Below are 53,028 nucleotides of genomic sequence, written 5' to 3' on the forward strand. Positions count from 1 at the left end.
GAAGCGCATTTTTCAATGCGACTCCCATTAAATTTGCCGGTCAAATGCACAATCTGCCCCCCACCCACATAGATTCCCGTGTGTGAAAACGCATTGGCAAGATCGTGCCATAATACACTGCCTATCTCTGGCTCGCTCACTCCATCGCCTTCCCGATAAACCGGAAAAGTTTCTAAAAATTCCTCGTAAAAATTTTGGGCGATCTGTTTTGTGGCCAATAGAGTATCTACACGCTTGCGGATTGTATCTGGCAATGCGTCCTTGATGATAACCCCCGCTGTGGATAAGACAGATTCTATATCTAGACTCCCTCTTGCGTTTCCCTCTGGGGCATTCTTTGGCATCTTCTCTTCTTGTCTAAAACTTGACTGCATAAAATAGGGCGTATTTTTCATAGCGTTTGCACTGGCTTTTAGAATCCACCGACCCGCCCGCCTGCACGCCTAAATCTAGCCTAGCGATTTTATTTAAAAACCCCTTGGCAAAAAAGTTTTGTAAGCCTTTCTTTGTACCAATCTGGGTGTGAAAATCCACCTGTGCGTGGCTAGCTTCTTCAAAAATCTTTTCCATTTCGTAATGCTCCTCTAAATGCCCGCCTTCTTTGATTTCTCCATTCCTCAAAAAGGTATCTACAAGTTCAGCCACGCCTAGTTTTTCTAGGGCTTGGTGGTTGATCCCTCTTTGTTCCAACCAATCTTGTAGTTCCTTAGGCGTGCATTTTCCCCCAAAATCGCCAGATTTACGCGTGAATGTGGATTGTTGCTGTGTTCTAGTTTGTTGTATATTTTGCGATTCTATCTGCATGGTGGCTCCAGCAACAACAGTCCCTATACCACCCCCTGTGCGCATTTGTTCTTCCATTTTCTGAAATTCCTCTTGGCTTCTAACAACTCTAAAATCAAAATACGCTTTGCCCATTTTGCTAAAGAGCATGCCCAAGAAATGCGCTAAGTCTTTGTGATAATCCTCTTGATAGGACTCAAGTTTATAGAAATGCCCGGGCAAGATGTCCGATTCAGCCACCACCAACGCACCCTCTTTAGAGGGTTCGATCGTTTGTGTGGCACACACTAACGCGCCCTCTTTAGTTTCATAGCCTTGAAAAGCCTGCATCTCTTTTGGAAAAAGTTCTTTAGCTTCTTCAAATTCCTGCGCCTGAGTTTTGTCTAGTAAAATCACTTTTTTCATTTTTGTCCTTTTCTTTTCAATGTATTTAATAAGTCTCTTAACCACGCCCAGAATTTGGTATAGCGTGCATGACAACCATTTGAATTTTCTAGGGATTTTTGCAGACTCAAAGCCCAATGCTTGCGCGCTTGGAGCGATCACATGCGGGTTTTTATTGTTATCGTAGATCGAAATGGCGTAACACACCCGCCCAACGTGATTCGACTTAGAGTGTTTTAAATGCGCCAAACGCTTGCCCCCACATATCATAAAAGTCTCTTTTGCAAGTTTTGTCTTGTCTAAGAGTGTTAAAAGAGTTTGGTTGATGAACTCTAGGGCTCGTACTTGATCCTCTCCCTCCAATATTTTACCATCTTGCACCACTACGAGTTTTTGCTCTGCATTTTGCATGTAGGCATAGACACTCATGAAATCTCTAAGAATGTTTCAATCTCTGTATAGGGCTTGTCCTTGAGCTCAAAGATACGCATAGGGGCTAAACCTTGTAAATCTTGGATAATGCGGCTATGCTCACTAGAGCTAGGCACATAATTAGGATATTGCTTATTGGGGCTATGCGCGCTATGCGTGCCGAGGACGAACACCTTGTGTGCGTTTAAATCGTCCGCCATTTTTGTGCAGGCTCCAATTTGGACTTTTATTTTTGTGGCAATCTCTTGTTCTTTGAGATACGCCACTGCGCTAAACACATAGACAAGAATGTGTTCATCATAGTCTGTAGCCTTTGTTTTGACAAAGTCATTATTGAGACGGGGGTTGCTCCCTGTGCAATCTGTCAGGGCAAAATTTTCCCCCTTGTATATGTCGGGGTGGTCTGTTGCCTCATGATCACCACCCTTGAAACTATGATCAATTAAAACACGGCATAACTCCGTTTTACCCGCCCCGCTCAAGCCATAGAGCAGGTAGATTTTTTTCTTGGGTGGGGGTGGGTCTTTTTTGGGTGGATCCTCTTTATCAAAATATTCTTTGTAAATCCACATAGCTCCAACGGCAAGACCGCCAATAATCCATGGCCAAGGCATGTCAAACTCCTTTTTGTGAGGCAAAAGCCAACACACACGCTAAGAGATGGGCCGGGTTAATCTTTTCTTTGAGGGGAGGGGGGTGAAATTAAACATATAACTCCTTGGAAGGGGTCTAACACAGCTTCCCTTAAATTGCACCACACTAAAATTTTTCCAAAACATGCAAATATTCGGTGGTTTTGGTGTGTTGTTGGGGGTTGGAGTTGGCTTTAAAGCGGGTGTATGGGTGGCTTTTGAGGCTATACTTGCCATGTTGCTTGAAAATCTGGGCGATCTGCTTGAGGCTTAGTAAGCCTTCGTTGTTGTAACTCATAAAAATAAATTTGGCTTGTGCGTTTTTTAAGATCGCCTCCAAAGCCCCCGCCACACTATTTTTTTTGCACCAAAGCGATTTTTGGTAATCCCTCAAGCCTGTTTTACCTTGTGGGGTGAAGTCATCATAAAGGGCAATGGAGTTTAAAAGGTGGTAGTTGGCACCATATTCTCTAGCATTATAGGGGGGGTCTAGGTAGAGAATATCAGCGGGGGTGTGTGCGATAAGCTCTTGAGCGTCCTGTTGGTGGGCATAGTGGGGGTTGGGGCTTAAATCAAAGTGGGCGGGGGATAAAAGTAGAGTTTTTTGCGCGCTTTTTTTGAGGGTTTTTAAAAATGCGCCATAGACACAGGCGGTGTTGGCGACCTTGTCGCTTGATTCGAGCAAGGAGGCGAGCAAAAAGTAAAATTCGCTGGGGCTGATGTGCTTTTGTTCTAACCAGTGTGCCAACTGGGAGCGCACCGCATCAATGCGCATGGCATTTTCATCGCTAAAATACTGGCGGCAATGCCCTCCCCCTAAGGCGTAATGGGTGTAGATTTTCCCCTTTAAGGGGGGGAGATTTTGGAGTTGCTCTAAAAGTTTAGAGGCGCGCTTAAGCGGGGTGGTGTTTTCGATGTAGTTTTTAGCCAACACATAGCTATAAAACTCGCAATCATTGCTAATCACCTGTTTGACGCGGTTTTTAAATAACCGCCCCACTGCACACGATCCGGCAAAAGCGTCTATCAAAATGCAATCTTGCAAATCGACCCCTCTGTGTTGCAAACTCTCTTGGATATGGTGCAATAAAAAGGGGGCTAGAGAAAGCTTAGAGCCAATGTAATTCACTTTGCTTTGTTTAAACCCTCTGTAGCGATCCTTTTGGCGCATTCCTGGCGGTAGGCTACCGGGTCATACTGGTAACAACCCACACAACCAAGTTTCTCTGTATAATGCGCATCACCCTTATAAAAAGAGTAGAGATGCCCCGAGATTTGTTCAGCATTCCATCTTTGACCTGTCTCTTTGCATTTTTTGCAAATCTGCCTTTTGGCATCGTTATCAGCCTTACACAAGGGCTGGAAATCCTCTAATCTCTGACTCTTAATATCCGCTACCCTAAGATCGTTCTTCCTGCCATCTTTATGGTCAATTTCAATTTTAGTATTCTCGCTATTGCCACGAATACCACACATCACGCAGGGTTTATTTTTTAAAGCATCTACAATGTCTTTTCTAATGGCTTGGTTAAATTGGGGTTTTGTATTGAATCCTACAAGTCTAATACGATCTATGGAGTTCCCGCTACTTTGGCTTTTATCAACCTCTATTTTGTATTTTTTAGCTAGAGAGCTACTAGGGCGAAGCCAGCTACCCCCATTGCCTAACTGGAGTTCTTGATATTTTCCGCTAAACTCGCTCACAGACACCCAGCGCGAAAAGCCATCTGTATTAGGCTGTGCAAGCTCTAAAAACAAATCCATTTTGGTCTTTTTTCACATTTTCCATCTTAAAACTTTTTCTTGCTGGTGTCCTCTAAAATATCATTAGCGATGTGCTCGATGTCTTGGCTAATGCCCAAGCATTCCTTGGCGATGTCTAAATTGTGCCCTAGTTGGGTATCAAAGGCACTCATGGCTTTATTGATGTCTTGCACCGCATTGGCTTGGTTTTTAATGGCGGTGGAGTTATCTGCGATGCTTTGCACCAAGACATTGATGTTGGTTTCAATCTCGCTCAAGGATTTTTGCGTGCGTTCGGCTAGTTTTCTGACCTCATCGGCTACCACGGCAAAGCCACGCCCATGCTCGCCCGCTCGGGCAGCTTCAATGGCAGCATTGAGGGCTAATAAATTGGTTTGCTCGGCAATGTCTCGAATGATCTCCACCACGCTTTTAATGTCTTGGCTTTGTGCAATCATCTCATCGCTTTTCAAGCTCACATCGCTAATATTTTGCGTGATCACTTCAATATTTTGCGTGGTCTCTTTGATCCCTTGGGATTGGTTGGCAGAACTCTCTGAGAGTTTATCCATGCTCGCTTTCAAATTCAAGGCTTTTGTGCTTAACATATTGGCAAACTCAGAGGAAGTGGTGAGCATTTTGGTGATCTCTGTGCCCAATTGGTTGATGGAAAGTTCCACATCGCCTTTAGCCCCTTGGATTTGGGGTGTGAAGTCAAGCTTTTGGTAAGCATGCACCACCGCTAAAATTTTATTAAGATCAGAACCAATCTTGTTTTCCAAACTCTCCACCATCGCATGCACGACCTTGATGAGTTCGGCAAGTTTGGGGGTGTTGGCACTGGCGTGCTCTTTGTTTGCGACAATAATCCCTTTTTGTACATTAGAAGTTAGCTGGGTGACTTCTACAACCGCATCGTTATCATGACGGAAGGTTTTTTGTATCTTGGCAATATTGGAATTGATGCCATCTAACATCCAGCCAATCTCATCATTTTGGGTGGATTTGTAAATTTGGACCTCTACATTTTCCTCGTGGTTAAGCAATCTAAAAAAGCCTGTTAAGGTCTGCACCACCCGATTAACCCGCCACACAATTTGTCTTTGGATGTAAAAGTGCATGGCAATGATGGCGATTAAAAGCGCGCTCAAACCAATAGCGATGATCACCATTTGGGTGTGGCGCACATAACCATAAACCTTGGCTTTGGAAATCACCGATCCGATCACCCAGTTATGCCCCATTTTAGGGTCTTTAAAGGGTCTAAAGGTGTGCAAAGCCAAAATGATCTCCTCATTTAACACATTGGAATAAAAAGAGGTGATGAGAGTCTGATCTGCCTCCGCCTTTTCTCTGAAAGCAACCACCCTTTTGGCCTCTTGATCTAACATGACATCTGTAAAGACTTTTCCTTGCAAGCTGTGATCTTTGTTGATCGCAAAAATACGATTTCTAGAACCCATTAAAAACCCATTCTCTCCCGTGTCGGTGGGGAAGTATTTATCCTGAATGTATCCAAAGCTCACATAGAGACCAGCCACTGCCACAAGATTATTGTGGCTATCAAAGATGGGGGCAGCAATGGTAAAGCCAAAGCTACTCACACCTTCCATCAGATCGTGTTTATCAGTGAGGGTTCTAGCCATCGATCGCGTGCTGATGACTTGCTGGAGCAAATTGGAATGCAGGATGAGGGGGTTATTGACATTGGATGCAAACTCCCCATTACTCTTTTGCACAGAGTCATAACTTGTGGCAGGCTTACCTCCATGCATGATCACCAAAAAGGCTTGATAGACAAACGCATTGTTTTCACAGAGCTTACGCACATTGTCCTCGAGCTCTTTGGCCGTGGAGTTCTGGATAAAAGCGTAACCATCTTGTGAAAAATAATTGGCGTAATTGACGAGGGTGCGGTGCACATCGTTAAGTTCCAAGGCGATATTTTTAGATCGGCCCTCGGCCAAAAACCGCACAGATTGGTTAGCCCTGTCCACTAAGATTTTGCTCGCCTCACTGACATAGTAAAAGCCTAGGGCAACAAAGGAGACTACTAGAATGACTGAGGTGGTTAAAGCGGTCTTGACCCCTAACTTGAGATTTTTGAAAAACATGCATCACCTCACTCTAAGATAGACTTGACTTGTCTTTTGGCAGGCTCTCCACATAAATACTCTGAGAAGGGAAAGCAAAACTCAATCCACATTCTTCTACGATTTTCATGATTTTCAAAATAACATCTTCTTTAACAGCCAGCCATTCGCCCCAAATCACGGTCTTAGAAAAACAATAGATGAAAATATTGATGGAACTATCCCCAAAACTATCTAAATAGACAAACAAATTAGATTTATACCCCATCAAGTCATTCACCGAAACGATGTCTTGACGGCCCATGATTAAGGCATGGTGATCATCATGGAGGCGTTGCTCAGAGGTGCTATCCATGTCACCGGCTTTAGCGATGTGGGGGTGTTGCTCTAACATGGTGCGAATCCCCAACACGCATTTTTGCAAGGCTTCCCTAGAGGAGCTATAGGTTAGCCCAATGGTCATTTTAATGCGCCGCCCGACTTTGCGCCGATTCCAGTTGCGAATCGATTTACCGGCTAATTCCGAATTGGGCACAAAGAACAGGGCATTATCAAAGCCCCTAACAGTTGTGCGTCTAAGCCCCATCTCCACCACCGTGCCTTCTACATCTCCACATACAATCCAATCCCCCTGACCAAAGGAGTTATCCAAGAGCAAGATCACGGAGGCAAAGAAGTTAGCCAAGACATCTTTAACCGCTAAGGCCACCGCCAAACCACCGATTCCTAGTGAGGCGATGATGGTCGAGATGTCAAAGCCGAGTTGCTTGAGCACCCATAAGATCGTGATCACAAAGATAAAAAAGTAGGCGATTTTTAAAATGAGGTTGATCACCTCTTTTCTAAGCCCATTGCTCTTGGAGGCCAAATTAGCTAATAGGGCTGCTCCATAAGCCTTAAAAAGCGCAATGAAAAGCCAAGCAAATAAGAGGATATAAACCACCCCCAAATACATGGCAAACTTGGGTGGGGTCGGGTGGGGGTAGTAGAGAATGTCAATAGAAACATCAAAGCTGTAGATGAATAGAAAAGTAGAGATGGGGGCGATGATGCTGTTGCGGATTTTTTGTTGTACGGCAACATTTTTGCGGGTGAAACGCACGACATAGTCTAGGGCTTTGACAAAAAGGGCGGTAATGAGTTGTCTTAGGGCTAGTAAAAAAACTAGGAGCACGAGGGATAAAACAATCTTGGCACTTTGTAAGCCGTTGGCTTTGGGGAAAACTTGGGTGATAAGGCGGGAGATGCGCTCTAAAATCCATTTGAGATTAATGCTCAAGATCACATTTTTAGAGAGCACTTGGCTGGGGTGCTTTTGGATGTAATGGAGCACTTCAGTATAGGTTTTAAGCTTGATTTGGTAGTTGTCTAGGACCTCTTGGAAGTTGTGTTGCTTGAAATCATCTAAATTAGAGGGGGCAACATAAGTTTTAGTAGCATACCCTTCAAGTTTTAATAAATAGGAGGTGCTGATGCTCTTTACATCTTTTTCTTGGCTAAAAAAGTCTAGGGAGGTGCGCAATTTTTCTAAAAAATAATACATGTCGGCATCTAGTTCTAAATTCTTGAGGTGGAGAGTGTCTAGGACATAGGTATAAATGTCCTTGTCGCTATTTTTGAATAAAGCCTCTTTGAGCTTTTTTTGTTGCTTGAGGTTGTCTTTGATGTTAAAGCCGATGTGTTCTTGATTATTTAGTAACTTGAGCGTGAAGGTGTGGATGAGATCGTTTTTTTGATCACTATAAAGTGAGATTTCAGAGCGTTTGTTAGGGTCTGCTTGGTAGCGTTTGATGACTTGGTTAATCTGGTTGATTTGCTTTAAGAGTAAGTGCAAGTCGATTAAATCCGCATCATCATCGGCACGCAAGACTACAAACAAACTTAAAAACAGCCAGAGAGTAAAGCGCATCATGATCCTAGCACATATTCTTTAAAGGCATTGCCCCGATGTTTGTAAGAGACAAATTGATCCAAACTAGCTGCACTGGGGGAGAGTAGGGCGATCTGCCCAGTTTGGAGATTGTCTTTAATGTTCTGCACGGCCATTTTAAGCTCTTGGCATAAAAGGGCGCGGATATGGTATTGCTTAGCCATTTGCATGATCACCGGCGCGCTCACGCCGATAACATAGATAGTTACTTGCAAGGTGGCTAGAGTCTTAAAAAGGGGGGTTAGATCAATTCCTTTAGTGTCCCCGCCCAAGATCAAATGGACATAGCGATCTTGGAAACGCTCCAAGGCTTTTAGGGTGGCATCTACATTGGTCGCCTTGCTGTCATTAACCCAAATATGACCTTGATCGTCTGTAAAAACCTCAATGCGGTGGGGTTGGATCGCATAGGAGTTAATCAATTCATAATTAGCCACGCCACTGTAAAGTTTAGCCGCACTCAAAGCCAAAAGCGCATCAAGTAAAAAAGGCTCTTCAAAACGCACACAGGAGAGATCGAGCCCCATGAGCTGGGCTAAATGGGCGGAGTTTTCATAAAAGAGGAGCTGGGGGGGATTTCTTAAATCTTTGATATAAGGGTGATCTTGCAGATCGGCGTGCAAAAGGGCAACCGCCTTGGGGCTCATCAATTCTAAAGGTTTGAGTTTGGCATGCACATAGTGCTCGTAACTCCCATGCCAGCTTAGATGATCGGGAGCTAGGGGCAAGAGAATATAAAAATGGGGTGCAAAACGCTGGGTGTAGTGCAAACTAAAAGAGCTGGTTTCTAACACCCACACAAAGGGGGGTTTGTGTTGCTCTGTTTTAATTTGGGTGTAAAGATCGATGAGGGGCACGCCAATATTCCCGCCTACTTGAGCATTATGGGATTTTAGGAGCAAGCCTAGCATGCGTGTGGTGGTGGTCTTGCCATTGGTTCCGCTGATAAAAAAAGTGGTGGGGAAATCTAGGCTAGAACGATTGGTTTGCCAAAGGGTGTAAATGTAGTCGTATTCGCTCACTAGGTGTTTGCTAGCCATTACGAGGGGGTGATCAAAGGGGATACCCGGGCTGACAATCTCTAAGCGGGATTCATAGGGGTTAAACATCTTGGAGGGGAGTAGCTGTTTGTGGTGGGTATCTAAAGAAGGGGTTAGAGTCTTGTCGTCGTAGGCGCGATAGGGGATACTCTTTTTGTTAAGGTAGGTTGCAAGAGCTTGGTTAGTCTGCCCATAGCCTAATAACGAGATCATGGCACTCCGTTCTGCTTTTCTAGGATGATAGCATGGCCGAACAATAGCATAGTAAATCCTCAACGCACTTTAAGGCTCAACAACGCCACAATGTTACTTAAGATTGCAATGATCCAAAAGCGTAAAATGATTTTATTTTCTGGCCAGCCTTTGGATTCAAAATGGTGGTGCAAGGGTGCCATGCGGAAAATCTTTTTCTTACGAGTCTTGTAGCTGGTGATTTGCAAGATCACCGAGCCCGTTTCTAGCACAAAGACCAAGCCCATTAAAATTAACAAGATTTCATTATTGGTGATGATCGCCATGTAAGCAATAAAGCCCCCAATAGCTAGACTCCCGCTATCGCCCATGAACACCTCAGCAGGGAAGGCATTAAACCACAAAAAGCCCAAAAGTGAGCCAATCAAAGCAGCCGCAATCACCATCACCTCTCCGCTGTGGCTCACCTTGGGATAAAGTAAATACTTGCTAAATTCGGCATTGCCCACCACATAAATAAAGACGCTTAAGCTTAAAAGCACACAGATACTAGGGACGGTGGCTAAGCCATCTAGCCCATCGGTGATATTCACCGCATTAGAGGTGGCGACAAAAACCAATGACCAAAAGGCGACAAGTAAAACAGGGTAATCATGGAAAGAAAATAAAGCCCGTTTGAAAAAGGGCAAGTAAAAACTTTTATTGTCAAGCAAAAAGTAAAGGGCGGTTGAGATGCACACCGCAATAGCCAGCAACACCGCAAATTTATAGCGCGAAGTAACACCCGCATTGCTCTTGCGGTTAATTTTGGTGTAGTCATCTTGCATGCCCACTGCGCTAAAGGCAAGTAAAGTCAAAAGACCCAACAACACAAAGAGATTATCCAAACGCGCGCTGATGAGTGAGGCGGCCAAGGTCGTGCCTACAAAGATCACCCCACCCATCGTGGGCGTGTCTTTCTTGTTTTGGTGGGGGACATACATGGAAATAGGTTGGCTGGCTTTTTTCCTTTTGGCCCATGTGATGAACTTGGGCATGGCGTAAATGCAAGCGATAAAACTCAAAAAGAAAGCGATCCCGGCACGGAAGGTGAGATATTGGAAAATATTAATCCCAAACCACGGATACAAGTAGTAGAGCATCGTCAAACTTTGCAGCAAAAATAAACCCAATTCTTCTATAAATAGACTTATGAAAGGCTTAATACGGAAGTTTAAAGAAGATCAGATTATAATTTAGCCCATTTAGCTAGTGGGATGTGGCATCTTTTGCATAAATGGGCGATGGTTTTAACAGGTGTGGGTTTGAGCGTGTTATTAGCTGGCTGTGTTGTGGTGCGCTTTTTTGATAAAAGTTTCCGATACAATGACTACCGCATTGTGCGGGTTGTCTTGGGCGGGAACGTTTTTGACTTTAAAGACCTCATTTTAGAAGCCCAAATATCCCATCCCAGTTCAGATGAATCGCCCAATCTAGACGATGTTTATCCTAAAGATCGCCTAGATGTCTTGCAAGAGGAATTGCAAGCCAAAATCAAGGATTTGCATTTGGACTCCATTAAACCCGATGGATCGATGATCCAAACAGATTTAGGGAATTTACAAGCAGATATTAGGAAAAATCGGGCGCATTTGAGGGATACCAAACTCAAAAACACGCCTATGGGGCATGTAGAGTTTGATCAAAAGCAGTTGCGAATCTATGGGATTATTTATTGTAATAAGTATTTTGTGAGTTATAGTTTTCGCGATGATGATCATTTGGTAGTCGAGGATAAGGGCATGACACGCAAGGTGTGTATCAATGAAAAGCTCATGGCTTTTGAGTTAGCTTTTTATCGTAATTTACAAGGAGTGTTTAATCTGACCCGCAATAAAGAAAATTTACTCTTAGAAAATGCCACCATGCAAATCTATTTGCAACACTAGGAGAGTTTTTGCAATATGTAGATGTGGAAATACAATCCAAGCACCAAATTAAGGGCTCGGTATTTTTGGGCTTTTTAGTGCCCTATGCGCTTTTTGAAAGCACCCTAGAAAAGCTCAAAAAGGAGCACCACAAAGCTAGGCATATTGTCTATGCCTACCGCCACTTAGAACAAGGAAGTTTGCAAGAAGCCTTGCATGAAGATCGCGAGCCCAAAAATAGCGCGCGGGGGCTACTAGACATTTTGAGGCGTGGGGATTTAATTGAGAGTGCCATTATTGTAGTGCGTTACTTTGGGGGGGTGCTCTTGGGGGTGGGGGGGCTGATGAAAGCCTATAGCCAGAGTTTGCAACTCTGTTTGCAAAACGCATCTCCAAGCCCTTTGAGCCCACACAAAGCGTGCGCCAGTGGGTGAGCTACCCTGTTTTGGAGGTTTTGAGCGCGCGGGCCAGAAAACATGGCGTGTTGCTTAAAAAGCAGAGTCTGGACAAAAAAGGGGCTTGGGTGTGTTTGCAGGCTAGCCCAGAACTTTTAGAAAAAGTATTAGGAGATTAGATGGATAACTTGTATGTGTGGCTTAAAATGGTGCATATTATAGGGGTGATCTCATGGATGGCAGCCCTGTTTTACTTACCTAGATTGTTGGTTTATCACCGCGAGTATAGCGATCGCGCTGAATTTGTCGCTGTGGTGCAAATCCAAGAGCAAAAGCTTTACTATTACATTGCCATGCCCGCTATGATTGTGAGCGTGTTGAGTGGGATTGCCCTGATTTGGGCTTTGGGCGGGTTGGCACTCTTTCACCATGGCTGGTTGCATGTCAAATTATTATTTGTGCTGATTTTGTTGCATTTCCATTTTATGTGTAAAAAGTTCATGCGTGAGTTGGGGCGTGATGGGCAGTATAAAAGCCCTAAATTTTTTCGGCTGATTAATGAAGTGCCCACTTTGTGCATGATTGTGATTGTCTTTTGCGTGGTGGGGAAATTCTTTTAATGTCTAGGATTGAAGAAAAACAACAAAAAATCATCTATATGTTTGATGCCATTGCCAAAACCTACGATACCACCAATCGGATTGTGAGTTTCAAGCAGGATCAACGCTGGCGTTTAGATGGAATCAGACGGGCTTTAAAATACATCCATGCCTTTAAGGGGGATTTACAAGATTTGAGGGTCGCCGATGTAGCTTGTGGGACGGCAGATATGCTCCTGCACATTCTAAAAGAAGTGGCGCGCTTGCAAGGGAGCGTGGCTAGCATTAGGGGGATTGACCCCTCTAGAGAAATGTTAGCCATTGCCAAAAGTAAGATTGAGGGCTTGGGCAAACAGAGGGCAGGAATTTATTTGGATTGCCTAGAGGCTAAGGATTTGAGCACCCTAGAGGATCAAAGCGTGGATTTTTTGAGTATCGCCTATGGCTTGCGCAACATCTTAGAACGTAAACTAGCCCTACAAGAGTTTAGCCGTGTACTCAAAAAAAAGGGGGTGTTGCTGGTTTTGGAGTTTATGCGTCAAGATCGCTCGGGTATTCTAGGATCGCTGGCACGCTTTTACACCGCTAAGATTTTACCCCTACTAGGCATGCTCATTAGCCGTAACTACCGTGCCTATGCCTATTTGCCCTCCTCCATTGATAATTTTATTAGCCCCTCTGAATTAGAGGAAGAATTGAGTTTGGTGGATTTGGAAGTGGTGGAAAAAACCCACTATGTTTATAATAGCGTATCGGGTATTTTGGCGGTGAAATTCTAATGCACTTGGTGATCTTGCAGATGGCGCGCTTTGATTTGGAGTTTGTGGGCAAGACTTTGGCTAAAATGCCCCCCCAAGCCCTAATCTTATTCCCCGAGTATGTGATCACCCCCTTTTTTTTGGAATTATTGGAAAGCGAAGCGCACACCATCCACCAGCATTCTCAAGCGCGCCTAGAACAGCTCCAAGAACTCGCTACCAAGCACCAACAGCACCTGATCGCCCCCTTGATCTTGCAAGAATCCAGCGGGCTTATCAAACAAATGGCATGGGTATCCCCCTCACAAACCCAGTTTTATCCCCAACAAAAACTCATCCATTTTAGCCACTGGGACGAAGAAGCCTTTTTTGCCAACCCCAAGACAAAGGGGCGCGCTCCCTTGATTGTGGAACTTGAAGATCTGCGTATCGCCCCGCTTTTTGGCTATGAGTTGCATTTTGATAGCATTTGGTTGGATATGCACCAAAAAGGCGTAGATATTGTCTTACTCAGCACCGCTAGCACTTTTGAATCCTCTGAGAGATGGCGTATGCTCTGCCAAGCGCGTGCCTTTTGTAATTCCATGCTCATCGCGCGTGCCAATCGGATCGGATCGGTGCGCCAAGGCTACTACCCTAAGCATAGCTCCCAAAAACACAATATCGCTTGGAATTTCTATGGCGATAGCTTTATGGCTCTGCCCAATGGGCAAATTGGGGATAGTTTGCGTGGCGATCTGGGCGTGTTGCACCTAGAGGTATCTAAAGATTACCTAGATGCGTGGGCACAAGAATGGGGTTTTAGAAAACCCAACACCAGGAGAGAACATGATTGATAAAAAATTGTTATTGCAAGACTTTGAGGGTTTGTGTGCCAATTTAACTAAACGCTTTTTAGACCCCCAAATTTTAGAGGATTTAAAAACCCTCTTATTGGCGTACAAGGCCCAAAAACTGACCCTAGAGCAAGCCCAAGAGTTCCAAAACAAGACCTCCAAACTCTTTTTTAGTAAGCAAAAAGAAAATAGCCCCGATTTAGGCACGCTCAAAGCCTCTCTAGAGGATAATAAAAACAAGATCAACACCCTCCAAGAACAAGTCAATGCCCTAGAACAACAACTAGACACTCTCTTACACACCATCCCTAATTTGTTAGACCCCGCAACACCCTTTGGCAAAGATGAAACGCAAAATGTAGAGATCGGAAAAATTTTAACCCCTAAAACCTTTGATTTTGCGCCCAAAGAGCACCACGAGTTAGCCCAAAACAATGGCTGGATTGAGTTTGAACGGGGCGTGAAACTTGCCAAAAGCCGGTTTAGTGTGTTGCGCAAGGAGGGCGCGCGCCTCAATCGGGCTTTAATTAATTTTATGCTCGATTACAACGCTTCCCAAGGTTTTGAGATTGTATCGGTGCCGGTCGTGGTGAATAATACCACCCTTTTTGGCACGGGGCAACTCCCCAAATTTAAAGAGGATTTGTTTAAAATAGAGGGCGAGGAGCTGTATTTGATCCCCACCTCTGAGGTGAGTTTAACCAATCTCTATGCTGATGAGATTTTAGCCGCTGAGGAGTTGCCTATTTTAATGACCACCTACACGCCTTGCTTTAGAAAAGAGGCGGGGAGTGCCTCCAAAGACACGCATGGGATCATCCGCCAGCACCAATTTGATAAAGTCGAATTGGTCGCACTCACCCGCCCCAAAGAGAGCGAGGCTATGCAAGCTAAAATGGTGCAAACGGCTAGCGGGATTTTAAAAGCCCTCGAGTTGCCCCACCGCTTGGTGCAACTTTGTAGTGGGGACATTGGTTTTAGTGCCAGCAACACCATAGACATTGAAGTTTGGTTACCCGGGCAAAATTGCTACCGCGAGATCAGCTCCATTTCTAATACCCGCGATTTTCAAGCGCGCCGTGCCAAAATCCGTTACAAGGAAAACAAAAAGAATGCCTTTGTGCATACCCTAAATGGCTCCTCTTTAGCGGTGGGGCGCACTTTGGTGGCAATCATGGAAAATTACCAAGACCAAGAGGGGCGTATTGCCATCCCCAAAGCCCTCAAACCTTACTTGCAATAAGGCTGGCATATGGATCAAACCCCACCTGAACAAACCCCACCTGAGCCAACTTCTCCTACCAAGCCCGGCCTAGTAGCGCGGCTACAAAATCTCAAGGGTTTATTTAGTTCTAATCCTGTACCCAGATTAAAAGAAGCCTTGCTAGAGAATTGGACAAATCTCAAAAGTCGCCCCAGACTCTACATTTCTGTTTTGGGTGGCATCGGGTTTTTGTTTTTGCTCATCATGGCACTTGTGGCGTTCAGTGTTATCCACCACAGAAACGAGCGTGCTGAAAAAATGGAGGAGGCGAGCAAATCAGCACCCCTAGAGAGATTGACCAAAATCGAACAAAATGAAGATTTTGTGTTAGAAAATCTCCCCACCCCCAAGGCAAGTGCCTCCAGAATCCCTTTGAGCAATGAAGAAAAGATCAATGAGCTGATTAAAAAGGCGGACTTGCTCTACAATCAAGGGCAAGTAGAGGAATCCTTGCAAATCTTCCACTACATCGCCCAAATGTCCTCCAGTATTGCCAACCACAACTTGGGCGTAATCCAAATGCGCCAGCAAAATTATACAGAGGCTTTACGCTCCTTTGATCGTGCCATTGCAGCCAAAAAAAATACCAGTGTGAGTTCCATTGATGCGATGGTGGCTGCTTTTTATCTGAACAACATGGACCTTTATACCCGCTATCTCAAACTCACCATGCAAAATCTCCACCAGCTAGAAAAACAACCCATCTACTCCTATGTTTATGCGCTAGGGCTTTACTATGGTGGGCACTACTTTGAAGCCCTAAGTGCACTAACTAACCCCAATTCGGATTTATTTAGAGATGCTAGAGAACGGCTAAGTGCCAAGATGTTTTTACTCTTTGGCGATGCAGATCGCGCCATCTATCATTTAGAGCCCATTGCCAATGCCAAAGACTTTAAATCTTTGGGGTTGCTCTATGCACGCACGGGGAATTACTCCCAAGCCCTAGAGTATTTGCACCGCTATAATAGTAATTACCCCCAAGATATGGAAGCCTTGTTGGCCATGCAGATCATTGCGCTTAAAATTGGGGATTTACCTGTAGCCAGTAGCATGTTAGATTTGTTGCTCCATGGAATCAAAAAAGACAGGCAAAAAGAAAAAATCTTGAGTGATACCTACCCCATAGAGCCTATTTTGAACCCACATTTTTTTGACATCAACATGATTAGACGCGACTTTTGGCAGACTAATTTTAGGGGGAGTATTGGTTTGCCCGTGGTGCATATTTTGTTTTACTATGCGCCCTTCAAGCTAGTCGAATCCAAAAAGGCTTTGGGATCGATTCAAGAGGGAGTCTTTTTTGTGGATACCACAGGCAAGCAAGATTTTGATAAGGCGATTACACTATTGCAAAAGGGCAAGAATATTGGGATAGCCGATCAACACACCATCAATGGTCTTAGAAACTTGAGTAAATGGCATTTGCGCGCCGCTCTTCATGATTTTAAACAAGCCTTAGAAGCCAATCCTAATAGTGCCACTAGTCACTACAATATTGGGCTTATCTACGCCCAACTAGAAGATTATCATAATGCGAGCTTCCACTTTAAAAAAGCCTATTACCTAGATAATGCTAATGTCTTGGGGGGGATTTTTGCCGTCTTGGCAGCCAAGCTTGCCTATGAAGATCCAGCTGTCTTTTTGCAACAACTCACCAAAGACTTCCAAACCCTCAATTTTCACGACTCGATCCAACACGATTTTTTAAGCTCCTTTATTGGGTATTTAAATGGGGTGAATAACGATGATCTCTCTTGGATCAGCAAGGCGCATAAGCCCATGCCCATTTACTATGCGCTCAACATTGCTTATGCCAACAAGGCACAAGACAAGCAACGCCTAGTGGATAGTTTTGTAGCCCTTAAAAAAATGTACCCTAATAATATGCTCACCAATATTTTTTATGAAATGATGCTCAAATACCGCGCAGATATCAAACAAATGTTAGGGGTCTATGCTTTCTTAACAAGCAAAAAAGTCAATTTAGAAGAACTCTTCCATGGCCCTTTATTGGCGCGCAAAATGTTTATTTACATGGGCTTTATCACGGGGCTTTTAAGCTATGAGGAGGATTTATTGACTGCCCGCTTGAGCGTCTCTCAAGATCAGAATTTGAGCATAGATTTGATGCGCATGTTAGCCCTGACGAGTATTTTCCAAAAGAAATACCAAAAGGCAGCTAGTATTTTGAATTATTTAATCGATAGTCTGGATGAAAAGAGCGTAGAACCCCTAGCTTTAGCCAGCTTGGCAAATATGGCTTTGGGGCGTTTTGGCGATGCCGCGCTGTATTTGGAGCTTGCCAAAACCAAGTATCCCGGGAATTATGATGTGCGCTATGGTTTGGGCTTGCTCTACCAGCGCGCCGGGAATTTAGAAGCCAGTTTGAATAGCTTTAGAGGCATTAAAAGCCCCAATTTCCACTCTCTCTATTTTGATTTCCAAATCAAAGCCCCCACCAATCAAGAGGATTTCCCATGAGTATTAAAAACTTGCTAGCCGATTTGAACCCCGAGCAAAAAAAAGCGGTGTTGCATGTGGAGGGTCCACTCTTAGTGCTAGCTGGTGCAGGTAGTGGCAAGACCAAAACCTTGACCACGCGCCTAACTTATTTGTTAGCCAAAGTGGGGATTCCCGCACAAAATACACTCACTTTAACCTTCACCAATAAAGCCGCACGGGAGATGTATCAACGGGCGATGTCCATGTTGCAAACCTGCCAGATCAAAACCTCTCAGCCCATGCTTTGCACTTTCCATCGGTTTGGACTCTTGTTTTTAAAACAGCACATGCACTTGTTAAATCGCGAGGCTAATTTTAAGATCATCAAACCTGAAGAGGCTCTTAGCTTGGTTAGACCCCAATTTTTACAGCTTAAAGGCAACTCTAAATTGGAGGATCGTGCCTTTTTGGGGCATTTGCTTAAAATGATCTTCCAGATCAAAAACCACCTCATTGCTTTGCAGGATTGCTACTCGCATGTCCAATCTGCCTTTGAGATTTATACACAGACCCTAGAAAAAGAAAATTGGGTCGATTTTGATGACCTACTAGCCCTGCCCTATGCCATCTTGCAACACACGCCCAGTCTAGCTTATGAAGTGAGCCAGCACTACCAACATCTCATGGTAGATGAATACCAAGACACCAATCCCCTACAATTTAAGTTACTCCAGTTACTCTGCAGTGCGCACGATAATTTATGTGTGGTGGGCGATGATGATCAAAGCATCTATGGCTTTAGAGGGGCAGATATTAGCAATATCTTAAACTTCCCCGATCACTTTAAGAGCGCACGCGTGATCAAGCTAGAGCAAAATTACCGCTCCTCTAAAAGCATTCTAGCCTGTGCTAATGAGCTCATCGGGCATAACCAGCACCGGCATGGCAAGACTCTTTTTAGCCACAAGCGCAAGAACAAACACCAGCATTTAGAAGTCCTGTGTTTTAGCGATGCTAGCAAAGAAAATGATTTTATCACGCAAAAAGTGCTGGAGTGTCTCCAAAGGGGCGTGCCCCATAGCGAGATTGCCATTCTCTACCGCCTCAACTATTTAGCCAAGAGTGTTGAAGAGGGTTTAAAGTTTGCCCGTATCCCTTACCAGATTATTGGCACTACGGGCTTTTATGAGTACGCTGAGATTAAAGACATACTGGCTTACTTGCGCGCCATTGCCAATCCCCATGACGATGCCAGCGTGTTGCGAATCATCAATAAGCCTGCTAGAGGGATCAGCAAGGATAGTGTGGAGATATTGATTGGCACCACCAAACCACAGAGTCTATCCATCTACCAAGCCCTAGAACAAGGGTTTTTAGTCCATGCCCTCTCTAGCAAGGTGCTTAAAGCCGTGAAAAACTTCTACCAGTTGCTCCTGGATTTAAAGACCCAAGTTCAGAGCATCCAAACCTATGCAGATGCCCAAGTATTTGCCACCACCCTTTTTAAACGCACCCAAATTCAAAGCACTTTAAAAGACAATATAGAGGAACGCCTAGAAAATCTAGAGGAATTTAAGGGCATGTTACTCTCTTACTTCCAAGATGATCCCAAGCCCAGTTTGCAAGATTTTTTAGATCAAAGCATTTTGGAAGCCCCCACCCCCACCAACCAAGAGGCAATCAAGTGCATGAGCGTGCATGCCTCTAAGGGCCTGGAGTTCCGTGTCGTCTTTATTGTGGGCTTTGAGGAAAGGTTTTTCCCCTATGCTAATGCCAACTTAGAAGAGGAGCGGCGTTTAGGCTATGTGGCGATTACACGCGCTAAAGAGGAGCTGTATATTTGTTGCGTGCAGGAGCGTGTGTATTTTGGGCAGATACACGAATACCTCAAACCCTCTTGTTTCTTACAAGAGGCTAAGTTACTAACATCCCCACAATGGCAAGTGGGCGATCGGGTCTTCCACCCGCATTTTGGGGTGGGGTCTATCCAAGAAATCGTACGCGAGCAAGAACAAGTTTTGGTGCGCTTTGGTTCTAAAGACTATTGGTTGGTGCTCTCTATCTTAGAAAAAGCCGAGGATGACCATGTTTAAAAAATTTTTTGCGTTTCTTTATTTGGTTACTATTCTTGGCGCGCAAGAAAACCCTCTAGAGGCTATCAAACAAGAGATCAGCCAAGCTTACAGCCAGTTTTACCACAATTACACCTTTAGCGTGCGGGGCGTGGAGGCGCAAATAGCAGGTGGGAATATCGCCGATCTTACAAATCCAGAACCCGTAATCAACTGGCGTAACCAGCAATTTTTGCGTAAAGATGGCTTGGTGAGCGTGGGGCAGAGGGGGCATCAGGTGTGGATCAAATACCAAGTTTTAGCCGACATCCAAGTCTATAAGAGCAAAACCATGCTCAAAAAAGATCAAAACCTAGATGCAACTAACACTTACGCTAAAAACGTGCCTTTTGAATATTTTAATGCCCTGCCCATTGATCGCTCTTATATTGGTAATGCTAGTGCGCGTAGTTTTTTAGGGGCTAATACCACGTTGAGCGTGGATAAAGTGGGACCACGCATTTTAATCTACAAACATGAAATCTTTAGCGCGACCCTCAAAGAGGGACCCATTTCCTTAGAAACCTCCTTGCAAGCCCTAGAAAATGGTGTGTTAAATCAAGTGATCCAAGCCTTGAATATCCGCAGCAAAAGAGTGGTGCAGGTTAAGATTACGGGCTTATTAAAAGGAGAAGTGTTGTGAAGTTGGCTGTGGGTATTAGTGGGGCTAGCGGGGTAGAATTGGCTCTGCGTTTTATGGAGAATCTACCCGCTTGCATAGAAGTTTTTGTGATTTTAAGCCCCCATGCCAAACAGGTCGCGCGCCAAGAAATGGGCTTGGATTTAAAGCAAGCCCTTTTGGACTTGCCAAGAGTGCCTCGTATTTTCCAGCACCACCAAATTGACGCGCCCCTAGCCTCAGGCAGTTTTGGCTTGCATGCTTTAGCCATTATCCCGGCTAGTTTGAATATCATTGCCAAGATCGCGCATGGCATTTGTGATGACCTACTAAGCCGTTGTGCGGCTGTGGTGCTCAAGGAGCAACAAAAACTTTTGTTAGCCCCTAGGGAATTGCCTCTAAATAGCATCGCTCTTAATAATTTATTGATCCTAGCCAAAGAGCGCGCCATCATCGCCCCACCCATGCTGACCTACTATACCAAGCCCAAGGATTTAAAAAGCATGGAGTTGTTTTTGGTGGGTAAGTGGCTCGATGCGCTGGGCATTGCCAACGATCTTTATAGCAGGTGGGGCGGGTGAAGTTAGCCATTTATCCGGGCACCTTTGATCCGATCACTAACGGGCACTTGGACATTATCCAAAGGAGTAGCGATCTTTTTGAGCGCGTGATCGTAGCGGTGGCTAAGTCGCGTGCCAAAAACCCCATGTTTGCGCTAGCCGATCGCTTGCAAATGGTGCAACTAGCCACCATGCCTTTAAAAAACGTGGCATGTGTGGCTTTTGAGGGGCTCTTGGCTAATTTGGCTAAAGAGCATGGCTGTAAATTTATCATCAGGGGGCTTAGGGCACTGAGTGATTTTGAATTTGAATTCCAAATGGGCTATGCCAACAAGTCTTTAAACCCCAATTTGGAGACTCTCTATTTTATGCCGGCTTTGCAAAATGCCTTTATTAGTTCCTCTGTGGTGCGCAGTATCCTAACCCACCATGGACAAATCCAGCACCTCGTGCCCCCCAGCGTGCTTGGTTTTATTTTGGAAAAATGCCATGTTGATTGCACTTGAAGGCGTGGATGCTAGCGGAAAAAGCACGCAAATAGCACTCCTCAAGCAACAATTCCCAAGCGCCCTTTTTACCAAAGAGCCGGGAGGAACGCCCTTAGGGCAGGCTCTAAGAGAAATGCTTTTGCACCAAGCTCTCCCGCCACAAACCCAATTCCTATTATTTTTAGCCGATCGGGCTTTGCATGTGGAACAAGTGCTCAAACCAAACGCCCACCAGCTCATTTTTAGCGATCGCTCTCTCATCTCAGGACTAGCTTATGCCCCCTATAGCTTAGAACACGCCCTAGAGTTGCACCGCCAACACGGGTTATTAGAGATTGTGCCTGACATGGTTTTTTTCTTGCGCTTGGATCACGCCACTCTAGAGCAGAGATGGCAAGCTAAAATGCAGAACATGGATACAATCGAAGCCTTGGGGGTGGAATTTTTAGAGCGCACCCAAGATCGCTTGGAGAGGGCATGCCAAATCTTGGGGTTAAAAACCCATGTCATTGATGGGGCACAGAGCCCCCAGCACATCTCTAGCCAAATATCAAAATTAACATCTAGGGATATGCACATTCAACGCCAAACCTCCTAAGGAAGTTTCGCGGTATTTGACATCAATGGATTTGCCCACTTGATACATGGTTAAGATCACCTCATCTAGGCTGACCTTAGCTTGGTAGCCATCCTCAAGAGCTAGGCGCGCGGATGCGACTGCTTTGATGGAGCCCACCACATTACGCTCAATACAAGGGATTTGTACCAATCCCCCCACCGGATCACAGGTCAAGCCCAAATGGTGTTCCATAGCAATCTCGGCTGCGCTTAAAACTTGGCGCACACTGCCACCCAGCACAAAGGCAAACCCGGCAGCTGCCATTGAAGAAGCCGCCCCCACCTCTGCTTGGCACCCTGCCTCTGCCCCACTGATCGACCCATTTTTTTTATATAAATAACCAATGGCACTGCATGTGAGCAAGAAATCCACGATTGCCTCTGGGCTTAGGGGCTTGATATGGTTTTGGCAATAGAGCAACACGGCTGGGACAACCCCACAAGCCCCATTGGTGGGTGCGGTTACAACCTTGTTTCCGCTGGCATTCTCTTCGCTCACCGCACGCGCATATAGGGTGATGTAATCCACTAAAGCTAGCGGGTCTTTGCCCTCTTGAGGGTTTTTGGCCAAGCGTTCTTGGATGGAGGGGGCGAGGCGATCCATGCCAATACAGCCCGGCAGGCGTTTCTCTTGGGCTTGGATGCCATGTTTGTAGCACGCCAACATTGCTTGATAAACTTCCAAGCAATACGAATCAGCATACCCCTCTCCAAATAGCGCATTTTCATGTTGGCGCACAATGTTAGCGATCGAGGTTTGTTGCTCTTGGCACATTTGAGCCAACTCTTTGGCACTATCAAAATCAAAGGGGGTGTACTTGCTGGGCGTGGTGCTGGATTTCTTGGCTTGTAATTCTTCTTGGGTGTAGATGAACCCCCCACCGGTAGAATAATAAACCTCTTGAATCAAAATCTCGTCTTGATGATCCCATGCCTGCACCACCATGCCATTTTCATGCAAATTTAGTGCTTGCGAATCAAAGATAATATCTTGTTGCAAGTCAAAGGGTAATTCCTTGGTTTGGGCAAATAAAATGCGCTTTTCTTGGATTACTTTTTGGATAATCGCCTGCCTTTGCTCTACGCTCACTTCCCTAGCACTAATCCCACTCAAACCCACCACGCATGCTAAATCTGTCAAATGCCCCTTACCCGTTAGGGCTAAAGAGCCATGCAAGATCACACACACCCGCGCCATTTGTTCCAAGAGCCCTTGATGATAAACAAGCCCACAAAAACGCACACAGGCATCCATAGGACCGATGGTGTGCGAGGAACTAGGTCCAATGCCAATTTTAAAAATCGCACTCATAGATTGGCTATAAATTTCTTGTTGGGTTTTAGGAATTTGTGTCATTAGTTTTCCTTGCTCATTTTGATCGATCTTACAAAAACCCTACAATAGCATTCAAAACGGTGAGCACACCGGTTAAGAAAATAAACCCATCTGCCCAAGGGCTCCTAAACTCTTTCATGGAGGGCAATAAATACATCGCCACAATGGGCAAAATAAAAGTGATCGTGGCTAGAGCTGGTCCGCCCAAACTTTCAATAAAGCCCAAGATACTTGGGTTGTAATAGGAGACAGCGATGATGCTGATCCACAAAAAGAGCGTGATCCAAACATCAATTTGTTTATGCCTCTTGGTGTTGAGCTTATCCTTAGTGAAAATTTGCACCACCAAGCCCTTTAAGCCTTCTTTAGCCCCATAATAATGCCCAAAAAAGGAGGTGGTGATCGCTAAAAAAGCTACAAGGGGACCGGCGTAGCCAATAATGGGGCTACCTAGAGTGTTAGCAAAATAGCTTAAGATGGGGATATTTTGTTCTCTAGCCTTATCAAAGTCGCTAGGCTCTAGGCACAAAATACAAGAAAAAACAAAAAACATCACGAAAAAGAGGAGCAAAGAAGTGTTGAGCAATTCGATTTGGTTGGTTTTAAAATGTTTGAGCGCGCCATAACGCTTTTCGATGGCTTGGGCAAATGTGGAGATGATCGCGCTATGGTTAAAAGAAAAAACGAGCACGGGCAAGGTGAACCAAAGTGCGGCAAAGAAACCCGCAAAAGTGGGGATTTCTGTAATCATAGCGGTCTTCCAGTAAGGAATCAAATAAAGTGAAAAGACTAGTAAGATCAAGGCTAGAGGATAGACCAAAGCATTAGCGATTCGCGTAACCACCGTGGTGTTAAAGATCATCACAAAAATCATGCCCGTAATCAAATGTTCAGCCAAAAAAAAGCGGTTGTGTTCAAAATAATGCAAGCCTAATTGGTGCACAAAAAAGGACTCGGCGGTGTTGGTGATCCCCACACCATAAGCCAGGCAAATGGGGTAGAGCGCAAACACATACATGAGGGTGATCACAAAGCCCGCCTTTCTGCCCAAGCGGGTAGCAGCATGGGTGATATCCTCATTGCCTATCGCATTCACAAAGCGCGCCAACGCCCGATGGCTAAGCCAAGTCATTGGAAAGCTCAAGATTGCCATCACCACCACAGGCCAAAAGCCATGTGTGCCCGCTTTAATGGGTAGAAACAAAATCCCCGCTCCAATGGCGGTGCCAAACATCGACCACATCCAGCGGATGTCAAAGAGATTGAGCTTGTGGTGCTGGTGTTCCATAACAAGATTCCTTTAAAAAATGAAAGAGACTCTTGTATGCTAACTAAAATTATTTAATTACTTTGTGAATTGCTCTTTGGACTGGAGAATCGGGGCTTGGATGTTTAGTATTGTAACTGAAGTTTAGGGCACTTGGGCTAGGGCTTGGTGGATTTTTATCATGTCTTGGTGGGGGGCAATGTCATGCACACGCAAAATGCTAGCCCCATGCTGGAGAGCAACAAGGTGCAGGGCTAGAGTGCCGGCTAGGCGATCTTCAACCTCCCGCCCACACACCTCCCCAATGCATTTTTTACGGCTAGCCCCAATGAGCAAGGGATAGCCAAAGTGTAAAAAATGCTCCAAATGCTGGATGAGGGCGAGATTTTCTGGAGTGTTTTTATGAAAGCCCAAGCCCACATCTAAGATAATATCCTCTATGCCATGTTCTAGCAAAAGAGCGATTTGGGTTTCAAAAAAAACTTCTATCTCAGCGATTAGATGGGTGTTTTGATCAAAGCGTGCCATGTCCATCGGCACGCCTTGAGAGTGCATGATAATGGCTCGGGCCTTGTAGGTTTGTGCTAACTTACGCATTTCTTGATCTCTAAAGCCATTGACATCATTGAGCACGCTAAAGCCATGTTCGAGCGCAAAGGCAGCACTTTGGGGGTTATAAGTGTCAATGCTAAATTTAGCTTGTGGGTAAAGCTTTTGATTTTTGATCTCTAGGCACACCTCTTTTAAACGCGCGATTTCCTCTTGAGAATCAATGCGTGCACTAAAGGGTCTAGAACTAGCTGCCCCAATGTCAATGTATTCTACGCCTTGCTCCAAATACAGCTGGATTTTTTCTAGGGCTTGCTTGGTGTTGTGGCGGCTATGGGGGTAAAAACTATCAGGGGTGAGATTGATCACGCCCATCAGTGTCGGTTTGGGGCGGGTGGGGTGTAGGTGGCTTTGTAAATTCTTGGCTAGTTTTTTAAGCCCAAAATCTTGGGTTTGGCACTTTTGGCATAATTTTTGGAGCTGATCCAAAGTGCCGACCAACAAACAATCATAGGTTTTGGCACGGGCCAAAATGCAATCTTTGGGGGTGGCAAGCTCTGCACCCACACGCAAAGCCTCTTGTTTTAAAATGAGTGTTGCGCTTAAAGGGAGGGCGGTGATTTTAAAGGCTAAAAGTTGCGCCTTTTTTGCCATGATTTTTTGCCCGGCTGGGTGGGGGGCGATGCGCTCTAGGGCTAGGGGAAAACTTGTGGGGTGGATGCGTTCTAAAAACATGGATTGTCTCTAGCTTGGAGCACCATTAATAATAGAGGCAAGAGATTATGACTAGGGCGCATGTAGAGCAAGTTAGCTTGCATAGCTTGCTGGAAATGATCTAACATAGATGCCTCTAGGGGGATTTTTGCCTCTTGCAGAGCATATAAAAGAGATTGGATTAATTGTGCGCCTTGCTCAATACTTAGGCTTCGCCCCTCTAACTCTTTGAGGTAGGCATAAATATCTTGGAGCGTGCAAGTGGCTAGGTTGAGCTTAAAGGGTTCTTTGGTAATCTGTGTGCGCTTATCTTGACAGATTAAGCGCGAGAGCATGGTGGGCAACAGCGCATGTTTGTGCTTGGCGATCACAATAAAACGGGTGTTGGCTGGGGGTTCCTCTAAGATTTTGAGCAGGGCATTTTGGGCAAAGATATTAAAATGGTGTGCAGCGATGATAAAGATTTTGGGTCCAGCATAACTTAAAACACAGCGATTCTTGATTTCTTGGGCATGCTCTATTTTAAGCTCCTCTTCTGCCACCATATCAATCAGAGGGCGCATGCCTTGTAATTCCTCTTGTAGTCTCTCTTGGCAGTGCAGGGCCTCTTGGTGGGGTGTGTGGCTTAAAATCAGCATGCTAGTCTTCAAAGTTCTAGCCTCCCGAGTAAAACATCAAATAAGAGGTTTTCGAAAATTTGGTAGAGTTGGAGCAATTTGAAATCCAGCATGGGATCAAGGGAGTGCAAACTGATGGCTTCTTTATGGGGGGTGTCTAAAATCCACAAAAAGTGCTGATCTAGACTTAAGGCGAGCTGGGCTAGGGGCGTGTGGGCTAGACCCACATACCAGAGGGCGCAACTTTGGTAGCTCAAATTGAGCATGTGGGCGATAAGAGCTAGAGAGGAATCGTCCTTGGTGTTTAAAAAGCCCTCAAAAGCACTGGGGGTATCAAAAATGGGGACAAGGGGGCGCAATTTGTGGCGGTTAAGATGGCTTAACACATAAATTTTAAACCATGTGCGCTCCAAGTCCGCACCGATGAGCAAACACCCCCCCTGTGCTAAGTGCTGGGTTGTAGCAACAAAGCGGGTCCAATCTACACGCTCCAACCAGTCCAGCGGATAGCTAAGATCGTTTTTAGTTTTTTGGAGCCACTTGGCAAACGCAATCACAATTCTAATTTGAAAGCGGCATGCAAGGTTTTAAGCGCGAGTTCAGCCAACCCAACATCCACCACCACTGAGATTTTGATCTCGCTGGTGCTGATCATCAAAATATTGATATTTTCTCTAGCGAGGGCTTTAAACGCTGCACTGGCAATACCAGAATGGGAGCGCATGCCCACCCCTACCACAGAAACCTTAGCCACTTGGCGATCGCACTCCACTGAGCCAATATCACGCACATTTTTGAGCACCTGCTGGCAAACTTCTAAATCCTCTTCAGGGAGCGTAAAATTGATATTGGTTTTACCATTTTTGCCAATGGTTTGCACGATCATATCAATGTTGAGGTTAGCCTCTGCCAAGAGTCCAAAAATTTCGCCGGCTATGCCCGGATAATCGCATGCATCAATGATATTCACGCGGGCTTGGTTTTTATCTAGGGCAATGCCACTCACAATGGGTTTTTCCAAAATTTGCTCCTCAGAAGTGATGCGCGTGCCTTCATTGTGGCTAAAAGAGTTACGCGTAATCAGGGGGATATTGTATTTTTTAGCCAACTCCACAGAGCGGTTAAAAAGCACCTTAGCCCCCATAGAGGCTAACTCTAGCATTTCATCGTAACTAATTTCATCAATTTTTCTAGCCTCTGGCACCAAGCGTGGGTCGGTGGTGTAAATCCCATCCACATCGGTATAAATCTCGCACAAATGTGCCCGCAAGGCCCCAGCCAACGCCACCGCACTCAAATCGCTCCCCCCACGCCCCAAAGTGGTGATTTCTCCATTGGCACTCACCCCTTGAAACCCCGCAACAACCACCACAAAATTTTGTGCCAAGAGGTCTTTAATCTTGGTCGGGTCGATTTGTAAGATTTGCGCGCGGGTGTAGTGGGCGTCTGTTACAATCCCCGCTTCTCTCCCGCTTAAAGAGCATGCTTTTTGCCCCAAGGATTCTAGGGCGATGGCTAGCAAAGCACTAGCGATACTCTCGCCACTACTGAGCAAGCGATCCAACTCGCGTCGATTGGGCTTGTTAGAAAAATGGTGCGCTAAATCTAAAAACTCATCGGTACTATCCCCCATCGCTGAGACCACAACGACCATATCCTCAAAGATTTTTTTACTCTCTATGATACGTTGAGCCACCGCTTGAATGCGCACACACCCCCCCATGCTTGTCCCCCCAAATTTTTGCACGACCAGCACCTATAAATACCCCTCTCTTCTAAAATAGCCGATTACCTGCTTATAGACTTGGCGTTTGAAATGCACCACTTTGTGGAACAATTCATGAGGATTGACAAACTCATAGCGATCAAACTCGGGGACAGCTGTTTCAATATTAATGAGGGTATTATTTTTTAAACGCACCAAAAAATATTTCTGCTTTTGCCCATCAAAGGGATAAAGTTTCTTGGGCATGGTGGGCGGGAAGTCATAGGTGATCCATTTAGGATACTCGGCAATCACTTCCACCGCATCCGTGCCAATCTCCTCCAACAATTCCCGATACAGAGCCCTCAAGGGCGTTTCCCCTTGATCGATCCCGCCTTGTGGGAACTGCCATGCCCCTTGAATATCAATGCGCTGGGCAATAAAAAACTCACAATCCCTAGGATAGTGAGACGAAAGCACGACAGCGGCAACATTAGGGCGGTAACTTTTCTTAGTCTCCATGCGCTATCCTTTCTCTTTTGATAAGAGATTATTATAACACACGCAACTAAAACACGCTTAAAACCCCCCTCCACCCAATCCATCACCTACTTTTTAAGAGTGGGGATGTATTTAGCCAAAGCCTCAATGTCTGCATCGCTCAAATTTTTAGCTTGCCCGTGCATCACGCCACCCATGCCATAGCGGTTGAGCGAACCTGCTTTGTATGCCATTAGATCTTCTTTAATGGTGGCACTATCTAGGGTATTGACCACATGCCCTTTACCAAAGGCTTTTTTATCCATCGCAGGTCCGTGACACCCCGCACATTTCTTGACCAACATAGCTGGATCGGCTGCACTCAAAAGTCCCATACCAGCCACAACACCCAATAAAACAATCTTTTTCATCACGCATCCTTTATCTGTTCTTATCAAAAAAACGCTAAAATGCTACTATTTGAAGGATTAATACATGCTTAAATCGGGCGTATCTAGTCTGTATATCCACATTCCTTTCTGCACCAGCAAGTGCGGATACTGCGCTTTTAACTCTTTCAGCGGCTTGGAGGATTTAAAAGACGATTATGTCTGCGCTTTAATCCAAGATATTCAAGAGAGTCTAGAGGGTACGCCCACACTCCAAACGATCTTTGTGGGCGGTGGTACGCCCAACACCCTAGAGGTAAAACACTATGAGGTGATTTTTAAGACCATCACCACCTATGCACACCTAGACCCCGATATTGAAATCACCCTTGAGGCTAACCCCGATCTCTTGGATAGGGCTTGGTGTGGTGGCCTCAAAGAACTGGGCGCAACCCGTCTATCCATCGGCGTGCAGAGTTTTTTTAAAGACAAACTAGAATTTTTGCAACGCACGCACAATGACCAAGAGATTCGGCAAGCCCTAGACACCGCTTATAAAAGTGGGTTTGAAAATTTGAGCATTGATCTCATTTACAACACTCCCCTAGACACTAAAGAGCGTCTCATGCAAGAAATCCAGCAGGCCAGTAAACTCCCCATTAACCATTTATCTGCCTACAGCCTAACCTTAGAAGAAAACACCAAGTTATCTAAGAGTGTGCGCTCTCAAGATTTGTTCCAATTCGATGGCTTTTTAAAAACCCAACTAGAAACGTATGGTTTTAAGCACTACGAAGTGTCCAATTATACCAAAAATTATCCATGTCGGCACAATCTAGCCTATTGGCGGGGCTTGGAATATTTGGGCTGTGGGGCGGGATCTGTAGGGCGTATCCACAACCAACGCTTTTTTAAGAGCAAGGATATTAAAGCCTATATGGCTAAACCTAGTGGGGTTAAGATTGAGGTGCTAAGTCCTCAAGATTTATGGTTTGAGCGTGTTTTTTTGGGATTGCGTTGCGCGGTGGGAGTGGATTGCCAAATATTAAAGCCCGCCCAAGTGCAAACTCTCCTAGAGGAGCAGATTTGCGACCTACACGGGGGGCAACTCACCGCCAAAGACTTTTTTTTGGCTGATGAGATCGCTTTGTGGCTAGAGCCACCCGCCCTAAGTTAAGAGCCTTAAGATGTTTTGTTGGATCGTGTTGGCCTGACTCATCGCATAACTGCCAGATTGTGCCAAGATGTTGTTCTTGCTGAAATTCGCACTCTCTTGAGCAAAATCTACATCGCGGATTTGAGACTCAGCGGCTTTCACATTCACTTGTGTGATGGTGATGTTATTGACCGTGCTCACCATTTGGTTTTGTACAGAGCCCAAATCAGAGCGGATTTTATCCAACATTTTTTGAGCAGATTCGGCAATATCCATGACAACCATCGCCCCACGCAAGGTAGTAACCCCAGAGCCTAGAGTGAGGTTTTCATCTGCTAGGGTTTTGTTATAGTTAGCCCCAGAAGCGGAACGCACCGCTTGGTTAAATTCGCCCAAGACATCCCGTAAATTGACGGTTGTGCTGGCTGCCTTGCCTTTTTCAAAACCAATGGCTTTATAGCCTGCCATGGCATCTTGATTGTTGCCAGAGACCACCAAAATATCCCGAGCGTCTTGGCGGACCAAGGATAGACGACCAAAATTGACAGACCCCTTGCTGATTTTCTGTCCACCATTCAAGGCATCTACAGCAACCTTATCGCCGTTGTCATTTTTGTCATCTGCCTTGATGCTGATTCCGCGTCCATCTAAACTCCTTAGGTTCAAACGCCCATTAGAATCTGTATAGGCCTCAACACCTGTTTGAGCCGTTATGGCATTGATAGCCGCAAGCAAACGCCCATCGCTGTCGTTTTTCTTAATGCCCACGACATTGCCCAACTTGATCCCATTGATGGTTAGGTCACTCAAGCTTCCTGATTGGATCGCCTTGTCTGAGGTGGAGATCACCGTAGCATTAGCCCGCACACCTGTAGCATTAGAGTTTTTATTGATCACCTCTGCTAAAACCCCAAGCCCTGTGCCCGCTGAAGTGGAGATTTTCACACTTTCTAAATGCACATCATGCACGCCATCGACTTGCTTGAAGGTCAAGGTAACTTCACCAGAAGCCGTGATAGATTTACCTGTAACAATCTTAACTTGCCCGATCTTATCGGAGGTGGCTGAACCAATGCTAGCCTTGATGGTTTCATTGGAATAAGCCCCTACTTGGAACTCTTTGTTAGAGAACGCACCTGACAAGAGGGCTTGCCCGTTATAGGAGGTGGTGGTCCCGATATTGTCCAAACTTTGGATCAAGCGGATCACATCGGCTTGTAGAGCCTTCCTAGACTGGGTGTTTTGCCCATCTTGAGCGGCTTGGGTCGCTTTAACCTTGATGGTATCTAGGATTTTGATTTGCTCATCCATTGCTTTGTCGGCGATTTGGATGATCCCAATCCCATCATTAGTATTGGCGATTGCCTGCCCCAAACTTTTGGCTTGCGAGCGTAAAGAATCGGCAATGGTCATACCCGATGCGTCATCGGCCGCCTTGTTGATTCGCAAACCAGAACTCAAGCGTTCCAACGACTCGCGCAAATTACGCTGTGTTACTAGCCCGACCGCGTGGGCATTTAACGCATTGATGTTCGTATTGATCTGAAATGCCATAATAACTCCTTGTTAAATATCCTAAAGCTTCCTTGCTTTGGCTCTGTTATATCGTCTAAAAATGGATTTAATGAAGAAATTTGTTAGAAATTATTCAAAAGCCCCGCAGGCCATGAGTTTTGCATAGCGCAAATTTAAAAAGTCGCTACTTTGGATCAAGGGGAGTTGTTCTAAAAAGTAACGCTTAATGGCTAAACTGGCTTCGACTTTGTCGCGGTGTGCCCCTCTTTTGGGCTCTAAGATGATGTCATCGATGAGATTGGCTTTTTTCAAGTCTGTCGGGGTGATCTTCATAGCCTTAACCGCGACTTCTACCTTACCCGGGTCGTTCCACAAAATGGCAGCGCACCCTTCAGGAGAAATCACGCTAAAAATAGAGTATTCTAGCATTGCTAATCTGTCTGCTACAGCAATGGCTAGAGCCCCCCCACTCCCGCCCTCACCGATGATGATCGAGATGGTGGGCACTCTCAATGCCACAAATTCTTGCAAATTCTTAGCGATAGCCTCGCTCTGCCCACGCTCTTCAGCCCCAATGCCCGGATAAGCCCCAGCCGTATCGACCAACATTAAAAGTGGGAGATTAAATTTTTCGGCAAACTTAGCCACCCTCAAGGCTTTGCGGTAGCCTTCAGGGTTGGGCATGCCAAAATTGCGTTGGAGTTTATTTTTCGTGCCTCGCCCTTTTTCCTCAGCGATCACCACCACACTAACCCCCTCGATCTTGCCAATAAAGCTCACAATCGCTTTATCATCGTTAAAATGTCGATCCCCAAAAATTTCGTAGCGATCTTGCAAAATGAGCTCGATATAGTCCATCGCATAAGGTCTATCGGGGTGGCGCGCCAGTTGGAGGCGTTGGTAATCACTGAGATTAGAATAAATGCTATCCGTCTCCTTAGCTAGCCGTTTTTCCAAGATTTCTTTAGCGTCCAAGTCCCCTCTAATGGTCGCCATTTCAATTTCATCTTGAAGACCCTTAATGCGGGTTTCAAAATCTAAATAAATCGCCACTTGCTATACTTTACAATGCCTTGAAGATCACCACTCCATTGGTTCCACCAAAACCAAAGGAATTACTCATCACGGCCTCTAGCTTGGCACCCCTTGCCTCATTGGGGATATAGTCTAAATCGCACCCCGGATCGGGGACTTCTTGATTAATTGTGGGGGGCATCACGCCTTCTTGCATCGCCATTAAAGACACCACTGCCTCAATTGCCCCTGCTGCGCCCAAGCAATGTCCGATCTGCCCCTTTGTGGAGCTCACGGGGGGGACATTCTCCTTACCACCAAAGACATTTTTAAGCGCAATGGTCTCGTAAAGATCGTTGTAGCTGGTGCTAGTCCCATGTGCATTGATATAACCAACATTTTTCACGCCATGTTTGCTAGCCATTTGTAGGGCATATTTCATCGCCCGATAAGCCCCCTCGCCATTGGGTGCAGGGGCGGTGATATGGCTAGCATCCCCACTTTCCCCATAGCCCACCAACTCGGCGACAATCTGCGCTCCTCTAGATTTGGCACTTTCATATTCCTCTAAAATCAAGGCCCCCGCGCCCTCGCCCATCACAAAGCCATTGCGCTCTTTATCAAAGGGGCGGGAAGCCTTCAAGGGCTCGTCATTGCGATTAGAGAGAGCGCGGATGGAGGCAAAGCCCCCAATCCCTACCGGGCAGATGGTCGATTCTGCCCCCACAACTAACATGCGATCCGCACCCTCCAACAAAATCGTTTTGTAGGCTTCAATGATGGCATGCGTGCCCGCCGCACAAGCAGTTACACTGGAAACATTGGGTCCCTTAATGCCGTATTCTATGGAGGCAAACCCGCCAATCATATTCACCAAAGCCGAAGTGATAAAAAAAGGATTGACCTTCCTAGGACCTTTGTCATAACAATAAATCGAGTTGGCCTCGATGTTGCCCAAACCTCCAATCCCAGAAGCAGAGCTCACCCCCATGCGTTCTGCCCACTGCTCCGGGCATTTACTATCTTGCAAAATGCCACAATCTTGCATCGCTTCTTTGATGGCCAGCAGGGCTAGCTGGATAAAGCGACCCGCTTTCTTAACATCCTTGAGATTCATCACAGAAGCGGGATCAAAATTGGTGATTTCTGCTGCAATTTGCACAGGAAAACCAGTGGTGTCAAAACTTGTGATCTGTTTCACCCCACATTCCCCGCGCACAATGGCATCAAAAGCACTTTTTCTATCCAGTCCTAAGGCATTCACCATGCCCATGCCCGTTACCACAACCCTACGCAAAAAAACTCCTTCTAGCTAGCCAAATACCTTAAAAATGGGCCCTCACAAAACTAGGCTAATTTATTGTCTTGAATGAAACGAACCGCATCCCCCACGGTTTTAATTTTCTCTGCTTGCTCATCAGGAATCTCGATTCCAAACTTCTCCTCAAGAGCCATGATAAGCTCCACCACATCCAACGAATCGGCGTTGAGATCCTTGATAAAATCCGCCTCTTCTGTAACCTGTGTTGCACTTACATTCAACTGCTCAACAATCACCGCTTGCACATCTTCAAATAATGCCATAACAACTCCTAATTATCCTAAATGTAATCTTAAAATTCTAACTCAAAACCGCTTGAAAAACCTTAAACCCTGCTCTACTTGCGTTCCAACACATCTACAATGCGGTATAAAAAGTAGATGATCACCAACAACAAAATCAAAAACAAAAATTGCATCGTTTCTCCTTATAGAATTTCCTCAACTCTCACATATACAAGCCACCATTGACTTTCAAGGTCTCTCCCGTAATGTAGCTAGATAGATCACTGAGCAAAAACGCCACCGCCCCCGCTACTTCTGCTGGTTGCCCTAATCTGGCTAGGGGGATGTTTTTTAAGTAGGATTCTTTCACATCCTCGCCAAGAGCTGTCATGTCCGTATCGATAAATCCGGGAGTGATGCAATTAAAGCGGACATTACGCAAAGCCCCCTCATAGGCAAAGGATTTGCTCATCGCAACCATACCCCCCTTGCTAGCCGCATAGTTGGTCTGCCCCATATTGCCCCGCTCGGCGATCACAGAAGCGATATTCACCACGCTCCCAAACCTTTGCTTGCTCATCACTTTCAAAGCCTCACGGCAACCTACAAAAACCGATGTCAAATTGGTTTCTAGCACATGCCTAAATTCCTCAGTTTTCATGCGCACCGCTAATTTGTCTAACACAATCCCGGCATTATTGACCAAATAGCTTAAGCCTCCATCGCTAGCAACAATGGTTTTGATGCCCTCGACAAATTGCTCCTCAGAGGTAACATCAAACTTGATCAGAGCCACCCTCCCGCCTAGCTTCTCAATTTCAACCTTGAGTGCATCGGCCTCCTCATGCCTGTTGCGGTAGTTGATCCAAACCTTGAGTCGCTGACCCCCTTTGTGGCTATAGCCTGCCAGCAAAAGGGCAATAGCACGCCCGATGCCCCGATTAGCCCCCGTAACCAAAACATTCTCGCCACTAAACTCCATGATTCCTCACTACAGCTTAGACTCATAACGCCTGAGCATATATAGCCGCTTTAGGATTTTCTTCTTGGCGTTGATCTTTTGCTTTTTACGCTTCTCTGTCTTGGACTCAAAGAAACGCCGCGCACGGCACTCTGTTACAACCAAATTGCGATCAGTCTGTTTTTTAAAGCGCCTATAAGCTTCATCAAAGCTATCGCTCTCTCTGACCTTGATTCCGGGCATGCCATCACCTACTTTCTTCGATTAGATGGGCGTATTTTAACGAAATTTTGTAAATTTAACCTAAAATTAGCCAAAATTACGCTATAATGCGGTTTGTTTTTGGGTGCTCATAGCTCAGCTGAATAGAGCAACAGGTTGCGGTCCTGTAGGTCGGGGGTTTGAATCCCTCTGAGCACACCACTAATATCCTTGTGCGATCAGCGCGTCAGCCACTTTTCTAAAGCCTGCGATGTTAGCCCCTAAAACCAAGTTAGTCGGATCTTTAAACTCTTGAGCCGTGTGAAAAGCGTCTTCAAAAATATCCCTCATGATCGTGCGCAATTTAGCATCAACCACCTCAAAACTCCAAGGGTGCATGCTCGCATTTTGTGCCATTTCAAGCCCGCTCACCGCCACACCCCCGGCATTAGCTGCCTTACCCGGTCCATAGCAAATTTGGGCTTTTAAAAACGCTTGGGCTGCTTGGGTGCTAGAGGGCATGTTAGCCCCCTCCACCACGCATTGGCAACCATTGTTTAATAGAGTTTGTGCATCTGCAAGGCTAAGTTCGTTCTGCGTAGCGCTGGGGAAGGCTGCAAAACAAGGTACGCTCCAAACCCCATTAGTCCCCGGGGCATAATCTTTTGTAGCGGTGTATTGCGCGCTTTTTTTATGCTTGGCATACTCCTCAATGCGCCCCCCCTTGACCTCCTTAATCTCTTTGAGCAAGGCTAGATCAATCCCCTCTGAATCGTAGATCATACCCTTCGAATCACTAGCAGTTACCGGGATTGCGCCCACTTCATAGAGTTTTTCAATGGTGTAAATCGCCACATTCCCACTCCCAGATACACTACACACCTTGCCTTCCAAACCTTCTTTTCTAGCCCCTAACATTTCTTGGGCAAAATAGACACAGCCATACCCAGTCGCCTCTTTTCTAACCAAGCTCCCGCCCCAATCTAAACCTTTGCCTGTCAGCACGCCATCAAAGCGATTGACCAATTTCTTATAACGCCCAAACAAATAGCCAATTTCGCGCGTGCCCACGCCAATATCCCCAGCGGGCACATCGGTTAGCGCACCCACATGGCGGTAAAGCTCGTCCATAAAGGCTTGGCAAAAACGCATGATCTCTGCATCACTCTTGCCCTTGGGGTCAAAATCACTCCCCCCCTTAGCTCCGCCCATGTTAAGAGTGGTGAGGGCGTTTTTAAAAATCTGTTCAAAACCCAAAAACTTAATGATGCTAGCATTCACACTGGGGTGGAATCGCAATCCTCCCTTATAAGGCCCAATCGCGGCATTAAATTGGATACGGCAACCCCGATTGACTTGGACTTTGCCCGCATCATCTAGCCACACCACACGGAAGAAAACCTGCCGATCGGGTTCGATCAAGCGTTCTAAAATGGCATGTTTTTCATACTGGGGCTCTTTTTTCAAAAGAGGGGCCAGAGAATGTAGCATTTCGGCTACGGCTTGTTGGAACTCTTTCTGGTGGGGGTAAGTTCCCCCAATATGTTTTAAAACCCTTTGGATATACATGTTTGATCCTCTCTTTGATCTGCTTGATCGAATAGACAATGGTGTATAATAGCACAAAAAAACCAAATGGAACACGCATGGATGCCTACCAATACAGCGAGTTACTCAAGGAGCTACAGGGCAAATGTAGCAACATCGCCCAAATCATCAAACCCAAGAATTTACAAGAAAAACTTGCCACTCTCATTGCCCAGCAAGCTGATCCCCTCTTTTGGCAAGACAAGGCTTTAGCCGCCCAAAAGAATAAAGAAAAAGCCCGTTTAGAGAGGCTCTTAGAAAGTTATGCGCTCACCCAAAACGCCTTGCAAGAAGCCACCGAGCTTTTTGAGATCACCCAAGATGATGAATTAGCCCTCCAACAACTTTTTGAGGAAGCCCCTAAACTCTCAGCGCGGGTGCAAAGCATGGAGGTGGGCGTGATGCTCTCTAATGAACATGACAGCATGGATGCGTTGGTGAGTATCCAGCCCGGGGCGGGGGGGACAGAGAGTCAGGACTGGGGGAGCATGCTTTATCGCATGTATTTGCGTTGGGCAGAACGCAAGGGTTTTAAGGTGGAATTGTTGGATTACCAAGAGGGCGAAGAGGCGGGCATTAAGGGCGTGGCGTTCATCATTAGGGGGGTGAATGTCTATGGTTACATGAAAAATGAAAATGGGGTGCATCGCCTTGTGCGCATGTCCCCCTTTAATGCCAATGGCAAAAGACACACCAGTTTTGCTAGCGTACAAGTCAGCCCAGAAGTGGATGATGACATTGATATTGTGATTGAGGATAAGGATATTAGAATTGACACCTATCGTGCCAGCGGAGCGGGCGGGCAACATGTGAATAAGACCGAATCGGCTGTGCGCATCACGCATTTTGCTACCGGAATCGTGGTGCAATGCCAAAATGATCGTAGCCAACACAAGAACAGGGCGACCGCTTTAAAAATGCTCAAATCCAAACTCTATGAGCTAGAACTCCAAAAGCAACGCGATCAAGGTAACACCGAAGAAAAAAGCGAGATTGGTTGGGGGCATCAAATTAGAAGCTATGTTTTAGCCCCCTACCAGCAGATTAAAGACGCGCGTAGCGAGATCGCTTATAGCAATGTGGAGGCAATTTTAGATGGGGATTTAGATGCGATGATGGAGGCTGTCCTAGTCTCTAAGGCGCAATGATTTAAAGCACACACAAGTAAAAACGACTATAATAGCACGATTATTTAAGGAGCATGGATGACTCAAGAAGAACTAGATGCCTTGATGAGCGGGGGGGGTTTGGAAGCGATCGAGCCTTTGGACAAAGAAGCAGAGGGCGATCAGGGCATGAATGGTGCCCCAAAGGAGGGCACAAACGCCGAAAAATACTCACATTATATGAAAGTGGACAAGAAGTTGGCTGAAAAATACGGCAAGGTGGATTCTGAGGAGTGGCCACCCCCACCCCCTACCGAAGAACATAAGGTCGTCCATCAGCTTGATGATGTAACTAGGGACTCGGAGGTTAAGGCTACCCAGATTTTCGATCAGCTCGATTACATTAATATGAGTTCTGAGGGTATCATCAAGACTCTCAAGGCGATCAAGACCCCCATGCAAAAACACTTGGAGATTTTTGAAACTCTATCAGAGGCTTTTCCGCTGATCCAAACATTCCAAACTTCTTTAGCCCAGACACAAGAGATTTTGGCGGGCATAGATGCCATTAAGGAGATGGCAGAGGGGTGTGTGGATAGTTCCATGCAGGCGATGGATATTATGCAATTCCAAGACATCCACCGCCAAAAGATCGAACGGGTGATCAATGTCATGCGTGCCTTAACCCAGTATATGAACTCCTTATTTGAAGGTAATATCGAAGATTCCAAACGAGTCAGTTCAGCTTCTTATATCATTGGCGATGATGATGAAAATGCTGCCAGTGAAAGCGATATTGAAGCCTTGATCGCCGCCTTTGGTAAAAAGCAATAATTTTAACACCTAGTGGCTCTTTTTAATCCCCAAGCACGCCCGGAGCTTTTGGCCCCAGCGGGCAATCTAGCTAAGCTTAAAATCGCCCTAGGTTATGGTGCCGACGCGGTCTATGCGGGCTTGGGGCAGTTTTCGCTGAGGAATCGTGCCTCTAAGAACTTTGATTTGGAGAGTTTTAAAGAGGGCGTGCGTTACACCCACGCTCAGGGCAAGAAATTTTACGCTACACTAAACGCCTTCCCTTTCAACTCCCAAATCAAACTTTTAGAGGAGCATTTAGCCAAGCTAGCTGATTGCAAGGTCGATGCGCTCATCATCGCTACTATTGGCGTTTTAAAATTAGCCCAAAAGCTCACCCCCCATATCCCGATTCATCTATCCACACAAGCCAATGTGATGAATGTTTTAGACGCACACGCCTTCTATGAAATGGGGGTTAAGCGGATCGTGGTTGCTAGAGAGATGAGCTTAAATGATGTGGTGGCGATCAAAAAAGAATTACCCGATTTGGAATTAGAGGTTTTTGTGCACGGGAGCATGTGTTTTGCCTTTTCGGGGCGTTGCCTCATCTCAGCCCTGCAACATGGGCGCGTGCCCAATCGGGGGAGTTGTGCCAATGATTGCCGTTTTGACTATGAATACTACATCAAAAACCCCGATACAGGCGTGATGATGCGTTTAGAAGAGGAGGAGGGTATAGGCACACACATTTTAAATGCCAAAGATTTAAACTTGGCTAACCACATCGCCACGATTTTAGACAGCCAAGCGGTGAGTGCCTTAAAAATTGAAGGCCGCACCAAGTCTAGCTACTATGCTGCCATCACCACCAAAACCTACCGTACCGCTATCGAGGATTATTATAACAACCAACACCGCCCCACCCTCTACCAAGCCGAATTAGCCACGCTTAAAAACCGCGGTTTTACTGAGGGCTATTTGATCCAACGCCCCCACCAACGCCTAGACACCCAAAATTTTAAATCTGCCATCAGCGAGGGAGATTTTCAGGTCAATGGGGAGGTGCTTGAAAATGGGGCGTATTTTTTGTGCAAATTCACCACCCGCCCCCATGAGGTCTATGAAGTGGTCTTGCCTTATGGTGCACCTTTTGAGCCAATCACCAATGAGATTGGCAAGCTTTATAGCTTTGAGGGCAAATACTACCTCTGTTTGTTTAAAATTATCCTCTTAGATGGGCGGGAATTGGAGAGTATCCATAGCGGGAACACCAATCCGGTAAAACTCCCAGCAAAACTGCCCGCTTTTAGTTTTTTGCGCACACGGGCATAACCGCTTGCTAATCACCAGAACGACTATAAGGCGTATTATGCTATAATCCACAGTTTGAGCGGAGCCCGCTTTTGGTCGTGGTTATGGAGTTCTTATGGCAATCAAAAAAATAACTTTTTCAGTATGTTTTTTTTCTCTCTGTTTGCATGCCCACCCCTATTCCTATCTGAATGGGCCACTTTTGAGCGTGGGGATGGGCGTGGGACTGGGGAGTGTTTTAGAAAGCAGAGGTACTTTTTCCAAACCCTCCAATGACATCATTTTACAATCTCACTCTTTACAACTGGGTTTGCAAATACAAGGAGGCGATCAAAAATACTTCACCCCCTTTATTGGGGTAGCTTACTATGGTTATTTTGGTTACCGCTATTTTTACATGGATGAATTTGTCCGCAGTTTAGAGAGTGCTACTAGCATGAATCGTTATAGCTTAGGAATAGGAGCTAATCTCTTGATCAATGTTTATAGCAAATTCCGCAAGGATAGGCGGGGGCGTGTTAAAGTCTATGCCTACGGGCTTTTTGGGGGCTTGCTAGGGGTGGTCAATATTTGGAGCGCGCGTTTTGGCGGGGCAAATCCTTCCTATGTGCGCAACAACGCCAACATTGATGCGGTCTTTGGGATTAGCATGCGTTTTGATAAATTCAAATGGAGTTTGGGAATCCACATGCCCATAGCTAGCCAAGAAAGATTGATCAGAGTCCCCAGCAACACCGGAGCCCTTAAAACTTTAACAATCCTTGATAACTACAAGAGTGCCAATCTTTTTATGAATTTTACGAAAGTGTTTTAAACAAAATGTTGGGTTGGTGATGAAAAAAACTCTCTTAACAAGGGCGTTTATTGGGGCATTCCTATTTTGGCTATGCGCTTTACCACTCCTTGCCCACCCCTTTGCCTCTTATTTAGACGGGGCTTTTGTGTCCTTTGGCTTGGATACGGGGCTGGGAGATGTGATGGAGAGTGTGAGCAACACTTCTACCAATACCACAGCAGAACAGATTTATAAAGCTAAGTTGAGTGCTTTTGATCAAGCCCTTGCTAATCTCAAAAATAATAGAGAACAAACCATTAAAGCTCTGCAAAATCTCGCCCAACAACTCTTAAATGCCAACCCCGCTTCGCCCACCCTTAACCAGCTTATTGCCCAAATCAACGCCCTAGCCCAAAATCCTGGTGCCAAAGATTTAGTGGCCAATCTCGATAGTAGCTTGAGCACCTACCAGCAATACTTAGATGGCATCATCAACTCCTATCAAAGCGCAAACGAGCAACTCCTCAAACAAGCACAAAACCAACTCGCCCAGTATAAAGCCCAAGTGGGACCATACATAGCTGCAAACCAAAAAATCCTTGAAAATGCCGTCAAATACTTCAATAATTTTAACACCAAGATTGGGGCAACAGCCAAGAATTTAGGCATCACTTATACCCCCCTAACCCTCCCCGCCCCTTTGAATAAAATCAGTGCCTCTGCCACTCCCGCCCAAATCGCCAAGGATGTTGCCAATCTCACGCCCCAACAAACCACAATAGCTTTGCAAGCCCTAGGTGATGAAATCAATAAGATCATCAGCATAACCAATGGGGATATACAAGGACTTAGCAATGCCAACCAAAAAATCGCCATTGAAAATGCGAACAAACTCTCTAATCTCATCGATGCCAAAAATACGGCAATCACGCAAGCACTCGATCAAATCACCGGTCTAACAGAAATTGTGGGGCGGGCTTTCCATAACCAGTGGATGCGTTATGCCGATGGCCACACTTTTTTTTTAAAAAATGGCACGACAGGCAAACAATACATCAATGCAGGGGATACTTGCGTATTCCAAATCATCATCCATAATAATACAGATGCTGTAAATCATTGCGGTTATGAAGGGGGTAGTGAAGGTGCCCTCCAATCTTTCCAAAAATCAGCAGCTAAGTATGGTTTAACCCCCCAACAAATTTGGAATACCCTTTTTAATGTCGCTGAGCTCCAAAAAAATATCTACATCGGCCCTTCTAATTGCTCTAGAGGAGATTGTAGTGGTGTAAACCCCCAAACAGCCATAGCGGGCATGCAAAGTTTTTTTAACTTTATGAACGGCTATATTGGCATGGGCAACCCCGGTTTTGTGGGCAATTTTGCCAACACTGCAAGCAACCCCTCCAGCCTTTATAGCAAGTTGAGTAATGCCCTCAGTGGTGGTGATTTCACCACCGCAACCAACTTAGTCAATGCCTACGTCAATACTTTTGTGCCCGACATGCTCCAAACCTTTGTGCTCAACCCGGTGTGGTTGATGAGTCTGGTGCCCGGGGCACACACATACAATGGCCCTCCTGCCACCCCCTCAGCTTCTAATAAAAGTCAAGTCATTGCAAAATGGAACAGCCCCAATGTGAAATATTGCTATGATTCACCAGCCATTGGCTTGAATTTTTCACAGGGCTATGCGGTGTGTGGGTATAACTGGTGGGCACAGGCGATGTTTATGGGCTATTTTGGCTATTTAAGCAACCAAACCGGCACGCTCATCAGTGTCTTGCAAGCCGAACTTACCACCAACACACAAACCGCAATCAACAACGCCCAAACAGCCACCAATAACTATAATCATCCCAATCCCCCCTACAAAAATACCTACACCGTCCCTAATATCCCTCCCTATGCCACAGGTCCCCTCCCCACACCCCCCCAAGTCCCCTTGCTCTCCTTTTCAAGCAACCATTTTCTTTCCAACTCTTTGAGGCTGGGCGTGCAATTACAGGGGGGTTATCAAAAATACTTCACCCCCTTTTTTGGCATTTCCTACTACGGCTATTTTGGATACCGCTACCTCTACATGCAACACTACAACCAATCCAACCTCATGGACACCAACCGCTACAGCTTGGGCTTTGGCGTGAATGTCCTTTCTAACTTTTACAGCAAGATTCGCAAAGCCCCCAATGGACGGGTTAAAATCCAAGCCTATGGAGTCTTTGGGGGACTGCTCACCACTTTTAATATTTGGAGTGCGCATTTTTTGCAAAATCAAGCCCAAATCCGCACCGATGCCAATATCAACGCCGTCATGGGCTTGAGCGTGCGGGTCAATCAATTTAAATGGAGTTTGGGGGTGCGTCTCCCCTTGATTGAGAGAAGACAAAACCTAGACATCCGCAATAAGGACGGGCAAGAAGGGGTATTAACTTTTATTGATAGCTACAAAAACCCGCAAATCTTTTTGGATTTCACACGGATTTTTTAACTACTCAACTTGTTTGGGTTCTCCATTGTCGGGGCATTCCTCTTGAGGCTGGGGGTTGGGGTTGGTGAGTGTTTTGGGTTTTTGTTTGGCGGGGCTAGCACATTGTGATGATTTTTGGGCTTGGGCTTGGGGGCTTGTAGAAGGGGTGCCACAGCCAACTAAAACCATCAAAGCAGATAGCAAGAATACTTTTTTCATGGACTCTCCTTGTCAAAACTAGACTTATTCTACCCCGCTAGAATCAATTCTTGCCTAATGGCGTTTGCGACTCAACCTAGCAATCCAAACATACAATGCAACAATGAGGAGCACAAAACCAAGGGGCACCAAATAAGAATACCCGCTCATGCGATCCATTAAAGCCCCAATCCAAGCACTGGCATAAAAAGCCAACAAGCCTAAAACAAGTGCCCAAAGTACACAGGCAAGGGCATTGAGCCACAAGAACTTTTTAAGGCTATATTTACTAAAGCCGATGGCTAGGGGGACAATGGTTTTCACCCCATAAAGGTACTTATTAAAAAAGATGAGCCACAGCCCGTATTTGTAAATCCACACATACACCAGAGCAAATTTACGGCGGTGTTTGACCAAATAGGCGCGCAATTCTTTTTTTTGGTAACGCCCTAAGAGCATCAGCAAGCTAGTCCCCACCGCATTCCCCAATCCCGCCACAACCATACTCTTAGCCAAATCCATATGCCCCATCGAGCTTAAAATAGCCGCCACCACAATCCCCACATACCCACTCCCTAGCGAATAAAAGAACAACAACAAGTAACCCCAAGTGTTAAAGAGGGTTTGGAAATGTTGGATGGTCTCTTGCAAACTTATCCTTCTTTTTAGGCTATAATAGCACAATTAAAAGAATAGGAGTTTGCATGACAAATGGTTACTATGCCGCAACGGGGGGCATGGTTAGTGAGTTTAACCGCTTAGATCAAATCTCTAACAACTTAGCCAATCTCAACACCGCTGGGTTTAAACGCGATGATGTGGTGGTGGGCGACTTTTTGCGTTTGTACCAAAATTACCGCGACAAGTTGCCCCTAGAAAATCAAACCACCCAAGCCGCGCAGTATTTGAATCGCAATTTAAACCGCGTGCCCATCATTGTGGAGAGCTACACAGATTACAGCTTAGGGCCTATGGCTAAAACAGATAACCCGTTAGACTTTGCCCTAAGCGATCCTAATGCCTATTTTGCCGTGCAAACCCCCCAAGGGGTCGCTTATACCCGTGATGGGAGTTTCACCATCGACTCACAAGGCTTTTTGAGCACCAAAGAGGGCTATCATGTGCTGAGTAGGGGTGGGCTTGAGAGTGGCACAGGGATTCAAATGCTCCCAGGAGCGGGCTTTAGTGTCGGGCCTGCTGGGGATGTTTATTTTAGAGATGGGAATGAAGAGGTGCCCGGGGGGGCGTTGGCCGTGGTGGGCTTCCAGAGCCAAAAACTCTTAAAAAAAGTGGGCAATAATCTTTATACCTACCCCCAAGAGCGCACTGCTGAACGGGTAGAGCTCAACGCGCCCGTCGTGCACCAGAATTTTTTGGAAAAAAGCAATGTTAATGCGGTTATTGAGATGACTCGCTTGATTGAGGCGAATCGCTTGGTGGATATGTATTCTAAGGTGTTGCGCACGCACATGGATGACATGCACGCTGAGGCGATTGGTAAATTGGCTGTTAGGGCTTAAAAAGAGGTTAAAATTGTCCGATTTGCAAAAAAAATTGGGGTTTTACATGCACTCTAAGCGTTTTTTAAATTGGATCTTAGGAATGGGGGCTTTGGTGGGTGGTTTGCAAGCCGAGCAGAGTGCGGCTTTTGTGGGCGCGATGTATGAGGTGGGGGCATCTACCCTTAAAGCCCGCTTGCATGGTCAGAATGTGTCCAGCGGTCCAAATCGCAGTGCAATCACACAAGGCGTGGGAATCCATGTGGGTTACAACCAACTTTTTGGACAAAAGGGTTGGATTGGCTTGCGCTATTATGGTTTTTATAACTGGGGGCTTACCAATTTTGGCACTTTTGTTTCTAACAATAATATCAATTTTGGCAAGAACACTTTTAACCTCTCAGGTTACGGTGTGGGGCTTGATTTGCTCCTTAATTTATTTACCGGGGATAATTATAATCTGGGTGTCTTTGGGGGCTTGGCTGTGGGGGGCAATACTTGGACAGCCAGCCAAGTTAATAAAACCCAATTCCAATGGATGGTCAATGCGGGCGTGCGTTTGGTGATCGCACGGCATAGTGCCATCCAATTTGGGGTGAAAATCCCCATGATGCGTGCTTCCTATACCTCGCATCCCAATGGCACAGAGTTTTATAACACCGATATTTATCTCAAGCGCGACTGGGCTTTCACCGCCGCTTACTATTTTCTCTTTTAGCCATGCTAGTGCGTCTGTGGGGGATTTTCTTCCTGTTGTTGCTGGGCGTGGGCGTTGGGATTGTGGCTTTTTCGGGTATGGGTGTGGCTCCAGTGGTTTTTAAATCCCCCACAATCTTATCTTATCTAGCCATGACCCCCTATGATGCTGGTTTATTAATGGGGCGTATCTTTGTCAAAGCCAACATGTTTTTAAACTTGCTCGCCGGTGCGCTTTTCTTGGATATGTTAGTGCTCTTTGCGACCAAGAGACTTAAATCAGTGCCCCTTGTGTTGGTCTTAGCCCACATTTTGAATATTGCCTTTATCTTTTTATTCAGTCTATACTATACACCTGCCATTCTCAAAGCCCAAGCTCAAGGGCGTTTTTACACCACGACCAAAGAGTTTATGGAGCTACACGCCCAAAGCGAGTTGCTTTTTAAAGCCTTGTTTGTGATGCTCTGCTTTTCATTTCTTTACCGTGCTTTTACTCTCATCCCCAAACCCCGCCCTAAGAGATATGTTTAAAACTAGCCACCAAGTTTTCTACCAACAAGTTAAACCCATCAACCAAAATAAACACCAAGATTTTAAAGGGCAAAGAGATCATCACGGGGGGTAACATCATCATCCCCATCGCCATTAAAATAGAACTGACCACCATGTCAATCACCAAAAAAGGCAGATAGAGCAAAAAGCCAATTTGAAACGCCGTTTTAAGCTCGCTGATCATAAAGGCAGGCACGAGCACGCTTAAGGGGACCGCACTGGGGGTTTTGGGATTTTCTAAGTGGCGGATGCGGAAAAAGAGGGCTAAATCTTTTTCACGAGTATTTTTGAGCATGAACTCTTTAAAGGGCACAATGCCAATTTCAAAGGCTTGGGTGTAGGAAATCTTTTGGGCTAAATAGGGCTTAATGGCGGTATCATAACTCTTTTTGGCAGCAGGTTCCATGATAAAAAAGGTCAAAATCAAGGCTAGAGAGACCAAAATTTGCGTGGGGGGGGTTTGTTGCGTGCCTAGTGCCGTGCGCAAAAAAGAAAACACCACCAAAATGCGGATAAAGCTAGTCATCACCAAGATCAGGGAGGGAGCGAGCACCAAGAGGGTCAGCACCAGCACGACATTTAAAGTCGTTACTAACTGATCTGGGGTGTGTGGTGCGCTTAAAGAGAGGTTGATCGTGGGGATAATGGGGTCCTTAGGGAGGGCAGGTTCAGCCCCTAACAACAAAGAAAACACAGCCCAACAGAAAATCAGCCTAAACAACGCCAAACCTTTAAAGGGGTGGGATCAAAAACTTTTAAGTATAATAGCACAGATGTTAAAAACGCCTAAAGGGAGAAAATGGCTCTGTCAGTTGTGATTTTGGCCGCCGGGGAGGGCAAACGCATGCGCTCCAGCTTGCCCAAAGTGTTACACAAAATTTGCGGGCAGGAGATGTTAGCCCATGTGATTGAGAGTGCCTTGCAAGTGAGCGACGATTTGCACATCATCTTATACCACCAACATGATCGTATTGCCCAGATGATTAAGGAGCGTTTTGGGGCTAACTTAGATCAAATCCATATCCATTTGCAAGATCACGCCCGCTACCCGGGCACGGGGGGTGCGCTTTTAGATCATGGTAAGCCCTTAGCCACCACCCATCCCCGCTTACTTATTCTCAATGCCGACATGCCCTTGATTAGCAAACAAGCCCTAGAGCCTTTTTTAGAAAGTAGCGCGGACAATGCGATTGGGGTTTTTAGTTTGCCTAATAAAGAGGGTTACGGGCGGGTTGTGATTGCAGATCAGCAAGTCAAAGCCATTATTGAACAAAAAGATGCCAGTGCACAAGAATTGGCTCTAGATACCTTGAATGCTGGCGTGTATCTCTTTAGCCAAGAGTTTTTGCAAGAGTTTTTGCCCAAGCTAGATTGCCACAACGCCCAGAAGGAATACTACCTAACCCAGCTCATCACGCTGGGTGGTCGCGATCATGTTATCACGCCCATTTTTGTCAATCCTAAAGCCTTTTTGGGAGTTAATTCCCAACAAGAACTCGCCCACGCTCAAGATCAGATGTTGGAAAGGTTGCGTCAAGAGGCAATGGCTATGGGCGTTCAAATGCAAATGCCCCACACGATCTATCTAGAAAAACAGGTGCACTTTGAGGGTCTTTGTATCTTGGAGCAGGGCGTGCGCTTGGTGGGGAATTGTGTCCTTAAAAGTGCCCATATCAAAGCCCATAGCGTGATTGAAGAAAGCTACATTGAAAAGAGCGATATTGGTCCGTTAGCGCATGTGCGCCCTAAATGCCAGATTGTCAATAGCCATATTGGGAATTTTGTCGAGATCAAAAATGCGCGTCTAAGGGGCGTGAAAGCCGGACACCTAAGTTATTTGGGCGATTGTGAAATTGATACGGGAAGTAACATTGGTGCGGGTGTGATCACTTGCAATTATGATGGTAAAGCCAAGCATAAAACTAGTATCGGGAAAAATGTTTTTATCGGCAGTGATACCCAGCTCATCGCCCCTCTAAGCATCCCCGATCATGTGATCATTGGTGCGGGGAGCACCGTTAGCCAACCCGTCCAAGAGGGCGATTTGGTTTTGAGTCGCCCCCCCCAAACCAACAAAGCTGGCGGGTATTACCGCTTTTTTGGAGAAAAGCGGTGAAAATCCTTGTGGGTGCCCTAGAAGTGAGCTCCAATGTCCATTTGCAAGCTTTGCGCACACATTTAAGCGGTGTGGAGTGGCTAGGCATTTATGAGCCCCTAGAACCCCAAGACAAGCCCCTATTTAGCCCCAAATCTTTTAGTGTGATGGGCTTTAAAGAGGTTTTTAGCCGTTTGTTGTTTTTTTACAAAGCCCTTAAGGCGATGGTGGAACTCTCCAAGCAAGCCGATTTGATCTTGCTCATGGATTCAAGCTCTTTTAACATCCCCCTAGCCAAGCGCATTAAAAAAATCACGCCCAACAAACCCATTATTTACTACATTCTCCCCCAAGTGTGGGCGTGGAAGGCTTACCGCGCGCCCATTATCGAAGCTAATTGCGATAAATTAGCGGCTATCTTGCCCTTTGAGCTCCAATTTTACAAGAGCAAAGCCACCTTTGTAGGGCATCCGCTGTTAGATGAGATCGCTTATTGCAAAGATAGCCCGCATGGGGAGGGCGTGGTCTTTATGCCCGGGAGTCGCAAACAAGAAATCCACGCGATGTTTCCCATTTTTGTAGAGGTCGCCAAACAAATCCCCCAGAGGCATGTTTTGGTCGTGCCCAAGAGTTTGCAGGGGGAGAATTTAAGGGCGTTGTATGGAGATGATTTAGACATGTTTGAAATCTCCTATGACACCCATAAAAGCCTGTATGAAAGCTCCTTTGCTTTTATTTGTAGTGGGACAGCTACCCTAGAGGCAACTTTGATTGGCACGCCCTTTGTGTTAGGTTACAAGGCAAGACCCCTAGATTTTTTCATCGCTAAAAATTTGGTCAAACTCACTTGTATTGGGCTAGCCAATATCTTTTATAATGCCTTGCACAATGAACGGCCCGGGCGGGGGAAAACCATGCTCCATACCGAGCTGGTCCAAGAGAGTTTAAACGCAACTAACTTGCTAGAGATTTACCACACGATGGATCGGCAACGCTTTTTTGAGCAATCCCAAAAAATCCGTGCTTACCTAGCGCATGGGAGTGCCTCTATGGTGGCTGATTGGATTAAGGCTTATGCGTAGGCTAGGCTTAATGTTGGTGGCGGGGGTTATGTTTTTAGATGCCGAGAAAAACGGGGCTTTTGTGGGTGGGGGGTTTGAGTATTCTTATTTTAACAGCACTCATAAACAAAATGTAACGGGCTTTTTGATCCAAGATTTACGCTACCACATTTCTTTTAGCATGCCCGGCAGGAGTTACCCCACCCAGATTTACAAGGGCAATCTTTACGGGGGCAATTTACAAGCAGGCTACAAACAATTTTTTGGCTACAAAAAACGATTTGGCTTGCGCTACTATGGCTTTTTGAGCGCACAAGGAGGGGATTATGCCTACAGGGCACAAATTGGTTTTAATGCCCGCACCCAAAAACCCATTTATGCCCCAGCCACCCAACCCGCAATCAATCTTTTTTACGGTGCGGGGGTGGATTTCCTATATAACTTCTATGAAAAAGGGCATTGGGGTTATGGGCTTTTTGCCGGGGTCATGATTGGGGGGAGTAGCTGGCTGATGGATAAAAGCTATGCCAAAAATAGATGCCAATATTTAGCCCTAGATGCTGATTTGAGGCCTATTGAGTGCATCAGCATGGAGGATTTTTACCAAAATGCTTATAAAAAATCCAAAAACCCCAAAAAGGGTTACAGCGCGCATTTTAACCCCACTTATGTACAGGTGATTGTGAATATGGGCTTTAGGTTTCACTTTAAACACCAAGGCTTTGAGCTAGGCGTGCGCATCCCCACCATCAACGACCCCTACTTCCAAGCCACCAATACAAAAGTTAATGGCTATCTCAAGATCGCTGGTACGGGCTCCCAAGAGAGCTATACCCTAAGACGGATGGTGAGTTTTTATGTTAATTATGTCTATGGATTTTAAACTGCACATTTGGAGGTTTTTTGAAAAAGATTGTTGTTAATGCCTCGATTCTTTTATATGATTTGACAGGTCTTGGGTATTACACGCTGACCTTGATTAAAGCCCTAGAAAAACACTTTGAGAATAGGGACGATGTCAGCATACAGCTGGTTGTCAAGGATGGGCTTTATCATCTCAATTTGTTTAACAACCCAACACTATGGCGTGCCCCGATGCTCTTTGATAATTTGGAGGATTTGGAAAAATTCCGCTCTCTCTCTCTCTCTCTCTCTGCTAAGCCATCTGAACAACCACTAACGCAACACACCAAAACGCCTGCCCGGACTGGGTTTTCCCGCTTTTTCAAAAACTTTTTAAGAACATTGCGGGACCTATTGCCACAAAAATTTTATCTATTTCTAAGATACAAGCTGGTGTGGAATATGTTATTTAGGTGCAACAAAGCTCCTTGTAACCAAATCTTTGATCTCTACATTGAACCGGGTTTTATGGCTCTTCCCCTTAGGGCTAGAAAAATCTTGGGCACTATCCATGACCTGCCTTTGTGCGATCCAAAGGCATGGTGCTTGTCTGATGAAGATCGGGCGCGGTGGACATACTATGTTTATCCGCGGATGTCTGCTTACACAGAGGTGATCACCATTAGCCAATCCACCAAATCAGATATCCTTAAAGCCTTTGGATTTCCAGAATCTAGGGTGCATGTGATCTACCATGGGGTGCGGGAATACAAGGGTAGTTACGCAAATTTGCCCCCTAACTTGGGAGAATTTATTTTGGTCGTGGGGGCTGGATCACCACGCAAGAATGCTAAAAACTTGATCACAGCGTTTAAACTCTTGCCCCAAGCGTTACAACAGCGTTTTAAGGTGGTGTTGGCAGGACCTGGTATTAACACCGATTATTTAGGAATCAAGCCAGAGGACTTTTTGATCAACCTAGGCCACATCTCCGATGCGCTATTGCAAACCCTCTATGCCAACGCCCGACTTTTATGGTTTGGGAGTTGGGCGGAGGGTTTTGGTTTGCCCATGGTAGAGGCCATGCAGGCTAAATGTGTCATCTTGACCAGCCATGTCTCATGCATGCCAGAAATCTTAGGCGATGCAGGATTTTATTGTAATCCTTACGATGTCCAAGACATCGCTAGACAATTGGAAGTTGCCCTGATGGATGAAACCTTGAGGAAACAATGTGTAGAAAAGGGCTTGGAGCGGATTAAAAAGTTTGATCTGGAGGAGAGCATGGAAAAACATATGGCGATTATAGAAAAAATGTTAGGAGACTAACAGGCTAGAAACCTGCGATTTGCCCCTCCTAGATTCCAATTTTGCCACCCTAATCACACTGATCTCACATATGGATTATCCACCAAACTAGCGTGCCGGTTGCAAGAGATGATGCGGCTATTGTGATGAGGACAAGAATAAAATCCAACGGTTGGAGCAAGAGACGACGCAAGAAGTGCATTTTTTCACGCTCATTAGCCTGATTTCTGACACCATTGTCTCCAAAAGCAGTCCCATCAACTTGACTGCTGGATGTATTTTAACACCAAACATGCTTCACTCCTGCCATGTTGAAAATCCCCCCCCCACGCTTGCCAAGAAATGCCCATCACTCATAGGTGTAGGTAACATTGCCCAAATGGGTTTTAATTTCCACAGAGAGGATTTTATAGGGCAAACACGCCACCCCAATCATATAGCCTTGGGAGTATTTCAAAATATACCCTCTCTTATTCCCCCGAGCCGGACGGCCATCCGCCATAATTTGACTCCAGTCATTGCAAGAATTGCCCTCATTGATCACAATCCCCTCTAAACGCACGGGGTCTCTGTTTTTAGAGGTGATCTCAATTAAAGTCCCCAGCCCCTCCCCAAAGAGATCAAACTCTTTTTTTTTGAATATCAAAATTGAGTTTGTAGGCGACATGTTTAGGGGCTAGGGCTTTAAGATTGTTGCAACCTACTTGATGCCCCAAATCACAAGCTTTTTTATAATACCGCCGTGCGGCTTCTGTGTCCTGCCCCACACCCTCGCCCCTGTCATACATCACCCCCAAATTGTTATAAGCAGCAGCATATCCCATATCTGCGGCTTTTTGGTAGTATTGAATGGCTTTAGCATCATCTTTCACAACCCCATGCCCGTAGTCATACATATATCCCATCCCATTATACCCCTTCGCATCCCCCATCTCTATGAGCTTTTTCCAATAAAAAACAGATTTGCCATAGTCTTTGCTATCATGGTAAGACTTTGCCAGTTTATAGTACTCATCTGCTTGGCTGTTGGCATAACAAACCCCTAAAGCCATTGCCCACAACAAGACCACTTGCCACACACGCTTTTTCAACACAACTAACATTTTTGCTCTTTGCAAGATTTTATTTTGAAATCCACTTTTGACACTTGGCATCATGAAGTTTTAAACTTCATGATTTAAGGGGCTAGGGCTTTAAATTGTTACAACCTTGTTGATATCCCAAATCACAAGCCTTTTTAAAATACTGGTCTGCCATTTCTTTATCTTGACCCACACCATAGCCTTTTTTATACATCACTCCCAAATTGTAATAAGAGAAAGCATTCCCCATCTCTGCAGCTTTTTGGTAGTATTGCAGAGCTTTAGAGTAGTCTTGCTCAACCCCTTTGCCAATGTTATACATTAACCCCAAACTGTTATAAGCATCAGCACTCCCCATCTCTGCAGCTTTTT

55 protein-coding genes, 1 tRNA gene and 1 pseudogene are annotated in these 53,028 nt (G+C 45.6%); 27 read left to right on the top strand and 30 right to left on the bottom strand.

The features are described from left to right. The 9 genes and pseudogenes from EAO36_RS08700 to mraY form a co-directional block, all read right to left on the bottom strand. Positions 1 to 344: pseudogene (locus EAO36_RS08700) on the bottom strand (lecithin retinol acyltransferase family protein); the annotation flags it as partial. 13 nt (positions 345 to 357) lie between these two features. Beyond that, complete coding sequence (locus EAO36_RS04450) at positions 358 to 1,596, bottom strand: hypothetical protein (RefSeq protein ID WP_120955761.1); 1,239 nt, start codon at positions 1,594 to 1,596, stop codon at positions 358 to 360. Continuing rightward, positions 1,593 to 2,213: a hypothetical protein gene (locus tag EAO36_RS04455; RefSeq protein WP_120955762.1), complete on the bottom strand. Its 621-nt coding sequence runs from the start codon at positions 2,211 to 2,213 to the stop codon at positions 1,593 to 1,595. Before EAO36_RS04455 ends, EAO36_RS04450 begins: the two co-directional genes overlap by 4 nt. 145 nt (positions 2,214 to 2,358) lie before the next feature. Then, entirely contained in the window at positions 2,359 to 3,360 is a 1,002-nt protein-coding gene (locus tag EAO36_RS04460) for a DNA adenine methylase (protein ID WP_120948149.1), read from the bottom strand. Further along, positions 3,357 to 3,995 carry a restriction endonuclease gene (locus EAO36_RS04465; protein WP_120948150.1) on the bottom strand — a complete coding sequence of 213 codons (639 nt, stop codon included), beginning with the start codon at positions 3,993 to 3,995 and terminating at the stop codon, positions 3,357 to 3,359. The genes EAO36_RS04460 and EAO36_RS04465 overlap by 4 nt, the downstream gene beginning before the upstream one ends. 26 nt (positions 3,996 to 4,021) lie before the next feature. Beyond that, positions 4,022 to 4,432: a methyl-accepting chemotaxis protein gene (locus EAO36_RS09030; protein WP_407925300.1), complete on the bottom strand. Its 411-nt coding sequence runs from the start codon at positions 4,430 to 4,432 to the stop codon at positions 4,022 to 4,024. A 1,669-nt stretch (positions 4,433 to 6,101) separates the two neighbouring features. Next, positions 6,102 to 7,976 (bottom strand): mechanosensitive ion channel family protein, encoded by a 1,875-nt coding sequence (locus EAO36_RS04475; RefSeq protein ID WP_185962937.1) that lies wholly within the window; start codon positions 7,974 to 7,976, stop codon positions 6,102 to 6,104. Beyond that, entirely contained in the window at positions 7,976 to 9,250 is a 1,275-nt protein-coding gene (gene murD, locus EAO36_RS04480; RefSeq protein ID WP_120955764.1) for a UDP-N-acetylmuramoyl-L-alanine--D-glutamate ligase, read from the bottom strand. The genes EAO36_RS04475 and murD overlap by 1 nt, the downstream gene beginning before the upstream one ends. A gap of 59 nt (positions 9,251 to 9,309) precedes the next feature. Further along, on the bottom strand, positions 9,310 to 10,371 hold the full coding sequence (gene mraY / locus EAO36_RS04485) for a phospho-N-acetylmuramoyl-pentapeptide-transferase (protein ID WP_120948153.1): 1,062 nt from the start codon (positions 10,369 to 10,371) through the stop codon (positions 9,310 to 9,312). Between the two features lie 141 nt (positions 10,372 to 10,512). On the opposite strand from mraY, the gene EAO36_RS04490 reads away from it, so the two are divergent. The 13 genes from EAO36_RS04490 to tmk are packed head-to-tail and all read left to right on the top strand — an operon-like array spanning position 10,513 to position 21,809. Next, positions 10,513 to 11,157, top strand: coding sequence for an META domain-containing protein (locus EAO36_RS04490; RefSeq protein ID WP_235852238.1), 645 nt, complete (start codon positions 10,513 to 10,515; stop codon positions 11,155 to 11,157). 8 nt (positions 11,158 to 11,165) lie between these two features. Continuing rightward, entirely contained in the window at positions 11,166 to 11,570 is a 405-nt protein-coding gene (locus EAO36_RS04495; protein ID WP_235852366.1) for a YigZ family protein, read from the top strand. Further along, positions 11,567 to 11,710, top strand: a complete 144-nt coding sequence (locus tag EAO36_RS08705) for a hypothetical protein (RefSeq protein ID WP_235852367.1) — start codon at positions 11,567 to 11,569, stop codon at positions 11,708 to 11,710. Before EAO36_RS04495 ends, EAO36_RS08705 begins: the two co-directional genes overlap by 4 nt. Continuing rightward, a complete protein-coding gene (gene hemJ, locus EAO36_RS04500) occupies positions 11,711 to 12,151 on the top strand; it encodes a protoporphyrinogen oxidase HemJ (RefSeq protein WP_120955765.1) in 441 nt (146 codons plus the stop codon). Further along, positions 12,151 to 12,909, top strand: a complete 759-nt coding sequence (locus EAO36_RS04505) for a ubiquinone/menaquinone biosynthesis methyltransferase (protein WP_185962938.1) — start codon at positions 12,151 to 12,153, stop codon at positions 12,907 to 12,909. The genes hemJ and EAO36_RS04505 overlap by 1 nt, the downstream gene beginning before the upstream one ends. Continuing rightward, positions 12,909 to 13,724, top strand: a complete 816-nt coding sequence (locus EAO36_RS04510; protein WP_120948156.1) for a carbon-nitrogen hydrolase family protein — start codon at positions 12,909 to 12,911, stop codon at positions 13,722 to 13,724. The genes EAO36_RS04505 and EAO36_RS04510 overlap by 1 nt, the downstream gene beginning before the upstream one ends. Continuing rightward, positions 13,717 to 14,967 (top strand): serine--tRNA ligase, encoded by a 1,251-nt coding sequence (gene serS / locus EAO36_RS04515; protein ID WP_120948157.1) that lies wholly within the window; start codon positions 13,717 to 13,719, stop codon positions 14,965 to 14,967. Before EAO36_RS04510 ends, serS begins: the two co-directional genes overlap by 8 nt. Positions 14,968 to 14,976: 9 nt before the next feature. Then, positions 14,977 to 17,472 (top strand): tetratricopeptide repeat protein, encoded by a 2,496-nt coding sequence (locus EAO36_RS04520; protein ID WP_120948158.1) that lies wholly within the window; start codon positions 14,977 to 14,979, stop codon positions 17,470 to 17,472. Then, entirely contained in the window at positions 17,469 to 19,526 is a 2,058-nt protein-coding gene (locus EAO36_RS04525) for an ATP-dependent helicase (protein WP_120948159.1), read from the top strand. Before EAO36_RS04520 ends, EAO36_RS04525 begins: the two co-directional genes overlap by 4 nt. Then, a complete protein-coding gene (flgA, locus tag EAO36_RS04530) occupies positions 19,519 to 20,187 on the top strand; it encodes a flagellar basal body P-ring formation chaperone FlgA (protein WP_120955767.1) in 669 nt (222 codons plus the stop codon). Before EAO36_RS04525 ends, flgA begins: the two co-directional genes overlap by 8 nt. After that, positions 20,184 to 20,744 carry a UbiX family flavin prenyltransferase gene (locus tag EAO36_RS04535; RefSeq protein WP_120948161.1) on the top strand — a complete coding sequence of 187 codons (561 nt, stop codon included), beginning with the start codon at positions 20,184 to 20,186 and terminating at the stop codon, positions 20,742 to 20,744. The genes flgA and EAO36_RS04535 overlap by 4 nt, the downstream gene beginning before the upstream one ends. Continuing rightward, positions 20,741 to 21,229: a pantetheine-phosphate adenylyltransferase gene (gene coaD, locus EAO36_RS04540; RefSeq protein ID WP_120948162.1), complete on the top strand. Its 489-nt coding sequence runs from the start codon at positions 20,741 to 20,743 to the stop codon at positions 21,227 to 21,229. The genes EAO36_RS04535 and coaD overlap by 4 nt, the downstream gene beginning before the upstream one ends. After that, positions 21,213 to 21,809 (top strand): dTMP kinase, encoded by a 597-nt coding sequence (tmk, locus tag EAO36_RS04545; RefSeq protein ID WP_120948163.1) that lies wholly within the window; start codon positions 21,213 to 21,215, stop codon positions 21,807 to 21,809. The genes coaD and tmk overlap by 17 nt, the downstream gene beginning before the upstream one ends. Here tmk and EAO36_RS04550 read toward each other — a convergent pair. The 8 genes from EAO36_RS04550 to EAO36_RS04585 form a co-directional block, all read right to left on the bottom strand. After that, on the bottom strand, positions 21,768 to 23,156 hold the full coding sequence (locus tag EAO36_RS04550; RefSeq protein ID WP_185962946.1) for an L-serine ammonia-lyase: 1,389 nt from the start codon (positions 23,154 to 23,156) through the stop codon (positions 21,768 to 21,770). The genes tmk and EAO36_RS04550 overlap by 42 nt on opposite strands. A 58-nt stretch (positions 23,157 to 23,214) precedes the next feature. Beyond that, positions 23,215 to 24,453 (bottom strand): aromatic amino acid transport family protein, encoded by a 1,239-nt coding sequence (locus EAO36_RS04555; protein ID WP_120948165.1) that lies wholly within the window; start codon positions 24,451 to 24,453, stop codon positions 23,215 to 23,217. Between the two features lie 123 nt (positions 24,454 to 24,576). Continuing rightward, a complete protein-coding gene (gene folP, locus EAO36_RS04560; RefSeq protein WP_120948166.1) occupies positions 24,577 to 25,716 on the bottom strand; it encodes a dihydropteroate synthase in 1,140 nt (379 codons plus the stop codon). Further along, a complete protein-coding gene (locus EAO36_RS04565; protein ID WP_120948167.1) occupies positions 25,707 to 26,345 on the bottom strand; it encodes a DNA polymerase III subunit delta' in 639 nt (212 codons plus the stop codon). The genes folP and EAO36_RS04565 overlap by 10 nt, the downstream gene beginning before the upstream one ends. Next, positions 26,342 to 26,869 (bottom strand): HobA family DNA replication regulator, encoded by a 528-nt coding sequence (locus tag EAO36_RS04570; RefSeq protein WP_120948168.1) that lies wholly within the window; start codon positions 26,867 to 26,869, stop codon positions 26,342 to 26,344. Before EAO36_RS04570 ends, EAO36_RS04565 begins: the two co-directional genes overlap by 4 nt. Then, positions 26,866 to 28,068, bottom strand: a complete 1,203-nt coding sequence (locus EAO36_RS04575; RefSeq protein WP_120948169.1) for an aspartate kinase — start codon at positions 28,066 to 28,068, stop codon at positions 26,866 to 26,868. Before EAO36_RS04575 ends, EAO36_RS04570 begins: the two co-directional genes overlap by 4 nt. Further along, positions 28,069 to 28,539: an RNA pyrophosphohydrolase gene (locus EAO36_RS04580; RefSeq protein ID WP_120948170.1), complete on the bottom strand. Its 471-nt coding sequence runs from the start codon at positions 28,537 to 28,539 to the stop codon at positions 28,069 to 28,071. Positions 28,540 to 28,625: 86 nt separating this feature from the next. Continuing rightward, positions 28,626 to 28,928, bottom strand: a complete 303-nt coding sequence (locus tag EAO36_RS04585; RefSeq protein WP_120948171.1) for a c-type cytochrome — start codon at positions 28,926 to 28,928, stop codon at positions 28,626 to 28,628. 64 nt (positions 28,929 to 28,992) lie between these two features. Between EAO36_RS04585 and hemW the strand changes: the two genes are divergently transcribed. Beyond that, positions 28,993 to 30,063: a radical SAM family heme chaperone HemW gene (hemW, locus tag EAO36_RS04590; protein ID WP_120948172.1), complete on the top strand. Its 1,071-nt coding sequence runs from the start codon at positions 28,993 to 28,995 to the stop codon at positions 30,061 to 30,063. Here hemW and EAO36_RS04595 read toward each other — a convergent pair. From EAO36_RS04595 to rpsU, 6 genes are all read right to left on the bottom strand, one after another. Then, on the bottom strand, positions 30,055 to 31,596 hold the full coding sequence (locus tag EAO36_RS04595) for a flagellin A (RefSeq protein ID WP_120948173.1): 1,542 nt from the start codon (positions 31,594 to 31,596) through the stop codon (positions 30,055 to 30,057). The two genes, hemW and EAO36_RS04595, sit on opposite strands and share 9 nt — an antisense overlap. 90 nt (positions 31,597 to 31,686) lie before the next feature. Continuing rightward, positions 31,687 to 32,610, bottom strand: coding sequence for an acetyl-CoA carboxylase carboxyl transferase subunit alpha (accA, locus tag EAO36_RS04600; protein WP_120948174.1), 924 nt, complete (start codon positions 32,608 to 32,610; stop codon positions 31,687 to 31,689). Between the two features lie 10 nt (positions 32,611 to 32,620). Next, the gene (locus EAO36_RS04605) at positions 32,621 to 33,868 is read right to left on the bottom strand and encodes a beta-ketoacyl-ACP synthase II (RefSeq protein ID WP_120948175.1); all 1,248 of its coding nucleotides are present in this window, start codon (positions 33,866 to 33,868) and stop codon (positions 32,621 to 32,623) included. Between the two features lie 50 nt (positions 33,869 to 33,918). Beyond that, complete coding sequence (gene acpP, locus EAO36_RS04610; RefSeq protein ID WP_006018652.1) at positions 33,919 to 34,155, bottom strand: acyl carrier protein; 237 nt, start codon at positions 34,153 to 34,155, stop codon at positions 33,919 to 33,921. Positions 34,156 to 34,339: 184 nt separating this feature from the next. Beyond that, positions 34,340 to 35,098, bottom strand: coding sequence for a 3-oxoacyl-ACP reductase FabG (gene fabG, locus EAO36_RS04615; RefSeq protein ID WP_120955768.1), 759 nt, complete (start codon positions 35,096 to 35,098; stop codon positions 34,340 to 34,342). A 9-nt stretch (positions 35,099 to 35,107) separates the two neighbouring features. Next, positions 35,108 to 35,320 carry a 30S ribosomal protein S21 gene (rpsU, locus tag EAO36_RS04620; protein WP_006018650.1) on the bottom strand — a complete coding sequence of 71 codons (213 nt, stop codon included), beginning with the start codon at positions 35,318 to 35,320 and terminating at the stop codon, positions 35,108 to 35,110. 103 nt (positions 35,321 to 35,423) lie between these two features. Here rpsU and EAO36_RS04625 point away from each other — a divergent pair. Continuing rightward, positions 35,424 to 35,500 (top strand) — tRNA-Arg (locus EAO36_RS04625). Here the strand turns inward: EAO36_RS04625 and gdhA are convergent. Beyond that, entirely contained in the window at positions 35,501 to 36,847 is a 1,347-nt protein-coding gene (gene gdhA, locus EAO36_RS04630) for an NADP-specific glutamate dehydrogenase (protein ID WP_120948177.1), read from the bottom strand. Positions 36,848 to 36,924: 77 nt separating this feature from the next. On the opposite strand from gdhA, the gene prfB reads away from it, so the two are divergent. From prfB to EAO36_RS08710, 5 genes are all read left to right on the top strand, one after another. Then, positions 36,925 to 38,013: a peptide chain release factor 2 gene (gene prfB, locus EAO36_RS04635; RefSeq protein WP_120948178.1), complete on the top strand. Its 1,089-nt coding sequence runs from the start codon at positions 36,925 to 36,927 to the stop codon at positions 38,011 to 38,013. A gap of 57 nt (positions 38,014 to 38,070) precedes the next feature. Beyond that, positions 38,071 to 38,805: a protein phosphatase CheZ gene (cheZ, locus tag EAO36_RS04640; protein WP_120948179.1), complete on the top strand. Its 735-nt coding sequence runs from the start codon at positions 38,071 to 38,073 to the stop codon at positions 38,803 to 38,805. Between the two features lie 12 nt (positions 38,806 to 38,817). Next, positions 38,818 to 40,098, top strand: coding sequence for a peptidase U32 family protein (locus EAO36_RS04645; RefSeq protein ID WP_120955769.1), 1,281 nt, complete (start codon positions 38,818 to 38,820; stop codon positions 40,096 to 40,098). A gap of 94 nt (positions 40,099 to 40,192) precedes the next feature. Continuing rightward, positions 40,193 to 40,891 carry a hypothetical protein gene (locus EAO36_RS04650; protein ID WP_120948181.1) on the top strand — a complete coding sequence of 233 codons (699 nt, stop codon included), beginning with the start codon at positions 40,193 to 40,195 and terminating at the stop codon, positions 40,889 to 40,891. 19 nt (positions 40,892 to 40,910) lie between these two features. Continuing rightward, positions 40,911 to 43,343, top strand: coding sequence for an outer membrane beta-barrel protein (locus EAO36_RS08710; RefSeq protein ID WP_235852241.1), 2,433 nt, complete (start codon positions 40,911 to 40,913; stop codon positions 43,341 to 43,343). Here EAO36_RS08710 and EAO36_RS04665 read toward each other — a convergent pair whose 3' ends face one another. Then, on the bottom strand, positions 43,344 to 43,541 hold the full coding sequence (locus tag EAO36_RS04665; RefSeq protein ID WP_120948182.1) for a hypothetical protein: 198 nt from the start codon (positions 43,539 to 43,541) through the stop codon (positions 43,344 to 43,346). A 54-nt stretch (positions 43,542 to 43,595) separates the two neighbouring features. Beyond that, positions 43,596 to 44,171: a DedA family protein gene (locus EAO36_RS04670; RefSeq protein WP_120948183.1), complete on the bottom strand. Its 576-nt coding sequence runs from the start codon at positions 44,169 to 44,171 to the stop codon at positions 43,596 to 43,598. Positions 44,172 to 44,224: 53 nt separating this feature from the next. On the opposite strand from EAO36_RS04670, the gene EAO36_RS04675 reads away from it, so the two are divergent. The 3 genes from EAO36_RS04675 to EAO36_RS04685 are packed head-to-tail and all read left to right on the top strand — an operon-like array spanning position 44,225 to position 46,246. After that, entirely contained in the window at positions 44,225 to 45,040 is an 816-nt protein-coding gene (locus tag EAO36_RS04675) for a flagellar hook-basal body protein (RefSeq protein WP_120948184.1), read from the top strand. Positions 45,041 to 45,053: 13 nt separating this feature from the next. Beyond that, positions 45,054 to 45,737 (top strand): outer membrane protein, encoded by a 684-nt coding sequence (locus tag EAO36_RS04680; RefSeq protein WP_235852368.1) that lies wholly within the window; start codon positions 45,054 to 45,056, stop codon positions 45,735 to 45,737. Positions 45,738 to 45,739: 2 nt separating this feature from the next. Then, on the top strand, positions 45,740 to 46,246 hold the full coding sequence (locus EAO36_RS04685; protein WP_120948185.1) for a DUF4149 domain-containing protein: 507 nt from the start codon (positions 45,740 to 45,742) through the stop codon (positions 46,244 to 46,246). Here EAO36_RS04685 and fliP read toward each other — a convergent pair. Beyond that, complete coding sequence (fliP, locus tag EAO36_RS04690) at positions 46,230 to 46,961, bottom strand: flagellar type III secretion system pore protein FliP (protein WP_185962947.1); 732 nt, start codon at positions 46,959 to 46,961, stop codon at positions 46,230 to 46,232. The genes EAO36_RS04685 and fliP overlap by 17 nt on opposite strands. Positions 46,962 to 47,066: 105 nt before the next feature. Here fliP and glmU point away from each other — a divergent pair, with 105 nt between their 5' ends. The 4 genes from glmU to EAO36_RS04710 are packed head-to-tail and all read left to right on the top strand — an operon-like array spanning position 47,067 to position 51,595. After that, positions 47,067 to 48,383: a bifunctional UDP-N-acetylglucosamine diphosphorylase/glucosamine-1-phosphate N-acetyltransferase GlmU gene (gene glmU / locus EAO36_RS04695; RefSeq protein ID WP_120948186.1), complete on the top strand. Its 1,317-nt coding sequence runs from the start codon at positions 47,067 to 47,069 to the stop codon at positions 48,381 to 48,383. After that, the gene (lpxB, locus tag EAO36_RS04700) at positions 48,380 to 49,444 is read left to right on the top strand and encodes a lipid-A-disaccharide synthase (protein WP_120948187.1); all 1,065 of its coding nucleotides are present in this window, start codon (positions 48,380 to 48,382) and stop codon (positions 49,442 to 49,444) included. Before glmU ends, lpxB begins: the two co-directional genes overlap by 4 nt. Further along, positions 49,437 to 50,306 carry an outer membrane protein gene (locus EAO36_RS04705; RefSeq protein WP_235852369.1) on the top strand — a complete coding sequence of 290 codons (870 nt, stop codon included), beginning with the start codon at positions 49,437 to 49,439 and terminating at the stop codon, positions 50,304 to 50,306. The genes lpxB and EAO36_RS04705 overlap by 8 nt, the downstream gene beginning before the upstream one ends. 20 nt (positions 50,307 to 50,326) lie before the next feature. Then, positions 50,327 to 51,595, top strand: coding sequence for a glycosyltransferase family 4 protein (locus tag EAO36_RS04710; RefSeq protein WP_235852370.1), 1,269 nt, complete (start codon positions 50,327 to 50,329; stop codon positions 51,593 to 51,595). A 328-nt stretch (positions 51,596 to 51,923) separates the two neighbouring features. Here the strand turns inward: EAO36_RS04710 and EAO36_RS04715 are convergent, their stop codons facing one another. The 3 genes from EAO36_RS04715 to EAO36_RS04725 form a co-directional block, all read right to left on the bottom strand. Beyond that, the gene (locus EAO36_RS04715) at positions 51,924 to 52,220 is read right to left on the bottom strand and encodes a hypothetical protein (RefSeq protein WP_120955771.1); all 297 of its coding nucleotides are present in this window, start codon (positions 52,218 to 52,220) and stop codon (positions 51,924 to 51,926) included. Further along, positions 52,195 to 52,677 (bottom strand): tetratricopeptide repeat protein, encoded by a 483-nt coding sequence (locus EAO36_RS04720; RefSeq protein ID WP_162983263.1) that lies wholly within the window; start codon positions 52,675 to 52,677, stop codon positions 52,195 to 52,197. The genes EAO36_RS04715 and EAO36_RS04720 overlap by 26 nt, the downstream gene beginning before the upstream one ends. Before the next feature lie 82 nt (positions 52,678 to 52,759). After that, the coding region (locus tag EAO36_RS04725; protein WP_162983264.1) for a tetratricopeptide repeat protein at positions 52,760 to 53,028 on the bottom strand (269 nt) is incomplete at its 5' end.

The sequence above is a fragment of the Helicobacter mehlei genome, from assembly GCF_003660265.1.
GTDB classification, from domain to species: Bacteria; Campylobacterota; Campylobacteria; order Campylobacterales; family Helicobacteraceae; genus Helicobacter; species Helicobacter mehlei.

Bases quoted from the DNA above. Each gene is read 5' to 3' on its own strand.
- EAO36_RS04675 (WP_120948184.1), top strand. From the start codon at position 44,225: ATGACAAATGGTTACTATGCCGCAACGGGGGGCATGGTTAGTGAGTTT.
- EAO36_RS04585 (WP_120948171.1), bottom strand. From the start codon at position 28,928: ATGAAAAAGATTGTTTTATTGGGTGTTGTGGCTGGTATGGGACTTTTG.
- EAO36_RS04580 (WP_120948170.1), bottom strand. From the start codon at position 28,539: ATGGAGACTAAGAAAAGTTACCGCCCTAATGTTGCCGCTGTCGTGCTT.
- EAO36_RS04505 (WP_185962938.1), top strand. From the start codon at position 12,151: ATGTCTAGGATTGAAGAAAAACAACAAAAAATCATCTATATGTTTGAT.
- tmk (WP_120948163.1), top strand. From the start codon at position 21,213: ATGTTGATTGCACTTGAAGGCGTGGATGCTAGCGGAAAAAGCACGCAA.
- EAO36_RS04705 (WP_235852369.1), top strand. From the start codon at position 49,437: ATGCGTAGGCTAGGCTTAATGTTGGTGGCGGGGGTTATGTTTTTAGAT.
- EAO36_RS04475 (WP_185962937.1), bottom strand. From the start codon at position 7,976: ATGCGCTTTACTCTCTGGCTGTTTTTAAGTTTGTTTGTAGTCTTGCGT.
- mraY (WP_120948153.1), bottom strand. From the start codon at position 10,371: ATGCTCTACTACTTGTATCCGTGGTTTGGGATTAATATTTTCCAATAT.
- EAO36_RS08710 (WP_235852241.1), top strand. From the start codon at position 40,911: ATGAAAAAAACTCTCTTAACAAGGGCGTTTATTGGGGCATTCCTATTT.
- EAO36_RS04490 (WP_235852238.1), top strand. From the start codon at position 10,513: ATGGTTTTAACAGGTGTGGGTTTGAGCGTGTTATTAGCTGGCTGTGTT.
- EAO36_RS04525 (WP_120948159.1), top strand. From the start codon at position 17,469: ATGAGTATTAAAAACTTGCTAGCCGATTTGAACCCCGAGCAAAAAAAA.
- rpsU (WP_006018650.1), bottom strand. From the start codon at position 35,320: ATGCCCGGAATCAAGGTCAGAGAGAGCGATAGCTTTGATGAAGCTTAT.
- EAO36_RS04510 (WP_120948156.1), top strand. From the start codon at position 12,909: ATGCACTTGGTGATCTTGCAGATGGCGCGCTTTGATTTGGAGTTTGTG.
- EAO36_RS04685 (WP_120948185.1), top strand. From the start codon at position 45,740: ATGCTAGTGCGTCTGTGGGGGATTTTCTTCCTGTTGTTGCTGGGCGTG.
- flgA (WP_120955767.1), top strand. From the start codon at position 19,519: ATGTTTAAAAAATTTTTTGCGTTTCTTTATTTGGTTACTATTCTTGGC.
- EAO36_RS04520 (WP_120948158.1), top strand. From the start codon at position 14,977: ATGGATCAAACCCCACCTGAACAAACCCCACCTGAGCCAACTTCTCCT.
- serS (WP_120948157.1), top strand. From the start codon at position 13,717: ATGATTGATAAAAAATTGTTATTGCAAGACTTTGAGGGTTTGTGTGCC.
- EAO36_RS09030 (WP_407925300.1), bottom strand. From the start codon at position 4,432: ATGATTGCACAAAGCCAAGACATTAAAAGCGTGGTGGAGATCATTCGA.
- murD (WP_120955764.1), bottom strand. From the start codon at position 9,250: ATGATCTCGTTATTAGGCTATGGGCAGACTAACCAAGCTCTTGCAACC.
- prfB (WP_120948178.1), top strand. From the start codon at position 36,925: ATGGATGCCTACCAATACAGCGAGTTACTCAAGGAGCTACAGGGCAAA.
- gdhA (WP_120948177.1), bottom strand. From the start codon at position 36,847: ATGTATATCCAAAGGGTTTTAAAACATATTGGGGGAACTTACCCCCAC.
- folP (WP_120948166.1), bottom strand. From the start codon at position 25,716: ATGTTTTTAGAACGCATCCACCCCACAAGTTTTCCCCTAGCCCTAGAG.
- hemW (WP_120948172.1), top strand. From the start codon at position 28,993: ATGCTTAAATCGGGCGTATCTAGTCTGTATATCCACATTCCTTTCTGC.
- EAO36_RS04465 (WP_120948150.1), bottom strand. From the start codon at position 3,995: ATGGATTTGTTTTTAGAGCTTGCACAGCCTAATACAGATGGCTTTTCG.
- EAO36_RS04450 (WP_120955761.1), bottom strand. From the start codon at position 1,596: ATGAGTGTCTATGCCTACATGCAAAATGCAGAGCAAAAACTCGTAGTG.
- EAO36_RS04595 (WP_120948173.1), bottom strand. From the start codon at position 31,596: ATGGCATTTCAGATCAATACGAACATCAATGCGTTAAATGCCCACGCG.
- acpP (WP_006018652.1), bottom strand. From the start codon at position 34,155: ATGGCATTATTTGAAGATGTGCAAGCGGTGATTGTTGAGCAGTTGAAT.
- EAO36_RS04665 (WP_120948182.1), bottom strand. From the start codon at position 43,541: ATGAAAAAAGTATTCTTGCTATCTGCTTTGATGGTTTTAGTTGGCTGT.
- cheZ (WP_120948179.1), top strand. From the start codon at position 38,071: ATGACTCAAGAAGAACTAGATGCCTTGATGAGCGGGGGGGGTTTGGAA.
- EAO36_RS04720 (WP_162983263.1), bottom strand. From the start codon at position 52,677: ATGTTAGTTGTGTTGAAAAAGCGTGTGTGGCAAGTGGTCTTGTTGTGG.
- EAO36_RS04555 (WP_120948165.1), bottom strand. From the start codon at position 24,453: ATGGAACACCAGCACCACAAGCTCAATCTCTTTGACATCCGCTGGATG.
- EAO36_RS04455 (WP_120955762.1), bottom strand. From the start codon at position 2,213: ATGCCTTGGCCATGGATTATTGGCGGTCTTGCCGTTGGAGCTATGTGG.
- fabG (WP_120955768.1), bottom strand. From the start codon at position 35,098: ATGGAGTTTAGTGGCGAGAATGTTTTGGTTACGGGGGCTAATCGGGGC.
- glmU (WP_120948186.1), top strand. From the start codon at position 47,067: ATGGCTCTGTCAGTTGTGATTTTGGCCGCCGGGGAGGGCAAACGCATG.
- EAO36_RS04650 (WP_120948181.1), top strand. From the start codon at position 40,193: ATGGCAATCAAAAAAATAACTTTTTCAGTATGTTTTTTTTCTCTCTGT.
- hemJ (WP_120955765.1), top strand. From the start codon at position 11,711: ATGGATAACTTGTATGTGTGGCTTAAAATGGTGCATATTATAGGGGTG.